This is a genomic window from Frigoribacterium sp. PhB160 (genome assembly GCF_003751785.1).
GTDB lineage: Bacteria > Actinomycetota > Actinomycetes > Actinomycetales > Microbacteriaceae > Frigoribacterium.
The window spans coordinates 510,348-565,895 of the sequence record NZ_RKIE01000002.1 but is presented as its reverse complement, the minus strand read 5'-3'; the positions used below and the strand labels follow the sequence as shown (position 1 = coordinate 565,895).

At 73.6% G+C, this 55,548-nt stretch carries 54 protein-coding genes and 1 riboswitch (1 of these 55 cut by a window edge); of the genes, 20 read left to right on the top strand and 34 right to left on the bottom strand.

All coding sequences use genetic code 11. From position 1 onward, the window contains the following. Positions 1–127: 127 nt before the first annotated feature. The gene (locus EDF38_RS11645) at positions 128–982 is read right to left on the bottom strand and encodes a PHP domain-containing protein (protein WP_123355561.1); all 855 of its coding nucleotides are present in this window, start codon (positions 980–982) and stop codon (positions 128–130) included. An 84-nt stretch (positions 983–1,066) separates the two neighbouring features. On the opposite strand from EDF38_RS11645, the gene EDF38_RS11640 reads away from it, so the two are divergent. Both EDF38_RS11640 and EDF38_RS11635 read left to right on the top strand, forming a co-directional pair. After that, on the top strand, positions 1,067–2,095 hold the full coding sequence (locus tag EDF38_RS11640) for an endonuclease/exonuclease/phosphatase family protein (protein WP_233572403.1): 1,029 nt from the start codon (positions 1,067–1,069) through the stop codon (positions 2,093–2,095). An 88-nt stretch (positions 2,096–2,183) separates the two neighbouring features. Next, on the top strand, positions 2,184–3,659 hold the full coding sequence (locus EDF38_RS11635) for an aminopeptidase P family protein (protein WP_123356010.1): 1,476 nt from the start codon (positions 2,184–2,186) through the stop codon (positions 3,657–3,659). A gap of 120 nt (positions 3,660–3,779) precedes the next feature. Here the strand turns inward: EDF38_RS11635 and EDF38_RS11630 are convergent, their stop codons facing one another. From EDF38_RS11630 to EDF38_RS11615, 4 genes are all read right to left on the bottom strand, one after another. Further along, positions 3,780–4,547 carry a copper resistance CopC family protein gene (locus EDF38_RS11630; protein ID WP_123355559.1) on the bottom strand — a complete coding sequence of 256 codons (768 nt, stop codon included), beginning with the start codon at positions 4,545–4,547 and terminating at the stop codon, positions 3,780–3,782. After that, positions 4,544–5,314: a YcnI family protein gene (locus EDF38_RS11625; protein ID WP_123355558.1), complete on the bottom strand. Its 771-nt coding sequence runs from the start codon at positions 5,312–5,314 to the stop codon at positions 4,544–4,546. The genes EDF38_RS11630 and EDF38_RS11625 overlap by 4 nt, the downstream gene beginning before the upstream one ends. Before the next feature lie 112 nt (positions 5,315–5,426). After that, a complete protein-coding gene (locus tag EDF38_RS11620; protein ID WP_123355557.1) occupies positions 5,427–6,047 on the bottom strand; it encodes a hypothetical protein in 621 nt (206 codons plus the stop codon). A 76-nt stretch (positions 6,048–6,123) separates the two neighbouring features. Further along, a complete protein-coding gene (locus EDF38_RS11615) occupies positions 6,124–6,633 on the bottom strand; it encodes a general stress protein (RefSeq protein ID WP_123355556.1) in 510 nt (169 codons plus the stop codon). A 49-nt stretch (positions 6,634–6,682) separates the two neighbouring features. Here EDF38_RS11615 and EDF38_RS11610 point away from each other — a divergent pair, with 49 nt between their 5' ends. Genes EDF38_RS11610 through EDF38_RS11600 form a run of 3 tightly spaced genes read left to right on the top strand, consistent with a single transcriptional unit; the run spans position 6,683 to position 9,717 of the window. Further along, a complete protein-coding gene (locus EDF38_RS11610; protein WP_123355555.1) occupies positions 6,683–8,011 on the top strand; it encodes a magnesium transporter MgtE N-terminal domain-containing protein in 1,329 nt (442 codons plus the stop codon). After that, on the top strand, positions 7,998–8,525 hold the full coding sequence (locus EDF38_RS11605) for a DUF1003 domain-containing protein (RefSeq protein WP_123355554.1): 528 nt from the start codon (positions 7,998–8,000) through the stop codon (positions 8,523–8,525). Before EDF38_RS11610 ends, EDF38_RS11605 begins: the two co-directional genes overlap by 14 nt. A 22-nt stretch (positions 8,526–8,547) precedes the next feature. After that, positions 8,548–9,717, top strand: a complete 1,170-nt coding sequence (locus EDF38_RS11600; protein WP_123356008.1) for an Mrp/NBP35 family ATP-binding protein — start codon at positions 8,548–8,550, stop codon at positions 9,715–9,717. Between the two features lie 111 nt (positions 9,718–9,828). Here EDF38_RS11600 and EDF38_RS16305 read toward each other — a convergent pair whose 3' ends face one another. Continuing rightward, complete coding sequence (locus EDF38_RS16305; RefSeq protein WP_255409861.1) at positions 9,829–9,951, bottom strand: hypothetical protein; 123 nt, start codon at positions 9,949–9,951, stop codon at positions 9,829–9,831. A 236-nt stretch (positions 9,952–10,187) separates the two neighbouring features. Between EDF38_RS16305 and EDF38_RS11595 the strand changes: the two genes are divergently transcribed. Then, the gene (locus EDF38_RS11595) at positions 10,188–11,102 is read left to right on the top strand and encodes a LysR family transcriptional regulator (RefSeq protein WP_123355553.1); all 915 of its coding nucleotides are present in this window, start codon (positions 10,188–10,190) and stop codon (positions 11,100–11,102) included. 23 nt (positions 11,103–11,125) lie between these two features. Here EDF38_RS11595 and EDF38_RS11590 read toward each other — a convergent pair whose 3' ends face one another. Continuing rightward, positions 11,126–11,533 (bottom strand): Sec-independent protein translocase TatB, encoded by a 408-nt coding sequence (locus EDF38_RS11590; protein ID WP_123356006.1) that lies wholly within the window; start codon positions 11,531–11,533, stop codon positions 11,126–11,128. 68 nt (positions 11,534–11,601) lie between these two features. Here EDF38_RS11590 and EDF38_RS11585 point away from each other — a divergent pair, with 68 nt between their 5' ends. After that, positions 11,602–12,228 (top strand): O-methyltransferase, encoded by a 627-nt coding sequence (locus tag EDF38_RS11585; RefSeq protein ID WP_123355552.1) that lies wholly within the window; start codon positions 11,602–11,604, stop codon positions 12,226–12,228. A 159-nt stretch (positions 12,229–12,387) separates the two neighbouring features. Here EDF38_RS11585 and EDF38_RS11580 read toward each other — a convergent pair whose 3' ends face one another. The 3 genes from EDF38_RS11580 to dapE all read right to left on the bottom strand — a co-directional run bounded on the left by EDF38_RS11580 (position 12,388) and on the right by dapE (position 14,960). Then, positions 12,388–12,558: a DUF3117 domain-containing protein gene (locus tag EDF38_RS11580; RefSeq protein ID WP_123355551.1), complete on the bottom strand. Its 171-nt coding sequence runs from the start codon at positions 12,556–12,558 to the stop codon at positions 12,388–12,390. Between the two features lie 84 nt (positions 12,559–12,642). Continuing rightward, positions 12,643–13,899 (bottom strand): hypothetical protein, encoded by a 1,257-nt coding sequence (locus EDF38_RS11575; protein WP_123355550.1) that lies wholly within the window; start codon positions 13,897–13,899, stop codon positions 12,643–12,645. After that, positions 13,884–14,960 (bottom strand): succinyl-diaminopimelate desuccinylase, encoded by a 1,077-nt coding sequence (gene dapE / locus EDF38_RS11570; RefSeq protein ID WP_123355549.1) that lies wholly within the window; start codon positions 14,958–14,960, stop codon positions 13,884–13,886. Before dapE ends, EDF38_RS11575 begins: the two co-directional genes overlap by 16 nt. Positions 14,961–14,998: 38 nt before the next feature. Here dapE and dapD point away from each other — a divergent pair, with 38 nt between their 5' ends. Beyond that, positions 14,999–15,967, top strand: a complete 969-nt coding sequence (gene dapD / locus EDF38_RS11565; protein WP_123355548.1) for a 2,3,4,5-tetrahydropyridine-2,6-dicarboxylate N-succinyltransferase — start codon at positions 14,999–15,001, stop codon at positions 15,965–15,967. A 20-nt stretch (positions 15,968–15,987) separates the two neighbouring features. Here dapD and EDF38_RS11560 read toward each other — a convergent pair whose 3' ends face one another. From EDF38_RS11560 to EDF38_RS11545, 4 genes are read right to left on the bottom strand one after another with little or no spacing between them, the layout of a single operon-like run. Beyond that, complete coding sequence (locus EDF38_RS11560) at positions 15,988–17,283, bottom strand: citrate synthase (RefSeq protein ID WP_123355547.1); 1,296 nt, start codon at positions 17,281–17,283, stop codon at positions 15,988–15,990. Positions 17,284–17,299: 16 nt separating this feature from the next. Then, positions 17,300–18,400: a succinyldiaminopimelate transaminase gene (gene dapC / locus EDF38_RS11555; RefSeq protein WP_123355546.1), complete on the bottom strand. Its 1,101-nt coding sequence runs from the start codon at positions 18,398–18,400 to the stop codon at positions 17,300–17,302. 7 nt (positions 18,401–18,407) lie between these two features. Next, entirely contained in the window at positions 18,408–18,734 is a 327-nt protein-coding gene (fdxA, locus tag EDF38_RS11550; RefSeq protein WP_123355545.1) for a ferredoxin, read from the bottom strand. A gap of 39 nt (positions 18,735–18,773) precedes the next feature. Beyond that, positions 18,774–20,075 (bottom strand): PIG-L family deacetylase, encoded by a 1,302-nt coding sequence (locus tag EDF38_RS11545; RefSeq protein WP_158613367.1) that lies wholly within the window; start codon positions 20,073–20,075, stop codon positions 18,774–18,776. Between the two features lie 164 nt (positions 20,076–20,239). Here EDF38_RS11545 and efeU point away from each other — a divergent pair, with 164 nt between their 5' ends. The 3 genes from efeU to efeB are packed head-to-tail and all read left to right on the top strand — an operon-like array spanning position 20,240 to position 23,618. Next, positions 20,240–21,136, top strand: coding sequence for an iron uptake transporter permease EfeU (efeU, locus tag EDF38_RS11540; protein ID WP_123355543.1), 897 nt, complete (start codon positions 20,240–20,242; stop codon positions 21,134–21,136). Next, complete coding sequence (gene efeO / locus EDF38_RS11535) at positions 21,133–22,329, top strand: iron uptake system protein EfeO (RefSeq protein ID WP_123355542.1); 1,197 nt, start codon at positions 21,133–21,135, stop codon at positions 22,327–22,329. The genes efeU and efeO overlap by 4 nt, the downstream gene beginning before the upstream one ends. Then, complete coding sequence (efeB, locus tag EDF38_RS11530; RefSeq protein WP_123355541.1) at positions 22,326–23,618, top strand: iron uptake transporter deferrochelatase/peroxidase subunit; 1,293 nt, start codon at positions 22,326–22,328, stop codon at positions 23,616–23,618. Before efeO ends, efeB begins: the two co-directional genes overlap by 4 nt. Here the strand turns inward: efeB and EDF38_RS15935 are convergent. The 6 genes from EDF38_RS15935 to EDF38_RS11500 all read right to left on the bottom strand — a co-directional run bounded on the left by EDF38_RS15935 (position 23,615) and on the right by EDF38_RS11500 (position 31,766). Next, positions 23,615–24,121, bottom strand: a complete 507-nt coding sequence (locus EDF38_RS15935; RefSeq protein ID WP_158613366.1) for a hypothetical protein — start codon at positions 24,119–24,121, stop codon at positions 23,615–23,617. The two genes, efeB and EDF38_RS15935, sit on opposite strands and share 4 nt — an antisense overlap. 163 nt (positions 24,122–24,284) lie before the next feature. Then, complete coding sequence (gene typA / locus EDF38_RS11520; RefSeq protein WP_123355540.1) at positions 24,285–26,195, bottom strand: translational GTPase TypA; 1,911 nt, start codon at positions 26,193–26,195, stop codon at positions 24,285–24,287. Positions 26,196–26,351: 156 nt separating this feature from the next. Beyond that, positions 26,352–28,109: an ABC transporter ATP-binding protein gene (locus EDF38_RS11515; protein ID WP_123355539.1), complete on the bottom strand. Its 1,758-nt coding sequence runs from the start codon at positions 28,107–28,109 to the stop codon at positions 26,352–26,354. Beyond that, a complete protein-coding gene (locus EDF38_RS11510; RefSeq protein WP_123355538.1) occupies positions 28,106–29,062 on the bottom strand; it encodes an ABC transporter permease in 957 nt (318 codons plus the stop codon). The genes EDF38_RS11515 and EDF38_RS11510 overlap by 4 nt, the downstream gene beginning before the upstream one ends. After that, on the bottom strand, positions 29,052–29,981 hold the full coding sequence (locus EDF38_RS11505; protein WP_123355537.1) for an ABC transporter permease: 930 nt from the start codon (positions 29,979–29,981) through the stop codon (positions 29,052–29,054). Before EDF38_RS11505 ends, EDF38_RS11510 begins: the two co-directional genes overlap by 11 nt. Before the next feature lie 153 nt (positions 29,982–30,134). Continuing rightward, positions 30,135–31,766, bottom strand: a complete 1,632-nt coding sequence (locus tag EDF38_RS11500; protein ID WP_123355536.1) for an ABC transporter substrate-binding protein — start codon at positions 31,764–31,766, stop codon at positions 30,135–30,137. Positions 31,767–32,164: 398 nt separating this feature from the next. On the opposite strand from EDF38_RS11500, the gene EDF38_RS11495 reads away from it, so the two are divergent. After that, positions 32,165–32,902: a CPBP family intramembrane glutamic endopeptidase gene (locus tag EDF38_RS11495; protein ID WP_233572449.1), complete on the top strand. Its 738-nt coding sequence runs from the start codon at positions 32,165–32,167 to the stop codon at positions 32,900–32,902. Between the two features lie 31 nt (positions 32,903–32,933). On the opposite strand, the gene gcvP is transcribed toward EDF38_RS11495, so the two are convergent. From gcvP to EDF38_RS11475, 4 genes are all read right to left on the bottom strand, one after another. Continuing rightward, entirely contained in the window at positions 32,934–35,888 is a 2,955-nt protein-coding gene (gcvP, locus tag EDF38_RS11490) for an aminomethyl-transferring glycine dehydrogenase (RefSeq protein ID WP_123355535.1), read from the bottom strand. After that, complete coding sequence (gene gcvH / locus EDF38_RS11485) at positions 35,885–36,262, bottom strand: glycine cleavage system protein GcvH (protein WP_123355534.1); 378 nt, start codon at positions 36,260–36,262, stop codon at positions 35,885–35,887. Before gcvH ends, gcvP begins: the two co-directional genes overlap by 4 nt. A 64-nt stretch (positions 36,263–36,326) precedes the next feature. Continuing rightward, positions 36,327–37,517 (bottom strand): glycine cleavage system aminomethyltransferase GcvT, encoded by a 1,191-nt coding sequence (gene gcvT, locus EDF38_RS11480; protein WP_123355533.1) that lies wholly within the window; start codon positions 37,515–37,517, stop codon positions 36,327–36,329. 206 nt (positions 37,518–37,723) lie between these two features. Then, a riboswitch (glycine riboswitch) is annotated at positions 37,724–37,827 on the bottom strand. 131 nt (positions 37,828–37,958) lie between these two features. Beyond that, positions 37,959–38,420, bottom strand: a complete 462-nt coding sequence (locus EDF38_RS11475; RefSeq protein ID WP_123355532.1) for an SseB family protein — start codon at positions 38,418–38,420, stop codon at positions 37,959–37,961. Between the two features lie 123 nt (positions 38,421–38,543). On the opposite strand from EDF38_RS11475, the gene EDF38_RS11470 reads away from it, so the two are divergent. Further along, positions 38,544–39,017: a hypothetical protein gene (locus tag EDF38_RS11470; RefSeq protein ID WP_123355531.1), complete on the top strand. Its 474-nt coding sequence runs from the start codon at positions 38,544–38,546 to the stop codon at positions 39,015–39,017. A 61-nt stretch (positions 39,018–39,078) separates the two neighbouring features. Here EDF38_RS11470 and EDF38_RS11465 read toward each other — a convergent pair whose 3' ends face one another. Then, positions 39,079–39,888, bottom strand: a complete 810-nt coding sequence (locus tag EDF38_RS11465; protein WP_233572401.1) for a putative protein N(5)-glutamine methyltransferase — start codon at positions 39,886–39,888, stop codon at positions 39,079–39,081. 51 nt (positions 39,889–39,939) lie between these two features. On the opposite strand from EDF38_RS11465, the gene EDF38_RS11460 reads away from it, so the two are divergent. The 5 genes from EDF38_RS11460 to EDF38_RS11440 all read left to right on the top strand — a co-directional run bounded on the left by EDF38_RS11460 (position 39,940) and on the right by EDF38_RS11440 (position 44,031). After that, positions 39,940–40,422, top strand: a complete 483-nt coding sequence (locus tag EDF38_RS11460) for an FBP domain-containing protein (protein WP_123355530.1) — start codon at positions 39,940–39,942, stop codon at positions 40,420–40,422. Between the two features lie 87 nt (positions 40,423–40,509). Then, positions 40,510–40,851: an antibiotic biosynthesis monooxygenase gene (locus EDF38_RS11455; protein WP_123355529.1), complete on the top strand. Its 342-nt coding sequence runs from the start codon at positions 40,510–40,512 to the stop codon at positions 40,849–40,851. Between the two features lie 144 nt (positions 40,852–40,995). After that, complete coding sequence (locus EDF38_RS11450; protein WP_123355528.1) at positions 40,996–42,084, top strand: DUF2092 domain-containing protein; 1,089 nt, start codon at positions 40,996–40,998, stop codon at positions 42,082–42,084. Continuing rightward, positions 42,081–43,118 (top strand): ABC transporter ATP-binding protein, encoded by a 1,038-nt coding sequence (locus EDF38_RS11445; RefSeq protein ID WP_123355527.1) that lies wholly within the window; start codon positions 42,081–42,083, stop codon positions 43,116–43,118. Before EDF38_RS11450 ends, EDF38_RS11445 begins: the two co-directional genes overlap by 4 nt. Continuing rightward, positions 43,105–44,031, top strand: a complete 927-nt coding sequence (locus tag EDF38_RS11440; RefSeq protein ID WP_123355526.1) for an ABC transporter permease — start codon at positions 43,105–43,107, stop codon at positions 44,029–44,031. Before EDF38_RS11445 ends, EDF38_RS11440 begins: the two co-directional genes overlap by 14 nt. Before the next feature lie 15 nt (positions 44,032–44,046). On the opposite strand, the gene EDF38_RS11435 is transcribed toward EDF38_RS11440, so the two are convergent. The 7 genes from EDF38_RS11435 to EDF38_RS11405 are packed head-to-tail and all read right to left on the bottom strand — an operon-like array spanning position 44,047 to position 52,926. Next, a complete protein-coding gene (locus EDF38_RS11435) occupies positions 44,047–44,973 on the bottom strand; it encodes an acetamidase/formamidase family protein (RefSeq protein WP_123355525.1) in 927 nt (308 codons plus the stop codon). Next, positions 44,970–45,734, bottom strand: a complete 765-nt coding sequence (locus EDF38_RS11430) for a GntR family transcriptional regulator (RefSeq protein ID WP_233572400.1) — start codon at positions 45,732–45,734, stop codon at positions 44,970–44,972. Before EDF38_RS11430 ends, EDF38_RS11435 begins: the two co-directional genes overlap by 4 nt. A gap of 60 nt (positions 45,735–45,794) precedes the next feature. Beyond that, on the bottom strand, positions 45,795–47,507 hold the full coding sequence (locus tag EDF38_RS11425; RefSeq protein WP_123355524.1) for an ABC transporter ATP-binding protein: 1,713 nt from the start codon (positions 47,505–47,507) through the stop codon (positions 45,795–45,797). Beyond that, a complete protein-coding gene (locus EDF38_RS11420) occupies positions 47,491–49,398 on the bottom strand; it encodes a gamma-glutamyltransferase family protein (RefSeq protein ID WP_123355523.1) in 1,908 nt (635 codons plus the stop codon). The genes EDF38_RS11425 and EDF38_RS11420 overlap by 17 nt, the downstream gene beginning before the upstream one ends. Further along, positions 49,395–50,288: an ABC transporter permease gene (locus EDF38_RS11415; protein ID WP_123355522.1), complete on the bottom strand. Its 894-nt coding sequence runs from the start codon at positions 50,286–50,288 to the stop codon at positions 49,395–49,397. The genes EDF38_RS11420 and EDF38_RS11415 overlap by 4 nt, the downstream gene beginning before the upstream one ends. Beyond that, on the bottom strand, positions 50,288–51,241 hold the full coding sequence (locus EDF38_RS11410; protein WP_123355521.1) for an ABC transporter permease: 954 nt from the start codon (positions 51,239–51,241) through the stop codon (positions 50,288–50,290). The genes EDF38_RS11415 and EDF38_RS11410 overlap by 1 nt, the downstream gene beginning before the upstream one ends. A 5-nt stretch (positions 51,242–51,246) precedes the next feature. Continuing rightward, positions 51,247–52,926, bottom strand: coding sequence for an ABC transporter substrate-binding protein (locus EDF38_RS11405; protein ID WP_123355520.1), 1,680 nt, complete (start codon positions 52,924–52,926; stop codon positions 51,247–51,249). Positions 52,927–53,124: 198 nt separating this feature from the next. On the opposite strand from EDF38_RS11405, the gene EDF38_RS11400 reads away from it, so the two are divergent. Then, a complete protein-coding gene (locus tag EDF38_RS11400) occupies positions 53,125–53,619 on the top strand; it encodes a MarR family winged helix-turn-helix transcriptional regulator (RefSeq protein WP_304984656.1) in 495 nt (164 codons plus the stop codon). A gap of 22 nt (positions 53,620–53,641) precedes the next feature. On the opposite strand, the gene EDF38_RS11395 is transcribed toward EDF38_RS11400, so the two are convergent. Both EDF38_RS11395 and EDF38_RS11390 read right to left on the bottom strand, forming a co-directional pair. After that, complete coding sequence (locus tag EDF38_RS11395; RefSeq protein ID WP_199734708.1) at positions 53,642–54,322, bottom strand: SDR family oxidoreductase; 681 nt, start codon at positions 54,320–54,322, stop codon at positions 53,642–53,644. Between the two features lie 52 nt (positions 54,323–54,374). Next, on the bottom strand, positions 54,375–54,854 hold the full coding sequence (locus EDF38_RS11390; protein WP_123355518.1) for a MarR family winged helix-turn-helix transcriptional regulator: 480 nt from the start codon (positions 54,852–54,854) through the stop codon (positions 54,375–54,377). Between the two features lie 101 nt (positions 54,855–54,955). Here EDF38_RS11390 and EDF38_RS11385 point away from each other — a divergent pair, with 101 nt between their 5' ends. Continuing rightward, positions 54,956–55,548, top strand: the 5' portion of a protein-coding gene (locus EDF38_RS11385) for an SDR family NAD(P)-dependent oxidoreductase (protein ID WP_123355517.1). 199 nt of this gene lie beyond the right edge of the window; the window shows 593 of its 792 coding nt (coding positions 1–593); its start codon is at positions 54,956–54,958; the stop codon falls past the right edge of the window.

The window sequence follows — 55,548 nt, the reverse complement described above, 5'->3', positions numbered from 1 at the left end:
TCGGCGACGAGCGGACGACTGCGGGAGGCGCGGTGCGGGAGATCCTGCACCGCGCCTCCCTGCGTCACGCCTCCCGCGCTCCGGGGCCCGTCACCGGCGACGCACCGGGCGCCCGGGCGGGGAGGGCTCAGCCCCGGACCGGGGCCCAGCCCGTCGCGGCCTCGACGATGCGCGCCAGCTGGTCGGGCTCGGTGGAGTTCTCGCCGAGGCGGTTCGGCTTGCCCTCTCCGTGGTAGTCGCTCGAGCCCGTGACGATGAGGTCGTGGCGGCGGGCCAGCTGCCGGAGCTTCTCGGCGCCGGCGGCCGTGTTCTCGCGGTGGGCGATCTCGACGCCCATGAGGCCCGCCTCGACGAGCTCGTCGAAGGCCCGCTCGGGGATGTTCGTCGATCGCCCGCGCGTCGCGGGGTGCGCGATGACGGGCACCCCCCCGGCCGCGCGGATCAGGCGCACGCCGTGCATCGGGCTCGGCGCCTCGTGCGGTTCGTAGTAGCCCGAGCGCCAGTGCAGGATCCCCGCGAAGGCCGCGCTGCGGTCGGGGGCGAACCCGCGGGCCACGAGCGCGTCGGCGATGTGCGGGCGGCCGAGCGTCGCCCCGTTCGTCGACTGGGCCAGCACGTCGGCCCAGCTGATGTCGTAGTCGGCCGCGATGCGCTCGACGATGCGCTCCGCGCGGTGCAGGCGGCTCTCGCGCAGGCGGGCCGTCTCGGCGACGAGCTCGGGGTCGGCCGGGTCGAAGAGGTAGCCGAGCATGTGGACGCTGTTCATGCCGAGGCTCGTGCTGAGCTCCATGCCGGGCACGAGCGTGAGCCCGGTGCCGACCACGGCACGCGTCGCCTCGGCCCAGCCCGCCGTCGAGTCGTGGTCGGTGAGCGCCACGGTGCCGAGACCCGCGGCGGCGGCCGCCGCGACCAGCTCGGCGGGGGTCTCGGTGCCGTCGGAGACGCTGCTGTGGGCGTGCAGGTCGATCGGGCGGTGCGGCATCACCCCATCGTAGGCGGGCGACCGCGAGGCGGCCCGGCCGGGCGACCCGCCGGGCCGGGGTCGTCACCTATGCTCGGTCGAGCCATGATCCGTCGCCTCGTCGCCCTCGTCCTCGTCCTCGCGGTCGCCGCCGCGCTGCTGCTCGCGCTCTGGCCCCAGGTGCTCGACCTCGAGCGCGAGTGGCCGCTCGCCCAGCTGGTCTCGTTCCGCGGCGCGGCCGCCGTGGTGGCCGTCGGCCTGGCAGTCGTGCTCTTCGTCGTCGGGCTCGTGGCCCGGCCGGTGCGCTCGCTCGCCGCCTCGATCGCGGTGCTGCTGCTCGTCTTCGGCGCCGTGTCGGGCGGCGTCGTCGGCGCCCGGGGCCTCGGGCGCGACGCGTTCGTCGAGGCCTCGCCCGGCGACGTCACGGTCCTGTCGTGGAACACCCTCGGCGGAGCCCCCGGCGCGGCCGCCATCGCCGAGCTCGCGGTCGCGGAGGGCGCCGAGGTGGTCAGCCTCCCCGAGACGGACGACGTCGTCGCCCAGGCCGTGGCCGACGCGATGGGCGTCGCCGGCCTGCCCATGGCGCGGTTCACCGTCACCTACGACGACGTGCCCACGTCGAAGCCGACGTCGATGCTCGTCTCGACGGCCCTCGGCGAGTACACCGTCGCGCGCGACGAGGCCGGCGCCGCCGTCGAGACGACCCCGGCGATGCCGTCGCTCGTCGCCACCCCGGTCTCGGGCACGGGTCCCACCTTCATCGCGGCGCACCCCGCCGCGCCCGTGCGGGCCGACATGGACGAGTGGCGCGACGGCCTCGGCTACCTCGCCGACGCCTGCCGCACGGGCGACGTGATCATGGCCGGCGACTTCAACGCGACGCTCGACCACATGGCCGACATGGGCCGCGCCGGGGGCGCCCTCGGCCGCTGCCGCGACGCCGCGGTGGCGACGGCCAACGGCGGAGTCGGCACCTGGCCGACCGACCTGCCCCCGCTGCTCGGCACCACCATCGACCACGTGATGGCCACCCGCCAGTGGCTGCCCACGGGCTTCCGCGTCGTCACCGACCACGACGAGGCCGGCAGCGACCACCGCCCGGTCGTCGCGCAGCTGAGCCCGACCGGCGCCTGACCCGCCGAGCCGGCCCGCCGCCCGGCTCGACCGCCCGCCCCGCCGACCCGGGTGGAGGCGCACCGCCGTTCAGGGGACAATGGTCGCCATGGCTGAACAGACGGCACCGCGCGCGACCACGAACCGATCCACCACCCCCGGGTCGGACACCTTCAAGGACTACATCTCGTCCGGCTGGGCCGAGCGCCCCGAGACGCTGCCCGAGGCTCGCGAGCAGGCGCCCTTCGCCGCCGACCGTCGCGCCCGCCTCTCCGCCCTGCACACGGGACGCCGCCTCGTCGTGCCCGCGGGCCAGGCGAAGGTCCGCTCGAACGACTGCGACTTCCCGTTCCGCGCCCACTCCGCGTTCTCCCACCTCACCGGCTGGGGCTCGGACACGGTGCCCGGCTCGGTGCTCGTGCTCGAGCCGTCCGGCGACGGCCACGAGGCGACCCTCTACTTCCGGGCGAGCGCGGGCCGCGACAGCGACGAGTTCTACGCGAACCCCGAGATCGGCGAGTTCTGGATCGGCCCGCGGCCGACCCTCGCCCAGGTCGGCGCCGACCTCGGCCTCGCCACCCGCGACCTGGCCGACCTCGAGGCCGTGGTGGCCGGGGCCGACGGCGACACGCTGGTGGTCCGCGACGCCGACGCCGAGCTGACCCGCCGCCTCGACGAGGTCACCGCGTCCGAGCCCGCGTCCGTCGTGGCCGAGCGCGCCGAGCGCGGCGACGACCTGGCCCGCGACCTCAGCGAGCTGCGGCTCGTCAAGGACGCCTACGAGGTCGCGCAGATGCGCCGGGCCGTCGACGCCACGGGCCGGGGCTTCGACGACGTCGTCGCCGACCTCGACGAGATCGTCGCGCACGAGCGCGGCGAGCGACTCGTCGAGGGCACCTTCAACCGTCGTGCCCGGGCCGACGGCAACACGGTCGGCTACGACACCATCGCCGCGTCGGGCGACCACGCCTGCGTGCTGCACTGGACCCGCAACGACGGCGTCGTCGCCCCCGGCGACCTCATCCTCGTCGACGCGGGCATCGAGCTCGAGAGCCTGTACACCGCCGACATCACCCGTACCCTGCCGGTCTCGGGCCGCTTCACCGACGTGCAGCGACTCGTCTACGAGGCCGTCCTCGAGGCGGCCGACGCGGCCTTCGCCGTCGTGCGGCCCGGCATCGCGTTCCGCGAGGTGCACGCGACCGCCATGCGCGTCATCGCCGAGCGCACGGCCGAGTGGGGCTTCCTGCCCGGCACGGCGGCGGAGTCGCTCGAGCCCGACGCGCAGTGGCACCGCCGCTACATGGTGCACGGCACGAGCCACCACCTCGGCATCGACGTGCACGACTGCGCCGCGGCCCGTCGCGACCTCTACCTCGACGGCCTCCTCGAGCCGGGCATGGTGTTCACGATCGAGCCGGGCCTGTACTTCCAGTCCGACGACCTGACCGTGCCGGAGGAGTTCCGCGGCGTCGGGGTCCGCATCGAGGACGACGTCCTGGTGACGGCCGACGGCGCGGAGAACCTCTCGGTGGGCATCCCCCGCACCACCGCCGAGGTCGAGGCCTGGCTGGCCCGCCGCTGACCCACGGGCTCGACGACCCGCCCCCACGGCGGCACGACGACGAGGGCCCCGGCCGCCTCCCCTCGGGGAGACGGCCGGGGCCCTCGGTCGTGCGGTGAGCCCGTCGGGCCCGGCGAGTCCCTACGGCTCGTCGAGCTCCTCGGGCGGCGCCGCCGCGGCCTCCCGACGCGATCGGCTGGTCAGCAGCACGACCACGATCGCGATGACGGCCAGGCCCACGATGCCGACGCCGATCCCGATGATCACCGGGATGTTCGCGTCGTCGCCGTCGGCGGGCGCGTCGCCCGCGGGCGAGGCAGCCGCGGTCGACGTCGACCCCGCGGCGGGGGCCGGGGACGCCTCGGTGGCGTCGGCGGACGGGGCGTCGCTCGACGCGCCTCCGGCGCTGCTCGACGGGTCGGCGCCCGGGGCCCCGCTCGACGGGTCGCAGGTCGGCCGGGTCGCGGCGCCCTCGGCCGCCGCGGTGCCGTCGGCCGGCTCGTACGTGAAGGCCAGGGCGTCCGAGACGGTGTGCCCGTCGGCCGAGACCGCCTGGTACGTCATCGTGTACGCACCGGGCGCCCCGAGCGCGACGCCCGTCGTGAGCGTCGGGCCCGCGGTGGTCGAGCAGCCGTCCTCGTAGTGCAGGCCGGCGGCGTCGGTCACCTCGAGCACGTTCGACGACCCGGTGCCCGACAGGTCGAGGATGACGTCGTTGAACGTGATGCTCGCCGTCGAGAGCGGCTGCGTCAGCGTCGACCCCTGGGCGGGGTCGCTGCTGACGACGTAGTCGTGGGCCGACGCCGCGCCGACCGGCCCGAGGCCGACGAGCGCGGCCGTGCCGACGAGCACGCCGAGGCCCGCGCCGACGGTGCGGCGCGAGGGGCGGGACGAGGAGGCGCGGGTCATCGACGCGCACCCGTGCGGTCGGCCGCGGGGCGCGGGCGGCGCGTCAGCGCGACGACGCTCACGACGAGCGCCAGGGCGCCGAGCGCGAGGCCGCCGATGCCGAAGGCGAGGCCCACGGTGCCGGTGGCCGAGCCGGAGCCCTCCGTGCCCGACGCGGACGAGTCGGAGACGGTCGCGGCGTCCGCGGACGAGTCGTGGCCGGCGTGCGAGTCGCTCGGCGCCTCGTCGTTCACGTAGAGCGTGGGCGCGGGGTGCTCCGGCTCCTCGCCCGAGGCGGGGGTCTCCTCGTCCCAGTCGACGACCGAGCCGTCGGAGTAGCGCTGGTGGGCGGGCAGGAGGATCGATCCGGTGTCGGGCACGGCGCCCGCGGAGATGACGAAGCGCTGGAACTCGCCCGGGGCGACCTCGGTGCCCTCGTCGGCGGTCCAGGTGACGCTCGTCGGCGCCTCCGTGATCGTCGACCCTCCCACGTCGACGGGCTCGGGCAGCGTCGAGGTGGTGACCTCGGTCGTCCAGCCGGGCAGGGGCTCGTAGGTCACCGAGGTGAAGGGCGTGTCGGTCGGCAGGTCGACGACGAGCCCGACGGTGCCGGCGGTCGCCGACTCGGTCGGAACCTTGAAGGTGAGCGTCGTGTACGAGCCGGCCTCGGCCTGGCCCGGGTCGACCCGGACGTGGGCGGAGGCGGCCAGGGGGGCGGCGATCACGAGGAGCGCGGCGGCGCCGAGCGCCGCGGCGGAGCGGGCGGCGACGGAGGTGGTGCGGTTCACGGTGTGTCCTGTCTCGGCCGCGCGGCGGCGGCCGGGTCGTCTGGTCGGCAGCGGGCCCCGGGGGCGGGGCGCTGCTCCGTCGAGCCCGGGCGGGGTCGACGGCGGTGCGGGATCAGACGAGGCGGGGCGGACCGCGGCGGGGGCGGGCGGTGAGGAAGCGGAGGGGCGTGGGGGCGAGGGACGGGACGGACCGGATCGACCGCACCCGCGCCTCCGGGGCGGGACGGAGCGCGGCGCCGAGCAGCAGCCGCACGACGGCGAGCCTGCGGGCTGCCAGGCGGAGGAGGCGCTCGAGGCAGGCGGCGCCCCAGCGGATGCCGACGACGGTCAGGACGGCGGCGAGGGCGTGCGCGGCCCACATGAGGCCGGCGGACATGGCCATGGCGTCGATCCCGGTGCCCGCCGCGCCGGTAGCGCCGCCGGCGACCGAGACGACGAGCGGGGTGTGGTGGCCGCCCGACGCCGAGGCGTGCCCGGCCGACGACGCCGCGCCGAGCGAGAAGAGGAGGTGGAAGGCCAGCTGGCTGACGGCGACGGACGGGATCAGCCCGGCGAGCCGGACCCGACGGCCGGCGAGCGCGACGCTGACGGGCACGGCGACGGCCAGGGCCAGCACGACGCCGAGGAGCCCCGGCGCGGCCCCGCCGCCCGCCACGTGCGAGGTCGCGGCGACGACGACGGAGAAGCCGGCGGTGAGCCAGCCGCGGAGGAACCGCGTCCATCGGGGAGCCATCGGGCGTCTCTCGGTCGGGGGCGTGGGCGCCCGTCGCGGACGCGAGGGCGGGCCTCCAGGATACGCGGCGGCGAGGTCAGCGACGGACGCCGGGGCGCTCGTCCGGTCGCGCGAGGATCTCCTGCGCGCGGTGCGCCAGGCCCGGGTCGACGACGATCTGGTAGCTGCGGGCGAGCACCTGGTGCGTCGAGGTGAAGTCGCGCCGACGCCGGCTGATGGCGAAGCTGGCGACGCCGTAGAGCATGCCGAAGCCCGCGCCGATGAAGGCGGCGGCCAGCAGGGTCGTGACCGTCGCCGTCGTCGGCGAGAAGAGCAGCATGACGAGGCCGAGGAAGACGCCGATCCAGAGCCCGGTGACGGCGCCGGCGAGCGCGGCGCGGCCGTAGGTCAGCCGGCCCGTGACGCGCTCGACCGTCGTCAGCTCGTTGCCGATGATGGCGAGCTGCTTGATCGGGAACTCGGCGTGCGAGAGGCGCTCGACGACCGCCTGGGCGGCCGGGTACGTCTCGTAGGTGCCGAGCACGTCGCCCTTCGGCAGCGTCGGGACCAGCGGGGTGCGGCGGCCCAGCGGCCTCGGGTCGGTCATGCCTGGATTGAATCACGGCTGCCCGGCGCGGAGCGAATAGATTGGACCCGTGAGCGCCACCAGAGTCTTCGTCGCCCGTCTCGCCGGGTGCTCCGTCTTCGACCCCGCCGGCGACAAGGTGGGCAAGGTGCGCGACGTGCTCGTCGTGTACCGCGGCTCGGGCTCGCCCCGGGTCGTCGGCCTGATCGTGGAGGTGCCGGGCAAGCGGCGCGTCTTCGTCGGCATCGGTCGCGTGACGAGCATCGGGTCGGGCCAGATCATCACCAACGGCGTCATCACGCTGCGCCGCTTCGAGCAGCGCGGCGGCGAGACCCGGGTCATCGCCGAGCTGCTCGGCCGACGCGTGTCGATCCGGCGCGACGGGGTCCAGGCCACCATCGAGGACGTCGCCATCGACGAGGTGTCCGAGGGCGACTGGGAGATCGGACAGCTCTTCCTCCGCAAGCCGAAGGCGACGCCCTCCCCGTTCGGCAAGGGCCCCACCGCCTTCGCGTCCTGGGACGAGGTGACGGAGGACGCCGAGCCCGGCGAGGCACAGAGCGCCGAGCACCTGATCGCCGCGTACTCCGACCTCCTGCCCGCCGACCTCGCCAACACCCTCCTCGACCTCACGCCCGAGCGGCGCCTCGAGGTCGCCTCCGAGCTCTCCGACGACCGCCTCGCCGACGTGCTGGAGGAGCTGCCCGAGAACGAGCAGGTCGAGATCTTCGGCGGCCTCGACGACCACCGCGCCGCCGGCGTGCTCGACCAGATGCAGCCCGACGACGCCGCCGACCTCATGTCGCAGCTCGGCGACGAGCGGAAGGAGGAGCTGCTCACGCTGATGGAGCCCGACGAGGCCGACGACGTGCGCATGCTGCTCAGCTTCGACCCCGACACCGCGGGCGGCCTCATGACGACCGAGCCGGTGATCGTGTCGGCCGACGCCACGGTCGCGGAGGGCCTCGCGCTCATCCGCCGTCACGAGCTGGCGCCCGCCCTCGGGGCCGCGGTCTGCGTCGTGCTGCCGCCGTACGAGCCGCCCACCGGGCGCTTCCTCGGGATGGTGCACTTCCAGCGGATGCTCCGCTACCCGCCGAACGAGCGCCTCGGCACGCTGCTCGACCAGCAGCTCGAGCCCGTCCGGGTCGACGCCACGGCCCTCGAGGTGACGCGGGTCATGGCGACCTACAACCTCGTCTCGGTGCCCGTGGTCGACGCGGCCCACCGGCTCGTCGGGGTGGTGACCATCGACGACGTCCTCGACCACGTGCTGCCCGACGACTGGCGCAGCCAGGATCCCGACCAGCCCCTCGGCCGATCCCGCCCGCGCGCCCGACGCGCTCCCCTGACCACGACGACCCAGACCCCGAGGAGGACACCCGGTGGCACGCGATAACCGCAGCACGGTCCGACTCGACTCGCCGAAGGGCCTCCGCACCCGCGTGCTGCCCGGCCGGGGCCGCCCCAGCCGCGACCGCTTCGGGCGCGCGACCGAGGCGATCGCCCGCGCGATGGGCACGCCCCAGTTCCTGCTCGCCCTGACGGGGTTCTGCCTGCTCTGGATGGGCTACAACATCACCGCCCCCGAGGCGTGGCGCTTCGACAGCGCGGCGATCGGGTTCACGGCCCTCACGCTCATCCTGTCGCTGCAGGCCTCGTACGCGGCGCCGCTCATCCTGCTCGCGCAGAACCGCCAGGACGACCGCGACCGCGTCCAGTTCGAGCAGGACCGCCAGCGCGCCGAGCGCAACCTCGCCGACACCGAGTACCTGGCCCGCGAGGTCGTCGCGCTCCGCATCGCGATCCGCGACATGGCGAGCAAGGACTTCATCCGCGCCGAGCTGCGCTCCCTGCTCGAGGAGCTCGACCGACGCGACGCCGACGAGCAGGCCGAGGCCGACCGTGGCTGACGCCGCCGACGCCGACGCGCTCATGCCCGGGGCCGTGCCGGCGTCTCCCCCCGCCGACCTCGTCGCGCGGGTGCGCACCGCGCTCGGACGGGTGCTCGACCCGGAGATCCGACGGCCCGTGACCGAGCTCGACATGATCGGCGACGTGTCGGTGACCGAGGGAGGCGCGGCGACGGTGGCCGTGAAGCTCACCATCGTGGGCTGCCCCGCCGCCGACACCATCGAGCGCGACGTGCGCGCCGCGACGGCCTCCGTCGCGGGCGTGACCGACGTGGCCGTCGACGTGACCGTCATGTCGCGCGAGGAGCGCCACGCGCTCACGGAGAAGCTGCGTGCGGGCCGCGCCGCCCGCGGCCCGCAGTTCGGCCCCGAGTCGCTGACCCGCGTCTACGCGATCACGAGCGGCAAGGGCGGCGTGGGCAAGTCGACCGTCACGGCCAACCTCGCCGTGGCCCTCGCCGCGCGCGGGCTCGAGGTCGGCATCGTCGACGCCGACGTGCACGGCTTCAGCATCCCCGGCCTGCTCGGGCTCGTGGGTCCCGACGGCGCGTCGGTGAAGCCCACCCGGGTCGACGACATGATCCTGCCGCCCGTCGCCCACGGCGTGAAGGTCATCTCGATCGGCATGTTCGTCGACGACGCCTCCACCGCGGTCGCCTGGCGCGGGCCGATGCTGCACCGCACGATCCAGCAGTTCCTCACCGACGTCTTCTTCGGCGACCTCGACGTGCTCCTCCTCGACCTGCCCCCGGGCACGGGCGACGTGGCCATCTCGGTCGGCCAGCTGCTGCCCCAGGCCGAGGTCGTCGTCGTGACGACGCCCCAGCCCGCGGCGGCGGACGTCGCCGAGCGCAGCGGCGTCGTGGCCCGGCAGACCGGCCAGCGCATCCTCGGGGTGGTCGAGAACATGGCCGGGCTGGTGCAGCCCGACGGCTCGGTGCTCGAGCTGTTCGGCTCGGGCGGCGGCGCCGAGACGGCGCGTCGCCTGTCGGCCGGGCAGGACGACGAGGTGCCGCTGCTCGCCACCGTGCCGCTCAGCATCGGGCTGCGTGAGGGCGGCGACGTCGGGGCGCCGGTCGTCGTGTCGGCGCCGGGCGACCCGGCGGCCGTGGCGATCGACGCCCTCGCGGGCCAGCTGGCCGTGCGAGCGCGGGGCCTCGCGGGGCGGAAGCTCGGGCTGAGCCTGCGCTGACCGACCCGGCCGGACGCACGACGAAGGGCACCCCGCCTCGGCGGGGTGCCCTTCGTCGTGCTCGGCCCCGTCGCGCTCAGGAGGAGACGCGACCGGCGGGCCGACGGCGACCTACGACCAGCGGGTGAAGGTCTTGGTGGGGATCGCGTGGAAGCCGTCGCGAGCGACGGACACCACGGAGCCGGCGATGCCGACGAGGGCGGCGACGGCGAGGACGATGATTCCGGTGAACATGGTTCTTCTCTCTGTGCGCGGTTCGTCGCGCGGTTCTGCACAGGACTGACACCCGCGATCCGAGTCGTTCTTGCGCGACTCGGGACGGGTGGTGGCCCTGCGGTGTTGCGATGCACCCGGGACCAGGTCGACCGGGTGGGGAGCGCATGGGGTCGCTCCGAGGACATGTCCATCATGCGCCTCCGGACGACGTAGATCAACCACGCTTTCCTACCGATACACCGTAGTATCGCTACATGGACGTCAAGCGCCTCGAGCTCCTCCGCGAACTGGCCGAGCGGGGCAGCATCGCCGCCGTCGCCAAGGCCACCCACCGCACCCCCTCCGCCGTCTCGCAGCAGCTGAAGGTGCTCGAGAAGGAGGCCGGCGTCGCCCTCACCGAGCGGGTCGGCCGCGGCGTCGTGCTGACCGGGTCGGGCCGCGTGCTCGCCCAGACGGCGACCGACGTCGCGGTCGCGCTCGAGCGGGCCCAGGCCGTGTGGGCCGACTTCATCGCGACCCCCCAGGGCGAGGTGACCCTCGCGACCTTCCCCACCGGCGGGCAGATGCTGCTGCCCGGGCTGCTGCGCACCGTCGCCGAGACGCCGGGGCTCGTCGTCGTCGCGAGCGACCACGACCCGTCGATCCTCGAGTTCGCCGAGCTGGCCGCCGACCACGACGTCGTCATCGCCCACTCCCCCGACGGCCGCGCCTGGCGGGGCCGCGGCCTCGTCACCGTGCCGCTGCTCACCGAGCCGCTCGACATCGCCCTGCCGGCCGACCACCGGCTCGCCCAGCGCGCCTCGCTCTCGCCCGGCGACCTCGAGGGCGAGAACTGGATCGGCGTGCCGACCGACTTCCCGTTCGAGTGGGTCTACCGCGAGATCGAGCGCGTCACGGGCAGCCCCGTGCGCGTCTCGCAGCGCTTCAGCGACACCAAGGTGACGGAGTCGCTCGTCGGCGCCGGCCTCGGCATCGCCGTCCTCCCCCGCTTCACCGCGAAGGAGGCGCGGGACGACATGGTCCTGATCCCCCTCGAGAGCATCCGGGCCGTCCGCTACGTCTCGGCGCTGCTGCGTCGCGACCGGGCCGAGCGTCCCTCGGTTAGGCGCGTCGTGGACGCCCTCCGCGCCGAGGCGTCACGGGTCGCCGCCCTGCACGGCGGCGTGTGAGCCCCGGCGCCGGACGACGGGGCCTAGGTCGCCTCGGAGTCGTAGGGGGCGTTCTCGCCGACGGCGAGGGGGACGACGGCGGGCGACGCCGGGCCGCCGGGCAGACCGGCGGCGACCGCCGCGGCCGCGCTGGAGGCCATGGCCGCCGAGACGGGCTTCGTGGACGACCCCCCGCTCGGCGGGTCGAGCAGGGCGTCACGGATGATGCGCCGGGGGTCGTACTGCCGGGGGTCGAGCTTCTGCCACTCGACGTCGTCGAACTCGGGGCCCATCTCGTCGCGCATGCGGTCTTTCGCGCCGTTCGCCATGTCGCGCAGCGTGCGCACGAGCTGGGCGAGCTTCGACGCGTAGCCGGGCAGGCGCTCGGGCCCCAGGAGGAACACGGCGAGCACGCCGATGACCAGGAGCTTGTCGAAGGTGAGGCCGAACAGGGACACGCATGCAGACTAACCGGTGCGCCCGTGGGCCACCCCCTAGACTCGGCCACCGAGGAGTGAGTGTGTCGCAGATCGAATCAAGCTGGAAGTTCGCGGAAGAGCTCGTGACCGAGAGCGACCCCGTGGCCGAGGCCCGGCAGCACTCCCTCGAGGTCGGGGTCGAGCCCGTCTCCCCCGCCGTGGGCGCACAGCTGGCCCTCGTGGCCGCCGCGTCGGGCGCGAAGAACGTCATCGAGGTCGGCACCGGGCTCGGCGTCAGCGGCCTCTGGCTGCTGACCGGCGCCCCCGGCGCGACGCTGACGTCGATCGACAAGGAGGTCGACCACCAGCAGTCGGCCCGCGACGCCTACCTGAGGGCGGGCGTCCCCGCGGCGCGCGTCCGCCTCATCACCGGCCGGGCCGCGGAGGTCCTGCCGCGCATGAACGAGAACTCGTACGACATCGTCTTCGTCGACGCCGACCCGGGATCGGTCATCGAGTACGTCGAGCACGGCCTCCGGCTCGCCCGGCCCGGCGGGCTCGTGCTCGTCGCGCACGCGCTCTGGCACGGGGCCGTCGCCAACCCCGCCCGGCGCGACGCGACGACGAGCGGCTTCCGCACCCTGCTCACCGAGGTCTCCACGTCGCCGGCCGTGCTCAGCTCGTTGTCGACCGCCGGCGACGGGCTGCTGCAGCTCGTCAAGCGCTGACCGCGGCCCCCTCGGGGGCCAGGGCGCGCCTCCTGGTCGGTCGTTCGCGGCGGCGGCCCGCCGCCGGACCACGGGCCCCCGCACGACGACGCCCCGCCGATCGGTGATCGACGGGGCGTCGTGCGGGTCGCAGCGCGGACGCTGCGGGTGTGGGTCGGGCTAGGCGCCGACGACGTTCGCGAGGGCGTCGTGCAGCTCTCTGGCCTCGTCGTCGTTGACCGACACCACGAGACGGCCGCCACCCTCGAGCGGAACCCGCACGATGATGAGACGGCCTTCTTTCACAGCTTCCATAGGTCCGTCGCCGGTCCTGGGCTTCATGGCTGCCATCGGATGGTCCCCTTTCACGAAGATGCTCTCCCCATTATCCGTGATTACTTCCCCCGCACCTAAACAACGGTGCGGCGACACGGCTCACGGCGGCGTCCAGTCGTACCCGTCCACCCACCAGCTGAAGTACAGCCAGGCGTACTGGCCCACGACGAAGAGCACCACGAGGGCGACGCGCCACACGCGCGACCGGGGCGCCGCGAGCACGCCGAGCAGCGGGAAGAACGGCATCAGCAAGCGCCAGGTGCTCGACTGGGGGAAGAACACGGCCAGCAGGTAGAGCGCGTAGGCGACCGACCAGAGCCGCAGGTCGACGCCGATGCGGCGGCCCGCCGGGCTGAGCAGCAGCACCGCGAAGGCGACGACGACGACCCCCAGCAGAGCCACCCCCGAACCACCCGGCAACCACCAGTTCGCACCCTCGATCCAGGGCGCGAACGGCACCAGCGGGCCGTAGCCGACGTACGCCGAGCGCCACGCGAGCTCGGTCTCGGCGTACGCGTTCGGCACCCCGGTGACGAGCCCGGCCACGACCGGCCAGGCCAGGCCGAGCAGGCCCGTCACGACGGCCGCGGTCGACGCCCGGACGGCCTCGCCCCGGGGGAAGGCCTCGTCGCCCCGCCGGGCCCGCCACCAGCGGTGGACGACGTGCAGGCCGATCGCGAGGGCCAGGGCGAGCGAGCCGGGCCGCGTGAACGACAGCACGAGCACCACGGGCAGCATCGCCAGGTAGCGCCGCTCGAGCAGCAGCAGGAGGCACGCGCAGAGCAGGACGAGGAACATCGACTCCGCGTACGCCACCTGCAGCAGCGGCGAGAGGGGCGAGACGCAGAACAGCACGACGGCGAACAGGGCGGAGCCCTCGGGCAGGACGTGCCGCATCAGCCGGTACAGCAGCAGCGAGGTGCCGCCGGCGGCCACGACCGACACGACCACGGCCAGCGTCGCGAACGAGAGCCCCGTGAGCTCGGTGAGCCCCCGCACGAGGAACGGGTACGCCGGCATGAAGGCCCAGGCGTTCTCGGCGACGTGCCCGGTGTCGGTCAGCGGGATGGTCGTCGGGTAGCCGACGGCCGAGATGATGTAGTACCAGTGGCCGTCCCAGATGGAGGCGAAGCTCGCGTAGTCGGGACGCGCCAGCGTCCACGCGTTGGCCTCCTGCCGCCCCGCGAACGACACGAGCAGGGCCGTGCTGACGATCCGCGACAGCAGGAAGACGCCCAGCACCCGGGCCCACCACGGCACGAGCCGCCACCGCACGAGGAGCGCGCGGCGCACGCCGAGCGGGCGACGGCGGGACGACGGGGAGGCGCGGGGCCGGGTGGTCAGGCCGTCAGCCACGCCCGCAGCCCGCGCTCGTTGTCGAGGATCTGCTGCACCGGCACGCGCTCGTCGTCGTGGTGCGCGAGGAGCGGGTCGCCGGGGCCGTAGTTGACGGCGGGGACGCCGAGGGCCGAGAAGCGGGCGACGTCGGTCCAGCCGTACTTCGGCTTCGCCTCGCCGCCGACGGCCGCGAGGAACTGCTGCGCGAGCGGGGCGTCGAGCCCCGGGCGGGCGCCGGGGGCGAGGTCGACGACGGTCACGTCGAAGCCGGCGAACACCTCGCGCACGTGGGCGACGGCCTCGTCGGCGCTGCGGCTCGGTGCGAAGCGGTAGTTGACGTGCACCATGCACTCGTCGGGGATGACGTTGCCGGCGACGCCGCCGGAGATGCCCACGGCGTTGAGCCCCTCGCGGTAGACGAGCCCGTCGACCTCGACCTCGCGCGCCTCGTAGGCGGCGAGGGCGTCGAGGATCGGCGCGGCGGCGTGGATCGCGTTCGAGCCCACCCACGACCGGGCGCTGTGCGAGCGGGCGCCGAAGGTGCGCACCTCGACGCGGAGGTTGCCGTTGCAGCCGCCCTCCACCTCGCTGCGGGTCGGCTCGCCGAGGACGGCGAAGTCGGCCTCGAGCAGCTCGGGTCGCAGCCGGGCCAGCCGGCCGAGCCCGTTGAGGGCGTCCGAGACCTCCTCGTGGTCGTACCAGACCCAGGTCACGTCGACCACGGGCTCGGTGAGCTCGACCGCGAGCCGCAGGTGCACGGCGCTGCCGGCCTTCATGTCGACGGTGCCGCGCCCCCAGAGGTACTCGACGCCGTCGGCGTCGGTCTCGTAGCGCGTCGGCAGGTTGTCGTTCAGCGGCACCGTGTCGATGTGGCCGGCGACGACGACGCGCTTCGCGCGGCCGAGGTCCGTCCGGGCGACGATCGCGTCGCCGTCGCGGTGCAGCTCGAGGTGGTCGTGGCCCGCGAGGGTCTCCCAGATGGCGTCCGAGACGGCACGCTCGTCGCCCGACACCGACTCGATGTCGCAGAGCTGGCGGGTGACGTCGACGGGAGAGACGCTCAGGTCGATGGTCGGCATGCTGCCGAGTGTACGGGGGCTCGCCCTACGATCGGAGGATGACCACCGACGCCACCGCCCCCACGCACGCCCACGGGTACGGACTCGCCACCGTCTCCTCCGACGGCACCACGCTCGACACCTGGTTCCCCGCGCCGTCGCTCGGCCGCCTGCCGGCCGACCGCGACCCGGCGATCGTGCCGGCCGAGATCTCCGACGCGGCCGGGCCCGACGAGCGGCGGGCCGTGGACCTCGTGCCGGCGACCGTCGAGATCGACCTCTCCGCGCCTCCCGCGTCCACCCCCGACGCGTACCTGCGCCTGCACCTGCTCAGCCACCTGCTCGTCGCCCCGAACTCGATCGACCTCGAGGGGCTGTTCGCGCACCTGCCGATCGTCGTCTGGACCAACGCCGGGCCCGTGCACCCCGACGACTTCGCCCGGCTCCGGCCGGCGCTGCAGCGGGCCGGCATCACGACGACCGGCATCGACAAGTTCCCGCGCATGCTCGACTACGTGCTGCCCGACCGCGTGCGCATCGCCGACGCGTCGCGCGTGCGCCTCGGCGCGCACCTCTCCCCCGGCACGACCGTCATGCACGAGGGCTTCGTCAACTTCAACGCCGGCACGCTCGGCACCTCGATGGTCGAGGGACGCATCTCGCAGGGCGTCGTCGTCGGCGACGGGTCCGACATCGGGGGCGGCGCCTCCATCATGGGGACCCTGTCGGGAGGCGGCACGCAGCGCGTCACCATCGGCGAGCGCGCCCTGCTCGGCGCGAACTCCGGCATCGGCATCTCGATCGGCGACGACAGCGTCGTCGAGGCCGGGCTCTACGTCACGGCGGGAACGAAGGTGGTCGTCGTGGGCGGCACGCCGACCTCCGACGGCCGCCAGCAGACGGTCAAGGCCGTCGAGCTGTCAGGACGCCCCGGGCTGCTGTTCCGCCGCAACTCGGTCACCGGCGCGGTCGAGGTGCTGCCCCGCCGCGGCCACGGCATCACGCTCAACTCGCAGCTGCACGCGTAGGCCGACTGGCCCCGGCGCCGCTAGCGCCGGGGCCAGTCGCGCTGGGCCTCGCCCAGGTACAACTGCTGCGGTCGGCCGATCTTCGTCGCCGGGTCCTGGTTCATCTCACGCCAGTGCGCGATCCAGCCCGGCAGGCGGCCGATCGCGAAGAGCACGGTGAACATGCGGGGCGGGAAGCCCATCGCCTTGTAGATGACGCCGGTGTAGAAGTCGACGTTCGGGTAGAGCTTGCGCTCGACGAAGTAGTCGTCGGCGAGGGCGATGTCCTCCAGCTCCATCGCGATGTCGAGCAGGTCGTCCTGCACGCCGAGGGCGGCGAGCACCTCCGTCGCGCTCTCTTTCACGAGGCGGGCGCGCGGGTCGAAGTTCTTGTAGACCCGGTGGCCGAAGCCCATGAGCTTGACCCCCTCTTCTTTGTTCTTCACCCGCTCGACGAAGCGCTCGACGCCCTGGCCGCTGGCCTTGATCTCGGCGAGCATGGAGAGGACGGCCTCGTTCGCGCCGCCGTGCAGCGGGCCGTAGAGCGCGCTGATGCCGGCCGAGATCGACGAGAACATGTTCGCCTGGGTCGAGCCGACCAGCCGCACGGTCGACGTCGACGCGTTCTGCTCGTGGTCTTCGTGGAGGATGAGGAGGCGCTCGAGGGCCTTCGACAGCACCGGGTTCACCTCGTACGGCTCGGCCATCGTGCCGAAGTTCAGCTTGAGGAAGTTGTCGACGAAGCTCAGGGAGTTGTCGGGGTAGAGGAACGCCTGGCCGAGGCTCTTCTTGTGCGCGTAGGCCGCGATGACGGGCAGCTTCGCCAGCAGGCGGATCGTCTGCAGCTCGATCTGCTCGGGGTCGCTGACGCTCATCGAGCCCTCGTAGAAGGTGCCGAGCGCGCCCACGGCGCTCGACAGCACCGACATCGGGTGAGCGCTGTGCGGCAGCGCGTCGAAGAAGCGGCGGAGGTCTTCGTGCAGCAGCGTGTGGCGGCGGATGCGGGCGTCGAAGTCGGCGAGCTGGTCGGCGGTCGGCAGCTCGCCGTAGATGAGCAGCCACGCCGTCTCGAGGTAGGTCGAGTTCTCGGCGACCTGCTCGATCGGGTACCCCCGGTAGCGGAGGATGCCCTCGTCGCCGTCGATGTAGGTGATCTTCGAGCGGGTCGCGGAGGTGTTCACGAACCCGGTGTCGAGGGTCGTGTAGCCGGTCTGCTTCGTGAAGCTCGAGATGTCGATGGACGAGGCACCCTGGGTGCTCGGCACGATCGGGAACTCGGCCGTCCCCCCGGGGAACTGCAGCGTGGCCTTCTGGGCGTCGTTGGCAGGATCAGTCACCCTGTCACCCTACCGGTCAGCCCCGGAGGCGCTCCACGGCCGCCGCGATCCGCTCGTCGGTCGTCGTCAGGGCGACCCGCACGTGGCGGCCGCCGTCGACGCCGTAGAAGCTGCCGGGCGCCACGAGCACCCCGCGCTCGGCCAGCCAGGCGACGCTCTGCCAGGCGTCCTCGTCGCGGGTGACCCAGAGGTACAGGCCGGCCTCGCTGTGGTCGACGCGGAAGCCCGCGGCCTCGAGCGCCGGCGCGAGGGCCGCCCGGCGGGCGCGGTAGAGCGCCTTCTGCCGCTGCACGTGCTGCTCGTCGCCGAGGGCGACGCGCATGGCCTCCTGCACCGGGGCGGGCGGCATCAGGCCCGCGTGCTTGCGCACGGCGAGCAGCTGGGCGACCACGTCGGCGTCGCCCGCGACGAAGCCGGCGCGGTAGCCGGCGAGGTTCGACTGCTTGCTCAGCGAGTACACGCTGACCACGCCGCGACGGTCGTCGCCGACGACGCGGGGGTCGAGGACGCAGGGGGTGGGACGGTCGGCCCACTCGCCCTCCCAGCCCAGCTCGGCGTAGCACTCGTCGCCCGCGACGACGGCCCCGAGCTCGCGGGCCCGCGCGACCGCGGCGCGCAGCTGCTCGACGTCGAGGACGGAGCCGTCGGGGTTGCCGGGGCTGTTCAGCCAGACCAGGCGGGTCGACTCGGGCCACTCGGCCGGGTCGTCGGACGCGAGCGAGTCGGCGCCGACGAGGGCCGCGCCGAGCGCGTAGGTCGGGTAGGCCGCCCTCGGGTACACGATGGTGTCGCCGCGGCCGATGCCGAGCCACAGGGCCATGCCCGCGATGAGCTCCTTCGAGCCGATCGTCGGCAGCACCTCGGCGTCGGTCAGCCCGGCGACGCCCCGGCGACGCTCGTACCACTCCGCGATCGCCGCGCGCAGGGCGGGCGTGCCGGCCACCTGCGGGTAGGCGTGCGCGTCGGTCGAGGCGACCAGCGCCTCCCGCACGACGTCGGGGGTGGGGTCGACCGGCGAGCCGACCGAGAGGTCGACGATGCCGCCCGGGTGGGCCCGCGCGGTCTCGGCGTAGCCGGTCAGCGAGTCCCAGGGGAAGTCGGGCAGGTCGAGGGCCACCGCGCGGCTACTCGGCGTGCGCCTGGGGCGGCAGGACCGCGATGACGGGGTGGTCCTTCGCGATCACGCCGACCTTCGCGGCGCCGCCGGGCGAGCCGATCTCGTCGAAGAACTCGACGTTGGCCTTGTAGTAGTCGGCCCACTTGTCGGGCAGGTCGTCCTCGTAGTAGATGGCCTCGACGGGGCAGACGGGCTCGCAGGCACCGCAGTCGACGCATTCGTCGGGGTGGATGTAGAGCGAGCGTTCGCCCTCGTAGATGCAGTCGACGGGGCATTCGTCGATGCAGGCACGGTCTTTGACATCCACACAGGGCAGTGCGATCACGTACGTCACGTCTGGGGTGTTCCCTTCACGTCGGGCAAGGCGTCCATCTTATCTCCCGCCGACCTGGACGCCGGAGGCGCGGGTCGGCTGGCGCGCCCCGCCCGCCTCCCGGGGCGGCAGCGTCGGCCACGCGAGCACGATCATCGCGACCACGGCGGGCCCGAACGCCCAGCCGTAGCCCGGCAGGTTCGCGGGCACGAGGGCGGAGCCGCCGGCGCCGGGCTGCGAGAAGGCGCCGATGGCGAGGTAGAGGCCGAGCGCCGCGGCGACGGCGACGGCCCGGGACCGGAAGACGAGGCGGAACCCGGCGACGAGCGCCGCGGCCATGACGAGCGAGACGACGAGGCCGGTCCAGAGCGGAGCACCCGCGACCGTCGTCGTGACCTGGTGCCCGACCGTGCCGATCGCGCCGAAGACGGCGCCGGCCGCCAGGGCCAGCAGCAGGGTGCCGGCCCGGCCGCCGCGGGTCATGTCGGCGAGCTCGGAGGTCGTCGACGCCGACGCCGCCTCGGCCGGGGCCGCCACCGAGCGGAACGACTCGACGGTCGGCACCGGGTCGACCGCGCCGTGCGGGTACCGGACGCCGGCGCGCCCCCCGGGCAGGTCGACGACCTCGAGCTGCGTGCGGTAGCGGCGGAGGGCGGCGATCGTGCGCGGCGTGGAGGCGCGCACGTCGAGGGACAGGACGCTGTCGTCGGCGGCGAGCGCCTCGGCCTCGGCGCCCTCGGCCTGGCCGGCACCGCTCAGGACGGCGAAGTACGGCACCTCGGCGAGCCGGGCGACGCGCACCGCGACCCGGTTCGCCCGCACGTGGTCGGGGTGGTGGTAGCCGCCGTCCTCGTCGTAGCTGACGATCGCGGTCGGCCGCACCGACTCGACGACGGCGGACAGGTCGGAGACGACCTCGCCGAACTCGGCGGCGCAGAAGGCGGCCGGGTGGAGGTCGGGCGTGGGCCCGGCCACGCCGTCGGCGCGCCACACCATGCCGCTGTCGCGGTACGCCCGCGAGGGCAGGCCCGCCGTGCGCGCCTCGGGGTCGCCGAGGAACCGGTGGTCGCGGACGCCGAGCTCGCGCATGGCCTCGGCGATCTCGCCCTCGCGGTGGACGGCGAGCGCGGCCTCGTCTCCGCGCAGCGCCGCGAGGTCGTCGGGCAGCACCTCGCCGAGCTCGCCGCGCGTGCAGGTGACGACGGTGACCGAGGCGCCCGAGGCGACGAGGGAGGCGATGGTGCCGCCGGTCGTGATCGTCTCGTCGTCGGGGTGCGCGTGGACGAAGAGCACGTGCTCGGTGCGGGCGACGCCGGGCGTCGCGGGCCGCGGGTCGGACGCGGCGGAGGCGAAGGAAGTCATCACTGGACAGGATAGGCCGGGCGCCGCTATGGTCATCTCCGGTCAGGCTCCAAGTTAGGTTAGCCTCACCAAACTGACCGGTCCGGTCGTCCGGGAGGACGCCGCCTCGGCCCCGCGTCACCGCCGATGCCGACCCCCTCCCGCCCCTGCCGAAAGCCGTCGCCGTGCTCGCCAACTACCTCATCGGACTCCGGGAGGGCCTCGAGGCCGCCCTCGTCGTGGGCATCCTCGTCGCGTACCTCGCCAAGACCGACCGCCGCGACGTCCTCCCCCGCGTCTGGCTCGGGGTCGTCGCCGCGGTCGTGCTCTCGCTGGGCCTCGGCGCGCTCCTCACCTTCGGCGCCTACGGGCTCACCTTCCAGGCCCAGGAGATCATCGGCGGCGGGCTCTCGATCGTGGCCGTCGGCTTCGTCACGGGCATGGTCTTCTGGATGGCCCGCACGGCCCGCGGCATGCGGGGCGAGCTCGAGTCCGGGCTCGACCGTGCGGTGGCCGGAGGCGCATGGGCCGTCGTGCTGCTCGCCTTCCTCTCCGTGGGCCGCGAGGGCATCGAGACCGCGCTGTTCGTCTGGGCGACGGTCCAGTCGACCGGGGGCGGCGCCTCCCCGCTGGTCGGCGCCCTGCTGGGCGTCCTCACCGCCGTCGCGATCGAGGTCGCGATCTACCGCGGCGTCATGAGCATCGACCTGCGGCGCTTCTTCACCGTGACGGGCTACGTCCTCGTCGTGGTGGCCGCCGGCGTGCTGGCGTACGGGGTGGGCGACCTGCAGGAGGCCGGCGTGCTCCCGGGCCGCACCTCCCTCGCCTTCGACGTCAGCGCGGCCGTGCCGCCGACGAGCTGGCAGGGCACCCTGCTGCAGGGCCTCGTGAACTTCACCCCGACGCCGAGCTGGCTGCAGGTGGCCGCCTGGCTCGCGTACCTCGCCGTCGTCGTGCCGCTGTTCGTCCGCGCGACGCGACGACGGCCGTCCGGGGCCGCCCGCGCCTCCCGCGCCGCCGACCCGGCCGTCCCCGCCGACCCGACCACCCCCGCCCGCACGACCGCAGGAGCCCCCCGATGACCGCACGCCCCCGCCCCCTGGCCCTCGGAGCCGGCGCCCTGCTCGCCGCCCTCTCCCTCACCGGCTGCGTCGCCAACGCCCCGGCCGGCTCGGCCGCGGGCGCGACGACCGTCGCCGTCGAGGGGAACGGCGACGCGTGCACCGTCTCGACGACCAGCGTGCCGAGCGGCCCGGTCACGTTCACCATGACGAACACGGGCACCGACGCGACCGAGTTCGAGCTGCTGGCCTCGGACGGCCTCCGCATCGTCAGCGAGAAGGAGAACATCGGTCCCGGCACCACGGCCTCGCTCACCGTCGCGGTGCCGGCGGGCGACTACGTCACCGCGTGCATCCCCGGCCTCGTCGGACAGGGCGTCCGCGCGCCGTTCACCGTGACCGACTCGGGCACGGCCGTCGAGCCGACCGGCAGCGACGCCGAGCGCATCGACGCCGCCGCCGCCGCGTACGTCGGCTACGTGCGCGACCAGGTCGGGCAGCTCGTGCCCGCCACCCAGGAGTTCCTCGACGCCTACACGTCGGGCGACGACGCCCGGGCCCGCGAGCTCTACCCGACGACCCGGGCGTTCTACGAGCGCATCGAGCCCGTCGCCGAGTCGTTCGGCGACCTCGACCCGAAGATCGACTTCCGCGAGGCGGACGTCGAGGAGGGGACGGAGTGGACCGGCTGGCACCGCATCGAGAAGGACCTCTGGCAGCCTGACGCGGCCGACGACGGAGGCGCGACGTACGTCCCGCTGACCGCCGACGAGCGTGCCCGCTACGCCACGCAGCTCACGAGCGACACCGCCGAGCTGCACGACGCCGTGACGGCCGACGACTTCACCGTCAGCATCGACGCGATCAGCAACGGCGCCGTCGGGCTCATGGACGAGGTCGCCACCGGCAAGATCACCGGCGAGGAGGAGATCTGGTCGCACACCGACCTCTGGGACTTCCAGGCCAATCTCGAGGGGGCCCGGGTGGCCTACGAGGGCGTCCGCGACGTCGTCGTCGAGAAGGACCCCGACCTCGTCGACGACGTCGACGCGCGCCTCGGCTCCCTCGAGACGCTCCTCGCCTCCTACGGCAGCCTCGAGTCGGGCTTCCCGTCGTACACCGACCTCACCGACGCCGACAAGAAGTCGCTGTCGGACGCCGTCAACGCCCTGAGCGAGCCGCTCAGCCGGCTGACGAGCGCACTCGTGAGCTGACGCCGGTGACGGACGAGCGCGGGTTGTCCCGCCGCGGCCTGCTCGGCCTGCTCGGCACCGGCGTGGGCGCAGGAGTGCTCGGCGCCGGCGTCGGGATCGGGGCCGACCGGGCCGTCCAGGCGCACGCGACCGGCACCTCCGGCGCGTCCGCCTCGTACCCGTTCGCCGGTCGGCACCAGTCGGGCATCACCACCGCCGCCCAGGACCGCCTCCACTTCGCCGCGTTCGACGTCGCGGCGGGCACCACGCGCGACGACCTCGTGGAGCTGCTGCAGGACTGGAGCGCGGCGGCCGCGCGCCTCACCCGCGGCCTCGACGTCAGCGAGGCCGGCGCGGTGGGCGGCTCGGCGCTCGCGCCGCCCGACGACACCGGCGAGGCGCTCGGCCTGCCCGCCGCCGGCCTGACCATCACGATCGGGTTCGGCCCGACGCTGTTCACGGCCGTCGACGGCACCGACCGCTTCGGCCTCGCCGACCGCCGACCCGCGGCGCTCGTCGACCTGCCGCACTTCTCCGGCGACCAGCTCGTGGACGCCCAGAGCGGCGGCGACCTCTGCGTGCAGGCGTGCAGCGACGACCCGCAGGTCGCGGTGCACGCCGTCCGCAACCTGTCGCGCATCGCGTTCGGCCGCGCCTCCCTCCGCTGGTCGCAGCTCGGCTTCGGCCGCACCTCGTCCACCACGCGGGGCCAGTCGACCCCGCGCAACCTCTTCGGGTTCAAGGACGGCACCGCGAACGTCCGCGCCGAGGACACCGCCGCCGTCGCCGCGGGGGTCTGGGCCGCCGCCGGCGACGGGCCCGGCTGGATGACCGACGGCTCGTACCTCGTCGCCCGCAAGATCCGCATGACGATCGAGACCTGGGACCACGCCTCGCTGCAGGAGCAGCAGACGGTCATCGGGCGCGACAAGGGCGAGGGCGCACCGCTCTCGGGCGGCACCGAGTCCACCGCCCCCGACTTCGCCGCGACGTCGGCCGACGGCTCCGGGCCGGCGATCGCCGTCGACTCGCACGTCGCCCTGGCGCACCCCGACCACCACGGCGGCGCCACGCTGCTGCGCCGCGGCTACAACTTCGTCGACGGCAACGACGACCTCGGCCGGCTCGCGGCGGGGCTGTTCTTCATCGCCTACCAGCGCGACCCCCGGACGCAGTTCGTGCCGATCCAGACGGCGCTCGCCCGCTCCGACCGCATGAACGAGTACGTGAAGCACGTGGGGTCGGCCATCTTCGCGGTCCCGCCCGGCGCGCGCGAGGGCGGCTGGGTCGGTGAAGGCCTCTTCGCCTAGACGGGCGTGACGACGTACGTCGCGACGACCGCGTCGTCGGACGAGGACGTCGTCAACGTCAGCACGACGCGGTACGCGGGCCCGGTGAACGTGCCGAGCGCCGTGTCGGCGTCGACGTTCACGCCGCTGGCCGTGTAGCCCGCCGCCTCGAGATCGCCCTGCGCGGTCGCGAAGTCGTCGAGGCCCGCCACCGTCAGCTGCGCGGCCCAGCCGGAGCCGTCGGGGCCCGCTCCCCCGCCGCGCACCGTGCCGTCGAGCAGCGGCACCTCGGCCGGGAAGGTGTCGGGCAGGGTGCCGTCGGTCGAGATGCTCGCGCCGCCCAGCGCGTCGCTGATCGCGCCCTCGACCGTGCCGCGCACGCTCTCGACGCCCTGGTCGACCGCGCTCCCGACGACGTTGTCGACCATCGAGCCCTCGCCGCAGCCGGCGAGGCCGACGACGAGGCCGGCCGAGAGGGCGAGGACGGCGAGCGGGCGGACGAGACGGGTCGGGGTGGTGGTCACGGACGGGACGATAGCGGCCGGGTCTGGGCGGGGGCGCAGAACGTGCCGCGTGTGCACGCCCGGGCCGCGCGGTGCCCGACGCGACCCCCGGGACGGCAGGAGGCGCCCCACACGATCGTGGGGCGCCTCCTGGTGGCCGTTCTCCCGGCCGGGTGCTGCTCGGCTACGCGTTCTGCTTCTTGAGGCGGGCCGTGCTGCGCTGACGGGCGCTGGCGTCGAGCTCGACCTTGCGGATGCGGATGGCGTCGGGGGTCACCTCGACGCACTCGTCGTCGCCGGCGAACTCGAGGGCCTCCTCGAGGGAGAGCACCTTGGAGGGCGTCATCGACTCGAAGTTGTCGGCCGTCGACTGACGCATGTTGGTCAGCTTCTTCTCCTTGGTGATGTTGACGTCCATGTCGTCGGCGCGCGAGTTCTCGCCCACGACCATGCCCTCGTAGACCTCTTCGGTCGGCTGCACGAAGAACGACATGCGCTCCTGCAGGTTGATGATCGCGAAGGGGGTGACGACGCCGGAGCGGTCGGCGATGATCGAGCCGTTGGTGCGCGTCGAGATCTCGCCGGCCCAGGGGCCGTAGCCGTGGCTGATGCCGTTGGCGATGCCGGTGCCGCGCGTGTCGGTGAGGAACTGGGTGCGGAAGCCGATCAGGCCGCGCGAGGGGACGATGAACTCCATGCGGACCCAGCCCGAGCCGTGGTTCGCCATGTTCTCCATGCGGCCCTTGCGGGAGGCCATCAGCTGCGTCACGGCGCCGAGGTACTCGTCGGGCACGTCGATGGTCATGTGCTCGAAGGGTTCCTGCAGCTTGCCGTTCTCGTCACGACGCGTGACGACCTGCGGCTTGCCGACGGTGAGCTCGAAGCCCTCGCGGCGCATCTGCTCGACGAGGATCGCCAGCGCGAGCTCGCCTCGGCCCTGGACCTCCCACGCGTCGGGGCGTCCGATGTCGACGACCTTGAGCGAGACGTTGCCGACCAGTTCGCGGTCGAGCCGGTCCTTCACCATGCGGGCGGTCAGCTTGTGCCCCTTGACCTTGCCGATGATCGGCGAGGTGTTCGTGCCGATGGTCATCGAGATGGCCGGGTCGTCGACCGTGATGGTCGGCAGCGGGCGCACGTCGTCGGGGTCGGACAGCGTCTCGCCGATGGTGATGGTGTCGAAGCCGGCGACGGCGACGATGTCGCCGGGGCCCGCGCTCTCGGCGGGGTAGCGGCTGAGGGCCTTCGTGATCAGCAGCTCGGTGATGCGCGCGTTCTGGACGGTGCCGTCGGACTTGACCCAGGCGACGGTCTGGCCCTTCTGCAGGGTGCCGTGGAAGACGCGGAGGAGCGCGAGACGACCGAGGAACGGCGAGGCGTCGAGGTTGGTGACGTGGGCCTGCAGCGGGTGCTCGTCGTCGTAGCGCGGGGCCGGCACGTGGGTGAGGATCGCGTCGAAGAGGGGCTCGAGGTCGGGGTTGTCGGGCAGCGAGCCGTCGGCCGGCTTGTTCGTCGACGCGGCGCCGTTGCGGCCGGAGGCGTAGACGACGGGCACGTTGAGGATCGCGTCGAGGTCGAGGTCGTCGACCTCTTCGCTCAGGTCGCTGGCGAGGCCGAGGAGGAGGTCCTGGCTCTCGGCGACGACCTCGTCGATGCGCGCGTCGGGGCGGTCGGTCTTGTTGACCAGCAGGATGACGGGCAGCTTGGCCGCGAGGGCCTTGCGGAGCACGAAGCGCGTCTGGGGCAGGGGGCCCTCGGACGCGTCGACGAGCAGCACGACGCCGTCGACCATGGAGAGGCCGCGCTCGACCTCGCCGCCGAAGTCGGCGTGGCCGGGGGTGTCGATGACGTTGATGGTGATCGGGCCGTCGGTCGCGTGGGAGCCGTTGTAGAGCACCGAGGTGTTCTTCGCGAGGATCGTGATGCCCTTCTCGCGCTCGAGCTCGTTGCCGTCCATCATGCGGTCTTCGGTGTCGAAGTGCGCGTCGAACGAGTTGGTCTGCTTGAGCATGGCGTCGACGAGGGTCGTCTTGCCGTGGTCGACGTGGGCCACGATCGCCACGTTGCGCAGGTCGCTGCGGATGGCAGTCGCCATGGATGTAGTCCTTACGAGAAAGTGAGGGGGGAAGTTGGTCGGGACGGAACCCGGCACCGCAAGTGTACGGCACGTGGTAAAGGGGCCCCTCCGCCCGGCTCGCGGCCGGTCGGCGGGGCCCCTCCGTCGGGGTGGTGCGGAGGGCTCGGGCCCGGCTCAGCGGCCGAACTCGAAGGCCGCGCCCGGGATCGCCTCGAGCAGCTCGCGGGTGTACTGCTTCGACGGGGCCGCGAAGATCTCGTCGGTCGTGCCCGCCTCGACGACGCGCCCCTTCTGCATGACCGCGACGTTGTCGGCGATGAGCCGGACGACGGCGAGGTCGTGGGTGATGAAGAGGTACGTGAGGCCGAGCTCGGTCTGCAGGTCGGTGAGCAGGTCGAGGATCTGCCCCTGCACGAGCACGTCGAGCGCCGAGACGGCCTCGTCGAGCACGATCACGTCGGGCTTGAGCGCGAGCGCGCGGGCCACGGCGATGCGCTGGCGCTGGCCGCCCGAGAGCTCGCTCGGGTAGCGGTTGACCGTCGACACCGGCAGCGAGACCTGCTCGAGCAGCTCGCGCACGCGGGCCTGGCGGCTCTTGCGGTCGCCGACGCCGTGGGTGACGAGCGGCTCGGCGATGGTGTTGCCGACGCTGTACATCGGGTCGAGCGAACCGTAGGGGTCCTGGAAGACCGGCTGCACCCGGCGGCGGAAGTCGAAGAGCTCCTTGCCGCGGAGGGCGCCGACGCTCTGTCCGCCGACCTTGACGGTGCCCGACGTGATCGACTCGAGCTGCAGCACGAGCTTGGCCACGGTCGACTTGCCCGAGCCCGACTCGCCCACGAGCGCCATCGTCGTGCCGCGCGGGATCGCGAACGACACGTCGTCGACGGCCTTGAGCTCGGTCGTCTTGAAGCCGCCCTGGCGGATGCGGTACGTCTTCGAGAGGTTGTCGACCTGGATGTAGTCGGCGTCGGCCTTGCCGGCCTCCTCGCGCTGGTGGGCGCGGGCGATCAGCTCGGCGTCGTCCGCGCCCTCGGCGGCGATCTCGCCGGCGTGGGCGTGCGCCGGCTCGATCGTCGACTGGATGCGGCGGCTCGCGAGGCTCGGCGCCGCGGCGACGAGGCGCTGCGTGTACGGGTGCTGCGGGTTGGCGAGGATCTCCTTCGAGGGCCCCGACTCGACCACGCGGCCCTTGTACATGACGACGAGCTTCTCGGCGCGCTCGGCGGCGAGGCCGAGGTCGTGCGTGATGAAGAGCACCGACGTGCCGTAGTCGCGCGTGAGCGACTCGAGGTGGTCGAGGATGCGCCGCTGCACGGTGACGTCGAGGGCCGAGGTCGGCTCGTCGGCGATCAGCAGCTTCGGGCGCGACGAGAGGCCGATGCCGATCAGCACGCGCTGGCGCATGCCGCCCGAGAACTGGTGCGGGAACTGCTTGAGGCGCTGGTCGGCGTCGCCGAGCCCGGCCTCCTTCAGCACCTCGATCGTGCGGGCGCGGACGGCCTGCTTGCCCGTCGCGACGCCGTTGGCCTTGATGGCCTCCTCGACCTGGAAGCCGATGCTCCACACGGGGTTGAGGTTCGACATGGGGTCCTGCGGCACGTAGCCGATGTCGCGGCCGCGGATCTGCTGCATCTCGGCGGGGGTGACCTTCGTCAGGTCGCGGCCCTCGAAGAGGATCTGCCCGCCGGTGACCTCGCCGGTGCCCGGCAGGAGGTCGATGATCGACGTCGCGGTCGTCGACTTGCCGGAGCCCGACTCGCCGACGATGGCCAGCGACTCGCCCTGGCGCATCGTGATGTCGACGCCGCGCACGGCGTCGACGTAGCCCGCCTGGGTCTTGAAGCCGATCTTCAGGCCCTTGATCTCGAGCAGGGGGGCCGACGAGGAGGCGCGGGGCGACTTCTCGGGGGTGGTCGCGGTGGTCGTCATCGACGGGCCCTCGCCTTCGGGTCGAGGGCGTCGCGCACGACGTCGCCCATCATGAGGAACGACAGCACCGTCACGCTGAGCGCGGCGGCCGGCCAGATCAGGGGCATGGGCGCGACGCGGAGCGACGAGCGCGCCTGGTCGATGTCGTTGCCCCACGACATCACGCCGCTGGGCAGGCCGATGCCGAGGAACGACAGGGTGGCCTCGGCCACGATGAACGTGCCGAGCGACACGGTCGCGACGACGATCACCGGGGTGATCGCGTTGGGGACGACGTGCCGCAGCAGGATGCGGAAGCGCGAGACGCCGAGCGCGGCGGAGGCCATGACGTAGTCGCTGCTCTTCGCGCCGAGCACCGAGCCGCGCATGATGCGGGCGATCTGCGGCCAGGCGAAGAGCGACAGCACGAGGGCCACGGTGAGCGGCGTGCGGCTCGGCAGCACCGACATGAGGACGATGGCGCCCAGCACGGTGGGGATGGCGAAGAAGATGTCGCCGATGCGCGAGACGACCGCGTCGAGCCAGCCGCCGTAGTAGCCGGCCAGCGAGCCGATGACGACGCCGACGATCGTGACGATGATCGTGGCCAGCAGGCCGACCGTCAGCGACGCCTGCGCGCCGTAGACGACGCGGGCGTAGACGTCGAGCCCCTGGAGCGTGAAGCCCATCGGGTGGCCTGCCTCGGGGCCGCCGTTGCTGTCGGGCAGGCTCGCGCCGCGCGTGGGCGACGTGTGGGTGAACAGGCCCGGGGCGATGGCCACGACGATGACGAACAGGATCAGCACGGCGCTGATCCAGAACGTCGGGCGCTTCTTCATGCTGTCCCAGGCGTCGTTCCAGCTCGAGCGGGGCTTCTCCGACTCGTCGACCGCGTCGACGGCCTTGACGGGCGTCTCGTCGAGGTCGGCGACGAAGTGGTCGGCCGACAGCTTCTGGTCAGGGTCATTTCGCATAGCGGATCCTCGGGTCGAGAACGGCGTACAGGAGGTCGACGAGCAGGTTCGCCAGCATGAAGATGATGACCATGACGGCGACGAACGAGACGACCGTGGGGCCCTCGCTCAGCTGGATGGCCCGGTACACCGTGCCTCCGACTCCCTGGATGTTGAAGATGCCCTCGGTCACGATCGCGCCGACCATGAGCGAGCCGATGTCGACGCCCAGGTAGGTGACGACCGGCACGAGCGAGTTGCGCAGGATGTGGACCGAGATCACGCGGCGGCGCGTGAGGCCCTTGGCCGAGGCGGTGCGGACGAAGTCGGCGCTGAGGTTCTCCGACACGGAGGCGCGGGTCAGGCGGACGATGTACGCGAACGACACCGACGCCAGCACGATCGCCGGCAGGACGAGCTCCGACCACGGCGCCTGCGACGAGACCGTCGTGCGGAAGAGGCCGAGCTGGATGCCGAAGACGTACTGCAGCAGGAAGCCGATGACGAACGTCGGCACCGAGATCAGCAGCAGGCTGACGACGAGGGCGCTCGTGTCGAACACCTTGCCCTTGCGGAGGCCGGCGACGAGGCCGACGACGATGCCGGCCACGGCCTCGAAGAGGAGGGCGAGCATGGCGAGGCGGAAGGTGATGGGGAACGCCCGGGTCAGCTCGTCGATGACGGGGCGACCGGCGAAGGTCGTGCCCAGGTCACCCGTGAACAGCCCGCCGATGTAGAGCAGGTACTGCACGATGAACGGCTTGTCGAGGTTGTACTGCGCCCGGATCTGCTCGATCACGGCGGGGCTCGGCTGCTTGTCGCCGAACAACGCCGCCACGGGGTCGCCGGGGAGGGCGAACACCATGAAGTAGATGAGGAAGGTCGCCCCGAAGAAGACGGGGATGAGCTGGAGGAGGCGCCGGCCGGTGTACCAGAGCATCAGGCCGCCTCGATTTTCTGCGCGTGCATGGATGTCGCAATCCTGTGGGTCGTGTGGGGGTGGACGCCCGACCGGGGGGCCCGTGCAGGAACGCGTTCCTGCACGGACCCCCCGTGAGCGGTGGAGCGGCCTCTCGGCCCCTCCGGTCGGGACCTAGCCCTTGGTGACCTCGTAGAACAGGGGCACCGAGTTCCAGCCGAACTGGACGTTGCTGACCGTGTCGGCCCACACGCCGGTCACGTTCGAGTACCACAGCGGGACGACGGGGAGGTCTTCGAGGAGGACCTCCTGCGCCTGCTGGAACTTCGCGTTGGCGTCGTCGACCGACGTCTCCGCGGCGCCCTCCTTGAGGAGGCCGTCGAACTCGGTGCTGGTGTAGCGACCGTAGTTCGAGCCGGCGCCCGTCTGGTAGAGCGGGGCGAGGAAGTTGAACAGCGACGGGTAGTCGGCCTGCCAGCCGGAGCGGAAGGCACCGGTCATGGCGTCGTTGTCCTCGTCGTCGAGCAGCTCGGCGAAGGTCGCGTACGACTGGCCCTCGGCCTTGATGCCGAGCGTGTCGGCGATGCTGTTCGTCGCGGCGTCGACCCAGTTCTGGTGGCCGCCGTCGGCGTTGTAGGCGATGGTGAACGTGTCGTCGCCGTAGGGCGAGATGGCGTCGGCCTCGGCCCAGAGGTCCTTCGCCTTGTCGGCGTCGTAGTCGAGGACGTCCGACCCCTTCAGGTCTTCGCTGTAGCCGTCGATGACGGGCGACGTGAAGTCCTTGGCGGGGGTGCGGGTGCCCTGGAAGATCACCTTGGTGATGTCCTCGCGGTTGATCGCGAGCGAGATGGCCTGGCGGCGCAGCTTGCCCTCCTCCGTGGTGCCGTCGAAGTGCTCGAGGTACTGGGGGATGGTGATCGACTGGAAGATCGCGGCCGGCTGGTTCGCGTTCGTGTCGGGGAAGTCGCTCTGGTACGACGAGAAGGCCGTGTCGGGCACCTGGTCGAGGATGTCGAGGTTGCCGCCCTGCACGTCGGCGTAGGCCGCGTCCTGCGTCGTGTAGAACTTGATGTTCAGACCGCCGTTGACCGGCTTGCGCGGGCCGTCGTAGTCCTCGTTGGTGACGAGCTTGATGTCCTGGTTGTGGGTCCAGGCGCCTTCGCCGTCGAGCTTGTAGGGGCCGTTGCCGACCGGGTTCTCGCCGAACGCCTCGGTGTCGTCGTAGAACGACTCGGGCAGGGGCGAGAAGGACGAGTAGCCGAGGCGCAGGGGCCAGTCGGCCTCCGGCGCGGAGAGCTTGACCGTGAACTCGGTGTCGCTGGTCGGCGTGAGGGCGAGCTCGCTGTCGGCGTCGTAGCTGAAGCCCTCGATGTCGTCGAAGAAGTACGAGCCGCTCTGGGCGTTGCTGAGCTGCGCGGCCCAGTTCCAGGCCTTCGTGAAGGACTCGGCCGTGACGGGCGTGCCGTCGGTGAAGGTCTTGCCCTCCTTCAGCGTGACGGTCCAGTTCTGGTTGTCGTCGGACTCGATCGAGTCGGCGACGTCCATCTCGGAGGCGCCCTTGGCGTCGTAGGAGACGAGGCCCGCGAAGATCGAGTCGATGATCTTGCCGCCACCGGTCTCGGTGGTGTTCGACGGGATCAGCGGGTTCTGCGGCTCGCTGCCGTTCGTGCTGATGATGGCCGTGGCGTCGCCCGAGCCGCCGTCGGCCGAGCCGCCGGAGTCGCCTCCGCTGGAGCAGCCCGTGAGGACGAGTGCTGCCGTCCCCACGACGGCGATGGCCCCGAGGCCCATGCGCGTCTTCTTCAATGTTCCTCCTGATGCAAGAAAGGACGCAGCGAGGCCCCCATGAGCCCGACCGCGTTGGATGGAAGTACCCTAAGCACCGCCCGGAGGCATCACCAAACCTCAGCGGGAACGGTTACACGACGGAAACCAAGTCGCCGGATCGTTGCGCGCACGGCCGCTTCGTTGCGTGCTCGGCCAGAACTGCGCATGAATCCGCTGCGAGGATTCCCTCGGCACCCCGCTATCATCCGCTGTTCACCAACACGACACGTGTGGTCGTCCGGTCGTCGTCCCGTACGATCGGCCGCGTGAGCGACAGGGACGAGCAACTGCCCGCACCGACGGGGGCCGGGCCGACCGGGCGGGACGGGCGTGCCTCGACGACCGGGACGGGGCAGACGGGGCGCACGCGCCTCCGGGTGGAGATCGCCCTCGTGCTCGGGCTGTCGCTCGGGGCGTCGGCCGTGTACTCGGTGCTCTCGATCATCAACCGGGTGACGCGCGACGTCGCGTTGTCGCAGCAGACCGCCACGCTCAACACCTCGCTGAGCGACCGGCCGGTCTTCGACCTGATCTACCAGGTGCTGGCGATCGTCGTCGACCTGGTGCCGGTGGCCCTCGTCGCGTTCCTGCTCTGGCGTGAGCAGCGACCGCACCTCGCACGCCTCGGCGTCGACTTCTCGCGCGCCGGCCGCGACACCCTCGGCGGCGTGGGCCTCGCCCTCGCGATCGGCGTGCCCGGCATCGCCCTCTACCTCGTGGGCAAGGCCCTCGACCTGACGGTGACCGTCGTGCCGACCGACCTCGGGCAGCACTGGTGGACGGTGCCCGTGCTGCTGCTCTCCGCGGTGCGGGCGGGGGTCACGGAGGAGGTGATCGTGGTCGCGTACCTGTTCGCGCGCCTCCGCGACCTGGGCTGGCGGACCTGGCCCGTCATCGTCACGGCCGCCCTGCTGCGCGGCAGCTACCACCTGTACCAGGGCTTCGGCGCCTTCGTGGGCAACGTCATGATGGGGCTCGCGTTCGGCTGGCTCTACCACCGCACCGGGCGCGTGCTGCCGCTCGTCGTCGCCCACGTGCTCATGGACGCCGCCGTGTTCGTCGGCTACCCGTGGGCGGCGGCGACCTTCCCCGCCTTCTTCGGGCTGCCGGGCTGACGCCCCGGGACCGGCGGCCCGGGGCCGACGCCTAGGCGAACGCCTCGACGGGAGGGCAGGCGCAGAACAGGTTGCGGTCGCCCCACGCCTGGTCGATGCGGCGCACCGGCGGCCAGTACTTGCCCGCCAGGAGCGAGCGGACCGGGTAGACCGCCTCTTCTCGGCTGTAGTCGTGCGACCACTCCCCCTCGACGACCGAGCGGGCCGTGTGCGGGGCGCCGCGCAGCGGGCTCGTCTCCGACGACCAACGGCCGTCGGCGACCTGGCGCGCCTCGCCGGCGATCGCGATCATCGCGTCGACGAAGCGGTCGATCTCGGCCAGGTCTTCGCTCTCGGTCGGCTCGACCATGAGGGTGCCGGCGACGGGGAACGACATCGTCGGGGCGTGGAAGCCGTAGTCGATGAGGCGCTTGGCCACGTCGTCGACCGTGACGCCGGTCTCGTCGCGGAGCGGGCGCAGGTCGAGGATGCACTCGTGCGCGACCAGGCCGTCGTCGCCGGCGTAGAGCACCGGGTAGTGGTCGCGCAGCCGGGCGGCCACGTAGTTCGCGGCGAGCACGGCCGCGCCGGTGGCCGCCGTCAGCCCCTCGGTGCCCATCATGCGGACGTACGCCCAGCTGATCGGGAGGATGCTCGGCGACCCGTAGGGCGCGCTCGACACCGGCACGCCGCCGTGGGCGAGGCGCTCGCCCTCGGCGGCGGCGGCCGCGCCCGTCCGGCGGTCGGCCTGCTGGGCCATCGGGTGGCCCGGCAGGAACGGCGCGAGGTGCGCCTTCGCCGCGACCGGGCCGACGCCCGGACCGCCGCCGCCGTGCGGGATGCAGAAGGTCTTGTGCAGGTTGAGGTGCGAGACGTCGCCGCCGAACTCGCCGAACCGCGCGTAGCCCAGCAGCGCGTTGAGGTTCGCGCCGTCGACGTAGACCTGGCCGCCCGCGGCGTGCACCGCGTCGGTGATCTCGCGGATGTCGTGCTCGTAGACGCCGTGCGTCGACGGGTACGTCACCATCAGCGCCGCGAGGTCGGCGGCGTGCTCGGCGACCTTCGCCCGGAGGTCGGCGAGGTCGACGTTGCCCTGGTCGTCGCAGGCCACCACGACGACCCGGAGCCCCGCCAGCACCGCGCTGGCCGCGTTCGTGCCGTGCGCGCTCTGCGGGATGAGGCAGACCGTGCGCTCCGCGTCGCCGTTCGCGAGGTGGTAGCCGCGGATCGCCAGCAGGCCGGCGAGCTCGCCCTGGCTGCCCGCGTTCGGCTGCAGCGAGACGGTGTCGTAGCCGGTGACCTCCGCCAGCCAGCCCTCGAGCTGGCCGATGAGCTCGAGGTAGCCCTCGACGTCGCTCGCCGGGGCGAAGGGGTGGACGGCCGCGAACTCGGGCCAGGTGACGGCCGCCATCTCGGTCGCGGCGTTGAGCTTCATCGTGCAGCTGCCGAGCGGGATCATGCCGCGGTCGAGTGCGTAGTCTTTGTCGGCGAGGTGCTTGAGGTAGCGCATCATGCTGGTCTCGCTGCGGTGCGTGCGGAAGACCGGGTGGGTGAGGAAGTCCGAGGTGCGGACGAGCGCCTCGGGGATGACGGGGCCGACCGACGCGAGGTCGTGCGCCGTCGGCGCCGCGGCGGTCGGCCCGAGCTCGACGCCGAGCACCGCGGCGACGGCCTCGACGTCGTCGCGGGTCGTCGTCTCGTCGAACGAGAGGCGGATGCAGTCGTCGTCGACGGCGTGCAGCAGGTAGCCGCGGGCGTGCGCGGCGGCCACGATCTCGTGGGCCCGGCCCGCGGCGAAGACCTGCAGGGTGTCGAAGAAGGAGTCGACCTCGAGCTCGAGGTCGCTCGCGCCGATCGCGACGGCGAGGTCGGCGGTGTGCTGGTGCACGCGACGCGCGATGTGCCGCAGCCCCCAGGGGCCGTGGTAGACGGCGTACATCGAGGCCATGACGGCGAGCAGCACCTGGGCGGTGCAGATGTTCGACGTCGCCTTCTCACGGCGGATGTGCTGCTCGCGGGTCTGCAGGCTCAGCCGGTAGGCGGGGTGCCCGTCGGCGTCCTGCGAGACGCCCACGAGGCGACCGGGCAGCTGGCGCTCGAGACCGGTGCGGACGGCCATGTAGCCGGCGTGCGGGCCGCCGAAGCCCATCGGCACGCCGAAGCGCTGGCTCGTGCCGACGGCGACGTCGGCCCCGATCTCGCCGGGGGCGCGCAGCAGCGTGAGCGCGAGCAGGTCGGCCGCGACGACGGCGAGGCCGCCGTGGGCGTGGCTGGCCTCGACGATCGCCTCGTGGTCGACGACGGCGCCCGAGGCCGCCGGGTACTGCACGAAGACGCCGAAGGAGGCGGGCAGCTGGTCGGCGGGCGTCGACGACAGGTCGAGCTCGACGAGCTCGATGCCCACGGCCGCGGCACGGCCCCGGAGGAGCGCCTTCGTCTGCGGGAAGACGTCGGCGTCGACGACGAAGACGTCGGTCGGGGCCTTCGACGCGCGACGGGCGAGCAGCATGCCCTCGACGACGGCCGTGCCCTCGTCGAGCATCGACGAGTTCGCCGTCGAGAGCCCGGTCAGCTCGGAGACCATGGTCTGGAAGTTGATGAGGGCCTCGAGGCGGCCCTGCGAGATCTCCGGCTGGTAGGGCGTGTAGGCCGTGTACCAGCTCGGGTTCTCGAGCACGTTCCGCTGGATGACCGCGGGCGTAACGGTGTCGTAGTAGCCGAGCCCGAGCAGGCTGCGGGAGGCGCGGTTGCGGTCGGCGAGCCCCCGCAGCTCGGCCAGCGCCTCCTTCTCGCCGATCGGGGCGGGCAGCACGCTGGCGCCCTGGTCGAGCGCGTGGATGCTGTCGGGGACGGCGGCGCGGACGAGCGAGTCGACGCTGTCGTGGCCGAGCACGGAGAGCATCGCCGCCTGGTCGTCGGTCGTCGTGCCGATGTGACGGTCGACGAAGCCGGTCGCGGCGCGGTCGGACCAGTCGCCGAAGACGGAGCCGCTCTGCACGGCGCTCATTCGGCGGTCAGGGCGACGTACTCGTCGCGGGAGAGGAGGCCGACCTGGTCGGCCGAGGCGAGCGTGATCTTGATGAGCCAGCCTTCGCCGAAGGGGTCGCTGTTGACGAGGTCGGGGGCGTCGACGACGGCGGCGTTGGCCTCGAGCACGGTGCCGAGCGCCGGGGCGTAGAGCTCGCCGACCGACTTCGTCGACTCGATCTCGCCGACGACCTTGCCGGTCTCGACCTCGGTGCCCGTGGCGGGCAGGTCGACGTACACGACGTCGCCGAGCTTGTCGGCGGCGTAGTCGGTGATGCCGACCGTCGCGGTGTCGCCGTCGATGAGGAGCCACTCGTGCTCGGCGGTGTACTTCAGGGCGGTGAGATCGGTCATGACCGAGCCTTTCGTGGTGAGGCGAGGAGGAGGGAGGGGCGGCGCCGGGTCGGGCGCGCGGGCGTCAGGAGCGCTTGTAGAACGGGAGCGGGACGACGCTCGCCGGGACGGCGGTGCCGCGGACGTCGACCGCGAGGGCCGGCCCGCGGTCGGCGACGTCGGGATCGACGTAGGCCATGGCGACGGGGTGGCCGAGGGTCGGCGACAGGGCGCCGCTCGTCACCTCGCCGACGACGGTGCCGTCGTCGGTGACGACGGCGTACCCGGCCCGGGCGGCCCGACGACCCTCGAGCGCGAGGCCGACGAGCACGCGCGAGCCGGGAACGGGCTCGACGCCGGCGCGTCCGACGAAGTCCTTCGAGAGGTCGACGACGCGGCCGAGGCCCGCCTGGGCCGGGCGCACGTCGAGGCCGAGCTCGTGGCCGTAGAGCGGCATGCCTGCCTCGAGGCGGAGCGTGTCGCGGCTGGCGAGGCCGGCCGGGACGAGGCCGCGCGGCCCGCCGGCGTCGACCAGGGCCGACCAGAGGGCGGGGGCGACCTCGGGGTCGACGTAGATCTCGAAGCCGTCCTCGCCGGTGTAGCCGGTGCGGGCCAGGAGCACGGGCGAGTCGTCGAAGGTGCCCTGCAGCACGCGGTAGTACCGCAGCGACGACACGGGTTCGTCGGGGTGGAGGCGGTCGGCGGCCACGAGCTCGTCGAGCACGCCCTCGGACTCGGGGCCCTGGATCGCCACGAGCGCGGTGTCGTCGCTCTCGTCGTCGACGGTCACGTCGAAGCCGTGCGCCCGGCCGGCGAGGGCCGCGAAGGCGGCGTCGCGGTTCGACGCGTTGGCGACCACCAGGTAGTCGTGGTCGTCGAGGCGGTAGACCACGAGGTCGTCGACGATGCCGCCCTCGGTGCTCAGCAGCAGCGAGTACTTCGCCCGGCCGACGGCGATCGTCGACAGCGTGCCGGCGAGCGCCTGGTCGAGGAACGCGCCGGCCTCCGGGCCGGAGACGGCGATCTCGGCCATGTGCGACAGGTCGAAGAGGCCTGCGGCGGAGCGGACGGCGTGGTGCTCGGCGAGGTCGCTGCTGTACCGGACCGGCATCTGCCAGCCGGCGAAGTCGGTGAAGGAGGCGCCGGCGGCGACGTGGACCTCGTGGAGCGGGCTGAGGCGCTCGTCGGGCTCGTCGGTGCCGACGAGGTCGGCGTCGGCGAGGTCGGCGTCGGTCGGCGCGGGGGCGGCGGGCACGTTCGAGGTGGCGTCGGACATCGAGGCTCCTGACGGGGCGGACGGGCCGTGACGGGGTCTCGGCCGGGGACGGAGCCGTGCGGCGAGGCACGGCGGGCGGGCTCGACCGCGCGTCGCGGCCGGGCTCCCCCTCTGTCGTGGGCCTGAGAGCTTCACCGACCGAGGTCGGCTTTCACCGTGGGCGAGCGTCACGACGCGGGGTCGTCGACGCTGCTTTCCAGAGCGGCCAGTCCGTCGCGGTACGCGTACCTGAGAGATTGGCGGGGAGCTTGCTCCTTCGGTGCCCGGTCGGCGCATCATCTGCGCACCGGAGCTCTCCCGCGACGTGTTCGTGGCCCGATGTTCGGTTGTGCCGGTCAGCCTACAGCCGACGTGTGACGGTCGTGTTTCGGGTCCCGGAAGCACGACGCCCCCGTCGGCGCGGGGCGCGGACGGGGGCGTCGGAGGTCGACGGGCGGTGCCTCAGACGACGGGCGTGGCCGTTCCGGGCTGACCGGGCTCGGGCGAGCCGGCGGCTTCGTGGGCCGCGACGAGCTGGCGCACGTCGTCGGCCAGCTGGGCGACGCCCTCGGGCAGCATCTCGAAGCCCTCGCGGTTGCCCGGGTTCACGACGAGGCCGGTCTGCGGCGGGATGGCCTGCACGAGCTCGGCGGCCGGCAGGGTCGCGGAGAACCCGGCGACGCCCTTGACCTGCTCGCCGATCATGTCGGGGTGGGTGAAGGCAGCCAGCATGGGCGTGCCCTCGCGGTCGAAGAGCACGGGCTGCAGGTCGTTCAGCGACGACTGGGCATCGGTGGCCGTCGGCACGACGACCTCGGCGTTCACGAACTCGGCGAGGACGGAGTTCATGTCTCCTTCTCCTGCCTGGCCCTTGCTGATGGCCTGCTCGAGGGCGGTCGGTTCGCGGTTCTCTGTAGCGGTCATCGGACCAGCCTGCCCGGCGAACCTCCGTGTCGCCTCCGTGGCGCGCCCCGGACGGGTGATGGCGCCGGCCGCACGGCGAGGGCTACCCTGAGCCTCCCGTACCCGTCCGTCAGGAGCCCGTCCGTGCCCTCCAAGGCCGTTCTGCTGGTCGCCAGCACCCTCACCGCCGTCCTCCTGCTCGCCGGCTGCGCCGGTGCCGAGCCCGGCGCCTCGGGACCGGGGCAGGGGGCGTCGACCACCGCCTCCGACCCCCTCGTCTCGACGGCGACGCCGCTCACGACGACGGGCGCGGACGCGAGCGAGACCCCGATCCCGACGACGACTCCCCCGGCACCGGCCACCGCCGAGGCGCACGAGGCCCCGCCCGCGTGGGACGCCTGCCTGGCGGCCGTGAAGGCCGAGTACCCCGACCTGCCCTACCTCGACGATGCCTGGGACTACCAGGACGACGACGTGCGCGACTCCGCCACGGGCGCCGTCGTCGAGGTGCGCTTGGGCCACCTCGACGACGGCCGCGTCGCCTCCGCCTTCACCTGCGAGATCGGCGGCACGCCGGAGGCCCCGTCGGTCACGAGGGTCTCCCCGGTCGACGTCTAGGCCGCCGGACGCACCCCGGTCCCGCCCGTCGGCGGCACGGCCGACCCGATCCGGCCCGACCTCAGATGAGGGGCCGGGTGCCCGCGACGACCGTGCCGTCGAGGTCGTCGTCGTGCACGACCTCGGCCGTCAGCCCCGCCGCCGTGAGCAGCGCGGCGGTGGCCCCCGCGCCCCGCTCGCTCGCCTCGATCAGCACGACGCCTCCGGGCCGCAGCCAGCCCGGCGCCGCGGCGGCCAGCCGACGGTGCAGGGCGAGGCCGTCGGCGCCGCCGTCGAGCGCGAGGGCCGGTTCGTGCAGCCGCGCCTCGGGCGGCATCGTCGCGATGGCCGCGGTCGGCACGTAGGGCGCGTTCGCGACGAGCACGTCGACCTCGCCGCGGAGCCGGGCGGGCACCTCGTCGAGGAGGTCGCCGCCGACGACGAGCGCGCGGTCGCCCAGGTTGCGGCGGGCGCCGCGCACCGCCGCGGGGTCGAGGTCGCCCGCGACGAGCTCCAGCCCCGGCCGCCGCGCCAGGAGCGCGGCCGAGACCGCGGCGACGCCGCAGCAGAGCTCGACGACGACGGGCTCGGCGCGACCGGCCAACAGGCGGTCGGCGACGCGCACGAGCAGCTCGGTGCGGCGCCTCGGCACGAAGACGCCGGGCTCGACGACGACCCGCAGCCCGTCGAACGCGACCCAGCCGACCACCTGCTCGAGCGGCTCGCCGGCCACCCGTCGCTCGACCAGCCGGGCGAGGGCGGCGCCGGCGGCGGAGGACGCGAGGAGGCGCGCCTCCTCCTCCGCGAACACGCACCCCGCCGCCCGCAGCCGCGACGTGATCGCGCCCAGGTCGCCCCGGTCGCCCGCCGCCGTGCCCCCGTCGTCCGTCACGGGGCCAGCGTAGGCTGACGCGGCACGCCGCCGACGGCCCGAGGGAGATCGATGAAGCCGCTGACCGAGGACGACATCCGCGAGTCGTTCGTCAACGCCCTGCCGGGCGACCTCGACCGCCTGCCGATCCCCGGCCTGCACGAGATGCTCTGGCCCGACCGCGAGTTCCTCGGCTGGCGCGACCCGCAGGCCCACCAGCGCGGCTACATCGTGCACTGGATGGACGACCGACCCGTCGGGCTCGTCGTCCGGTCGTCGGGGTCGTCGCTGCGACCGGGCATCGCCGCGATGTGCTCGCTCTGCCACTCGCCCCAGCCCGCCACGCAGGTGCGGCTCTTCACGGCTCCGAAGGCGGGCGACGCCGGGCTCGACGGCAACACCGTCGGCACCTACATCTGCGAAGACCTGGCCTGCTCGATCCTCATCCGGGTGGCGCCGCCGCACCTCAACCCGCCCGAGCAGATCGAGCGGCGTGCCTCGGGCCTGGCCGACCGCGTGCGCGGCTTCACCCAGACCGTGATGAAGACGGCGTGAGCGGCCGTCCCGGCGACGGGGGCGACCTCGTGGTCGCGCACCGCGCCTCCTGACCGATCCCCCACCCCCGACCGAGAGCGAGCCACCGTGTCCGTCGTCAAGATCAACGCCATCCACGTCCCCGAGGGCTCGGGCGCCGAGCTGGAGTCGCGCTTCGCGGCGCGCAAGCACGCGGTCGACGGCGCACCGGGGTTCGAGGGGTTCCAGCTGCTGCGCCCGGTGTCGGGCGACACGCGCTACTTCGTCGTGACGACCTGGGCCGACGAACAGGCCTTCCAGGCCTGGTCGGCGAACGGGGCCGCGGCCGCTCACTCCGGCCCGCCTGCCGGGCACGGCGGGCAGGCCGACGGCGCCGGTGAGGGCGACGCGCCGCGCCGCCCCGTCGCGACCGGCGCCGACCTGCTCGAGTTCGAGGTCGTCGAGCTCTGACCACGCGGCCGCCGACGCCTCGGGGCGGGTCGCTCGACGTCGAACGACGAGCACCGGCGTCCCCAGTCGCTTCCAGGCTTCGCGCGTAGCTTGCCGCCCTGGTCGTCGACCCGTCCGGGTCCGACACGAGAGGTCTCGATCACCATGAAGAAGTCAGCCCGCTGGTCCCTCGCCGCCGCCGTCCCCGTCGCGGTCGTCGCCGCCGGCATCGTCGTGCCCGCGGTCTCGGCGAACGCCGAGGTCGTCCTGCCCGAGAAGAGCCCCCAGCAGGTGCTGGAGCTCGCCGCGTCGAGCGGCGGCACCGCCTTCTCCGGCACCGTCGAGCAGACGAGCGACCTCGGCCTGCCCGAGGTCCCCGCGTCCGCCCAGGGCGGTGCGGGCGGCGACTCGACGGCCGACGCCCTCGAGCTGCTCACCGGCAGCCACACGGCGAAGGTCTTCGTCGACGGCGCCTCGAAGCAGCGCGTCCAGCTCGTCGAGGACCTCGCCGAGCGCGACGTCGTCCGCGACGGCACCAGCGTCTGGGGCTGGGACTCGTCCTCGAAGGAGGCGACCCACCTGACCCTGCCCGACACGAGCGGCGTCGAGGTGCCCACCGTCCTCCCCGACGGCACCGCGGTGCCGCAGACCCCCGCCGAGCTCGCCGCGGCCCTCATCGCCGCGGTCGAGCCGACCACGACGGTGACGGCGACCGACAACGTCGAGGTCGCAGGCCGCTCGGCCTACCAGGTCGTGCTCACGCCGAAGGACGACGCCACCCTCGTCGCGAGCGCGACCCTCACGGTCGACAGCGAGACGGGCGTGCCGCTCAAGGTGGTCGTCGCCGCGAAGGGCCAGGCCGACCCGGCCGTGTCGGTGGGCTTCACGTCAGTCGACTTCTCGGCCCCCGCCTCCTCCGTCTTCGACTTCACGCCGCCGGCGGGCGCCGAGGTCACCGAGGTCGCCGCACCCGACGGGGCGCACGACCGTGCGCACGCGGCTCGCGACGCCGGCGACGCGCCGGTCGTCGTCGGCTCGGGCTGGAGCACGGTCGTCGGCACGAGCGTGCCCGCCGCGACGGGCGCCTCCGCGTCGGACGAGGCGTCGAGCCTGCTCGACCAGATGACCACCGCGGTCGACGGCGGCCGCGTCGTCGAGACGTCGCTGCTCTCGGTCTACCTCGGGGACGACGGTCGCGTCTGGGCCGGCGCGGTCGACGCGGCGACCCTCCAGGCGGCGGTCGCCGGTCGGTGACCGCCCCGTCCGCCCGTCCGTCGGGGCCGGCACCGGCCGCGGGATCGCCCTCCGTCGGGGCCGACCCGTCGCTCGCCGTGCAGACCACCGGCCTCACGAAGGCGTTCGGCAAGCAGCGTGCCGTGGCCGACGTCGACCTCGCCGTGCCGGTCGGCAGCGTCTACGGCTTCCTCGGGCCGAACGGCTCGGGCAAGACGAGCACGATCCGCATGCTGCTGGGGCTCACGTCGGCGACGAGCGGCGACATCCGGGTGCTGGGCGGGTCGATGCCCGACCGAGCCCGGGACGTCCTGCCCCGGGTCGGCGCACTCGTGGAGGGCCCGGCGTTCTACCCGTTCCTCTCCGGCCGGGCCAACCTCGTGCGCCTCGACTCGGGTGACCGACGAGCACCGGCCTCGTCCCGTCGCGCCCGCGTCGCCGCGGCCCTCGACCGGGTCGGCCTCGGGCACGCCGCCGACAAGAAGGCGCACGCGTACTCACTCGGCATGAAGCAGCGCCTCGGCATCGCCAACGCCCTGCTCATGCCCCGCGACCTGCTCGTGCTCGACGAGCCGAGCAACGGCCTCGACCCGCAGGGCACCCGGGAGGTCCGCAGTCTCGTGCGGTCGCTCGCCGACGACGGGACGACGATCTTCGTCTCGAGCCACCTCCTGGCCGAGGTCGAGCAGATGTGCACGCACATCGGCGTGATGAGCGCGGGCCGGCTGCTCACGCAGGGCACGCTCGACGACCTCCGTGCCCTCGGCGCCCACCGCGTCCGCGTCCTCACCCCCGACCCCGACGCCGCCCACGACGTCCTCGTGCGCCTGGGGCTCCGGCCGGAGGCGCGCGACCGCCACCTGCAGCCGCCCGAGACCGCGACGGGCTCGGCCCGCGTCGAGGCCGAGCTCACCGTCGAGGGCCTCACGCCCGAGGCGATCGTCGCGGCTCTCGTCGCCGACGACGTGCGCGTGCGCGGCTTCGAGGTGGCCGGCGCCAGCCTCGAGGACCGCTTCGTCGACCTGACCGGGGAGGGCTTCGATGTCGCCGGCTGACCGCTTCCCCTCGGCCCCGGACGGCCCTGCGCCCGAGGGCTCCGACCCCGGCGGCGCGGCGGTCGTCGGCGCCTCGGCCGCGGCGCCCGAGCGTCGCGGCTCGGGCCTCGCGCTCCTCGGCAGCGAGGTGGTCGTGCTCTTCCGGCGCGTGCGGACGATCGCCCTGCTCGCGGCGCTCGCCCTCATCCCGATCCTCCTGGCCGTCGCCGTCCGCGTGACCACCGGCAGCGACTCGGGGCGCGGTCCGGCCTTCCTCGGCGACATCACGCAGAACGGCCTGTTCGTCTCGTTGACGGCGCTCACCGTCGCCATCCCGCTCTTCCTGCCGCTGACCGTCGGCGTCGTCGCGGGCGACACCATCGCCGGGGAGGCGTCGCTCGGCACCCTGCGCTACCTGCTGGTGTCCCCGGTGGGCCGGGTGCGCCTCCTGCTCGTGAAGTACGCGGGTGCGGCCCTGTTCTGCCTCGTCGGCACGCTCACGGTGGTCGTCGTGGGGGCGATCGCGGGGGCGGCGCTGTTCCCCGTGGGGCCCGTGACCCTGCTGTCGGGACAGACCATCGGCTTCGGCGACTACGCCGGGCGCCTGTTGCTCATGGCGCTCTACGTGACGGTGTCGCTGCTCGGGCTCAGCGCGATCGGCCTCTTCGTCTCGACCCTGACGAGCGTGCCGGTCGGGGCGATGGCCGCGACCATCGTGCTCTCGACCGTGGCCCAGATCGTCGACGCGCTGCCGCAGCTCGACGTGCTCGACCCGTGGCTCTTCACGCACTACTGGCTCGGCTTCGCCGACCTGATGCGCGACCCCGTCTCGTGGTCGGCCTTCGCGGACAACGCCCTGCTGCAGGCGGGCTACGTGCTCGTCTTCGGCGCGCTCGCGATCGGGCGCTTCACGACGAAGGACGTCCTGAGCTGAGGCCGGCCGCGACGGTCAGACGCCGAGGGCGCCGGTCGGCAGCAGGGCGTGGACGCCCCAGGTCTGGTTCGCGACCTGCGTGACGCGCAGGTCGACGACGGCGCTGGCGAAGGCGAGGGAGGTCGCCCGGTCGACGTCGAGCAGCTCGGCCAGCCAGGTCACCATCGCGTCGAGCGCGTCGCCCGACGCCACGTCGAGGTCGGCGTCGAAGCCGAACGTGACCCGGCCGGCCGGGGTCTCGGCGTGCACCGAGGCCAGCGGGCGGGCGTCGGCCAGGGTGATCCGCGCCTCCGTGGTCATGCCGCACTCGATCGCCGTGCCGCCGACCTCGCCGTCGCCCTGGGCGGCGTGGCCGTCGCCGAGGTACAGGAGGGCGTCGTCGACCTGCGCGGGCAGCCAGAGGGTCGAGCCCGCGACCAGCTCGCGGCAGTCGACGTTGCCGCCGGCCTCGGCGCGCGGCGGGATCGTCGAGTGCTCGCCCGGCTCGGCCGGGGCCACGCCGGTCACTCCGAGGAAGGGCGCGGTCGGCACCCGCGGCCCGCGGCTCTCGACCGCCACGCCCGCCTCGGCGTCGATCCGCCAGAGCAGCCAGGCCGGGTCGACGTCGACGAGGCCGAGGCGCGTCGTCACGGGGGTCTCTCGGCCGCCGGCGACGGTCCAGCCCCAGTCGTCGGGGCGCAGGTCGACGAAGGTCACGCCGACCATCTGCCCGGGTCGCGCGCCGCGCACGGCGATGGGCCCGGTGAGGGCGTGGCCCCGCGGCTCGGGGAAGAGCCGCGGCACGACCTCGCCCGGCACGGTCTGGGGGGCGAGGTGGCCCGACGCGTCGAGCGAGCGGACGACGACCTCGTCGCCGGGCTCGATCGTGAGCACGGGCGCGTGGTCGCGCGAGAAGCAGTCGTGGGCCGTCTCGGCCGTGGGCTCGAGCACGTGGCGGGTCACGACGCGGACCCTGCCGCCCCGACCGGGGTCGCACCCGTGGCGGCGGCGGCGGCCGCGGCCGACGGCACGACGACCGGCGGCGTCGACCGCAGCTCGTCGACGACCTCGCGCGGCGCGGTGCGGCTGAGGTAGCCGAGGCGCGACTCGCGGACGTGCCAGCCCATCAGCTCGGCGGCGCGGTCGACGTCGCCGGCGTCGACGGCCGCGAGGATGCGGCGGTGGTCGGGCCAGAGGCGCTTGCCGCGCGAGAACGCGTCGAGGGCGTACAGCCACTCGATCTTCGCCGAGAGCTGGCGCAGCAGGGTGCCGAGCGTCGTGCTGCCGCTCAGCTCGGCGACGCCCAGGTGGAAGCGCTCGTTGAGCTCGACGAGCCGGTCGAGGTCGCCGCGCTCGACGGCCGCGTCGCCGTCGTCGAGGATCTGCTCGAGGCCGCGCCGCACCCGCCACCAGTCGTCGGGCGGCACGTCGCTGCTGAACAGCGAGCGGGCCCGCAGCGCCGCGCGGCGGGCCGTCGCGATCTCGAGCGCCTCGCGCACGGCGAAGAGGTCGTCGGCCTCGTCGACCGGGATGGCCGCGACCGTCGACCCGACGTTCGGCCGCGACTCGACGAAGCCCTCGGCCTCGAGCCCGCGCAGCGCCTCCCGCACCGGCACGCGCGAGACGCCGTACCGCTCGGCCAGCGCCGCCTCGGTGATGCGCGTCCCCGGCTGCAGCACGCCGGCCACGATGTCGGCCCGCACGGCGTCGACGATGCTCAGCACGCGCCGCCGCCGGCCGGGGAGGGAGCGGCGGAGGCGCGCGCCGGGGAGGTCGGGATCAGGTCAGACGACCAGGCTGGCACCGGGGATCGCTCCTAGCAGCTTGCGGGTGTACTCGTCCTGCGGGGCGAGGAAGACGTCGTCGACGCTGCCGCGCTCGACGATGCGGCCCTGCCGCATGACGACCACACTATGGGCGATCTGGCGCACGACCGCGAGGTCGTGGGTGATGAACAGGTAACTCAGCCCGAGCCGCTGCTGGAGCTCCGCGAGCAGGTCGAGGATCTGCTCCTGCACGAGGACGTCGAGCGCCGAGACCGCCTCGTCGCAGATGAGCAGCTCGGGCTCGAGGGCGAGCGCCCGGGCGATCGCCACGCGCTGCCGCTGCCCGCCCGACAGCTCGTTCGGCCGGCTCTGCGCCACCGAGCGCGGCAGGGCGACCTGGTCGAGCAGCTCGGCGACGCGCTCGCGGCGCGCGGCGCGGTCGCCGACCCCGAAGATGCGCAGCGGCTCGTCGACGAGGCGCTCGACGCTGTAGGTGGGGTCGAGCGAGCCGTACGGGTCCTGGAAGACCGGCTGCACGCGCCGACGGAGGGCGTGGCGGGCGGCGCCGCGGCTGGCGGTGATGCTCTCGCCGTCGACGAGCGCCGTGCCCGACGTGGCCGCCTCGATGCCGAGGACGATCCGCGCGAGCGTGGTCTTGCCCGAGCCGGACTCGCCCACCACCGCCGTCGTCGTGCCCCGCGGCACCTCGAGGGAGACGCCGTCGACGGCGCGGACGGTCTCGCCGCGTCGGCCCCGCAGGCGGTACTCCTTCACCAGGTCGGCGACCACGAGGATGGGGTCGGCGCGCGCCTCCCCCGGTCCGGTGCCGACGGCCTCGTCGTCCCGCAGGGCGGCGGCCGCGGCGACCGTGGGGGCGGCCGCGACGAGGCGCTTCGTGTACTCGTGCTGCGGGTCGAGCAGGATCTGCCGCGGTGTGCCCTGCTCGACGACGCGGCCGTCGAGCATGACGACGATGCGGTCGGTGCGGTCGGCGGCGACGCCGAGGTCGTGCGTGATGAAGAGCAGCGACGTGCCGTGCGCGTCGACGAGCGTCTGCAGGTGGTCGAGGATCTGCCGCTGCACCGTCACGTCGAGGGCGCTCGTCGGCTCGTCGGCGATGAGCAGCTCGGGGTCGCGGGCGAGGGCGATCGCGATGAGCACGCGCTGGCGCATGCCGCCCGAGAACTCGTGCGGGTACTGGCCCGCTCGGCGCTCGGCGTCGGGGATGCCCGCCTCGGCCATGAGCTCGACGACGCGGCGCCCGACGACGGCCCGGCCCCGGGCTCCCCCGGCCCGCAGGGCGTCGGCGATCTGGGCCCCGACCGTCATCGACGGGTTGAGGTTCGTCGACGGGTCCTGCGGCACGAGGCCGATGCGCGCGCCGCGCACCTGCCGCATGCGCGCCTCCCCGGCGCCGGTCAGCTCGTCGTCGCCGAGGCGGATGCTGCCCCCGGTCACGTGGCCCGCACCCGGCAGCAGCTGCAGCACGGCGGCCACCACGGTCGACTTGCCCGAGCCGGACTGCCCGACGATGGCGACCCGCTCGCCGCGGCCCACCGTGAGGTCGACGCCGTGCACGACCTCGGTCGAGCCGAACGCGACGGTCAGGTCGCGCACGGTGAGCAGGGCTCCCGTCGCGGCCTCGCTGCTCGCCTGGGTCACGGTGCTCGTCTCGGTCACGGTGCTCGTCTCGGTCACGGTGCTCGTCTCGGTCTCAGCGTCCTGCGGCATAGGCCTGCGCTCCTCGGGGGTTGGCGGCGGCGCCCAGCACGCCGGTCGCGGGGTCTCGGGTGACGCTCGAGAGGCGGCCGAGCGACCAGTCTCCCGAGCGGGTGACGCGGTGGCCCAGGGCCTCGAGGCCGGCGATGACGTCGTCGCCGAGGCGGTCCTCGACGACGACGCCGCCCGGCGTCCAGGTGCGCGGCCAGAACGAGCCGGGGAACGACGTCGTGTGCAGGGCCGGCGCGTCGATCGCCTGCTGCGGGCTCCAGCCGCCGACGATCGTCCGCAGCAGGTAGAGCAGCTGCCACTGGTCCTGCTGGTCGCCGCCGGGCGAGCCGAGCGCGACGACCGGCTCGCCGTCCCGAAGCACGAGGGTCGGCGTCAGGGTCGTGCGGGGGCGCTTGCCGGGCTCGAGTGTCGAGGCGGTGCCCTCCTCGAGCCACGCCATCTGCAGCCGGCTGCCGAGGCAGAAGCCGATCTCGGGGATCGTCGGCGACGACTGCAGCCAGCCGCCCGACGGCGTCGCCGAGACGATGTTGCCCCAGCGGTCGACGACGTCGAGGTGGCAGGTGTCGCCGCGGGCCTCGCCCGTCGGGGCGACGACGGGGTCGGTGCCGTGCTCCGTGCCCTCGGCCGAGTCGTCGGCCGGCACCACGGGGGCGACCGCCTCGAACGCCCCGACGGTGGGCTCCCCGACGCCCGAGGCCGCACCGGCGTCGTGCTCGGTGCGGAGGGCCGGGAGGCGACCCGCGCCTCCCACGCTGCCGGGTCGCAGCTCGAGCGACGCCCGCGGTCCGATCAGGGCGCGGCGCTCGGCGGCGTACTCGGCCGAGAGCAGCCGGTCGAGCGGCACGTCGTGGTCGCCGTAGTAGGCCTCACGATCGGCCATCGCGAGCTTCTGCGCCTCGAGCACCGTGTGGGCACCCTCGACGGTCGACGGGTCGAGCAGCTCGTCCGGCAGCGCGTCGAGCATCGCCAGCACCTCGAGCAGCGCGGGCCCCTGGCCCCAGGCGCCGGTCTTGGCGACGACGTGGCCGCGGAAGGCGACGGTGGCCGCCTCCTCCGTGCTGGCCCGGAAGGCCGCCAGGTCGGAGGCGCGGATCACGCCGGCGTGGTCGGTCCCGCTCGCATGGCGGTGCGGGGTGCGCACGAACGCGTCGACCGACCGGGCGACGAGGCCCTCGGCCCACTCGGTGCGGGCGGCGTCGACGCGGGCACGACGGACGGCGGCGACCGCCTCGGGGGCGGCGTCGGCGGCGGCGGCGGGGACCGCGCCTCCGGCCTGCACCAGTCCGTCGAGGACCCGGGCGTACGCCTCGTTCGTGACCGTGCTGCCCGGCGCGGGGGCGGCGCCGTCGACGAGCCAGCGGTCGGCGGAGGTCGGCCAGTGCTCGGTGAAGAGCTCCGCGACCGTCTCGATCGTCGCGGCGACACGGGCCGTGAGCGGGTGGCCGTCGCGGGCGTAGCCGATCGCGTAGGCGAGCACGTCGGCGAGCTCCCACGTGCCGTGGTCGCGGAGCAGCAGCAGCCACGCGTCGACGGCGCCCGGCACGGCCGCGGCGAGCGCCCCCGAGCCCGGCACGAGGTCGAGGCCCTCGGCGCGGTAGTGCTCGACGGTCGCGGCGGCGGGCGCGGGGCCCTGGCCCATCAGCACGACGGGACGGTCCGGCTCGGCGGCCGTGGCGAACACGGCGGTCATGTCGCCGCCGGGCCCGTTGAGGTGCGGCTCGACGACGTGCAGCACGAACGCGCCCGCGACGGCCGCGTCGAAGGCGTTGCCGCCGCGCTCGAGCACCGCCTGCGCCGAGGCGGTGGCCAGCCAGTGCGTCGAGGCCGTCATGCCGAAGGTGCCGACGAGGTTGGGGCGGGTGGTGAACGCCGGAGGCGCGGTGTACGTCACGGTCGGTTCCGTTCGCTGGAGGTGGGGTCGAGCGCGTCGCGGAGGGCGTCGCCGAACAGGTTGAAGCCGAGGCAGATGACGGCGATGGCGACGCCCGGCACGACGGCCGCGTACGGCGCCCGGGCGAGGTACTGCTGCGCGTCGGAGAGCATGATGCCGAGGCTCGCGGTGGGCGGCTGGATGCCGAGCCCGAGGAACGACAGCAGGGCCTCGCCGATCACCGCGACCGGCATGATCACCGTCGCCTGGACGATGATCGCCGAGACGCAGTTCGGCAGCACGTGCTGGAAGATCACGCGGAGGCCCGTGGCGTCCATCGTGCGGGCGCTCAGCACGAAGTCGGTCGAGCGGATGCGCATCGTCTCGCCGCGCACCACGCGGATCATCGTCGGGATCTGCGCGATGCCGAGCGCGACCACCGCGTTGCCGAGGCTCGGGCCGCTGATGGCGGCGAGCGCGACGGCGATGATGAGGAAGGGGAACGCGAGCATGACGTCGGTCAGCCGGGACACGATCGCGTCGAGCCAGCGCCAGTAGCCCGCGACGAGGCCGAGCGGGGTGCCGACCACGACGGCGAGCAGCACGCTGAGCACCCCGACGACGAGCGAGACGCGGATGCCGTACGCCGTGCGCGAGAGGATGTCGCGGCCCAGGTCGTCCGTGCCGAGCAGGAACCCGACGGTGCCGGGCAGCTGGAACGGGGTGTCGAAGTGCACCTCGGTCGGGCCGTACGGCGCGATGACCGGGGCGAGCGCTCCCGCCGCGACCACGACGAGCAGCATGACGGCGCCGGCGATGCCGAGCTTGTTGCGGCGCAGCTGGCCCCAGACGCGTCCCCGGGCGGAGCCCAGCTCGGCCGTGCTGGGCGTGGGGGTCTCGACGACGGTCATCAGGAGGCTCCTCCGACTCGGATGCGGGGGTTGAGGACGCTGTAGAGCACGTCGACGACCAGGTTGATGACGATGTAGCCGAGCGTGATGACGAGCACGACCGCCTGCACGACCGGGTAGTCGCGGGTGAAGACGGAGTCGAGCGTGAGCTTGCCGAAGCCCGGCAGCGCGAAGATGCGCTCGGTGACGACGGCGCCCGAGATGAGGCCGCCGAGCTGCAGGCCGACGATCGTCACGACGACGATCATCGAGTTGCGGAGCCCGTAGCGCAGCAGCACGCGCGGCCGTCCGAGGCCCTTCGCCCGGGCCGTGCGGACGTAGTCGGTCTTCATCGTCTCGATCATCGAGGCGCGGGTCTGCCGCATGATCACGGCCGCGAGCGAGGTGCCGAGGATCAGCGCCGGCAGCGTGAGGTGCACGAGCGCCTGCCACGGGTCGACGCTGACGGGGACGTACCCGGAGGCGGGGAACAGGCCGAGCCCGACCGCCAGCCAGAGGATGGCGAGGATGCCCAGCCAGAAGTTCGGCACGCTGAGGCCGACCAGCGCGGCCGCGTTGGCCATCCACTCGGGCCAGCGTCCGCGGTGGCGCTCGGCGAGCACGCCGAGCGCCACCCCGACGACGACCGCCACGACGATGGCGTAGAGCGCGAGCCAGAGGGTGACCGGCAGGGTCGCCCCGATCAGCTCGGTGACCGGCGTGCCGGTGCGGGTCGACTCGCCGATGTCGCCGCGGAGGAACGCTCCGGCGAAGCGGAGGTACTGCACCACGAGCGAGTCGTTGAGCCCGAGCTCGGAGCGGATCGCCGCGAGCTGCTCGGCGCTGGCCTCCTCGCCCGCCAGGGCGAGGGCCGGGTCGCCCGGCAGCTGGCGCACGCCGACGAAGACGACGACCGAGGCGAGCACGAGCGTGACGGCGGACTGCCACAGGCGGGTGAGGAGGTACCGGGTCATGTCGGTCAGCTCGCCTCGACGAAGGCGGCGTCGCTCAGGCGGACCACGCCGTCGGCGTAGGTCGAGACCCCGGCGATGTCGTTCGACAGCGCCGTGAGGCTGCGCACGCGGTAGAGGTAGATGATCGGGGCGTCCTCCTGCACCTTCTCGACGACCTGGCCGTAGAGGTCGGCGCGCTCGTCGACGTCCGTCGACGCCGCGGCGTCGCCCAGCAGCTCGTCCACCTCGGCGTCGCTGTAGCCGCTGTAGTTGTTGCCGGCGCCCGTGGCGAGGAAGTTGTACATGTTGCCGTTCGGGTCGATGCGGCCCGACCAGCCGAGCTGGAGCGCCTCGAAGTCGCCCTCGGTCTGCACGTCGAGCAGCGTCGAGTACTCGACCGGCGTGATGGTGAGCTCGAAGCCGCCCTCCGCGACCTGGGCCTGCAGGGCCTGGGCGAAGCGGACGGTGTCGGGGTTGTTGCTCACCTGCATGTCGATGGCGAGCGGCGTCGTGACGCCGGCGTCCTCGAGCATCTGCTTCGCCGCCTCGGGGTCGGTCTCGGGGCAGGCGTCGCTGGCGTCGGTCGCGTACGGGCTGCTCGGCGAGATCGGCGAGCAGGCCGGGTCGTACAGGCCGCCGAAGACGGTGTCGACGAGCGCCTGGCGGTCGATCGACATCGAGAGCGCCTGGCGGATCGTGGCGTCGCTCGCGAGCGGCGTGTCGATCTGCACGGGGTCGGTGCCGACGCCGTCCTGGTTGCCGATGTTGACGGTGAGGCCCTGGTAGCCGAGCGAGCCGACCTCGAGCACGGTCAGCGAGTCGTCGTCGCGGAGCGTGCCGACGTCCTGCGTCGACATCGAGTCGGCCACCTGCACGTCGCCCGACTGCAGGTTGGCGGCGCGGATGCTGGCGTCGGTGATGATGCGGTACGTGATGGTGTCGAAGTGCGCCGACTCGGCGTCGTAGTAGCCCGGGTCGCGCTCGACGGTGATCGAGGTCTGCGGCACGCGCTCGACGAACTTGTAGGGGCCGACGCAGACGGGGGCGTCGCCGAACGAGTCGCCGGCCGCGGCGAGGGCCGTCGGCGACATGATCATGCCGGCGCGGTCGGCGAGCGCCGCGGTGAGCGGGGCGAACGGCTCGGAGTAGGTGACCTCGACGGTCGCGTCGTCGACGGCGGTGACGGCCGTGATCGGGCCGAGCTCGCTGCGCCTCGACGAGTCCTCCTTCTCGAGGCCGCGCTGGATCGTCGTGACGACCGCCTCGGCGTCGAGCGGGGTGCCGTCGGCGAAGACCGCGTCGGTGCGCACGGGGAAGGTGACGGTGAGGCCGTCGTCGCTGACGTCGGGCAGCTCGGTCGCGAGCATGGGCACGATGTCGCCCTCGGCGTCGATGTCGTAGAGCTTCTGGCACATCGTCTCCATCACGTAGCGCGTGTAGAGCGACGACGAGGTGGTGGGGTCGAGACGGTCGGGCTCGGCCGAGAGGGCCATGACGAGGTCGCCGCCCTCGACGATCGTGGCGTCGCCGATCGGCGCGGTCGAGATGTCCTCGCGCGTGCCGGGGTCGGCCGCCTCGGTGGTCTGGACCTGCTGGCAGCCGGTCACCGCGAGGACGATCCCGAGCGCGGCGGCCGGCAGCGCGAGGCGGCGGCCGAAGGGGAGACGACCCGGGAGGAGGCGCCGTGGGGACGTGGTTCGAGGCATGCGTGATCCAATGCTCGGGAGAGGTGCGGGGTGGATTGAATACAATCAGCCCCACAGGACCGCTTTCGTATACATCGTGTTACGGGCGTGTAAAACGTCCGAGGCTCGAGGCCCGCCCCGCGGCGTGCGTCGTGCAGCCGACCCGCACCCGGTGGGGGCATGATCGGAGGAGCCCCCGACCCGATTGGACCGAGCCCCGTGAGCACCAGCGACGAAGTCGACCTGATCATCGACGCCTGGGCGCGCGTGCGCCCCGACATCGACTTCGCGGCCCTCGACGTCTTCTCGCGGCTGCGCCGCGTCTCGCGCCGGCTCGACCGGGTGCGCGCCCAGGCCTTCAGCCACTCGGGCCTCGAGATCTGGGAGTTCGACGTGCTGTCCACGCTCCGCCGCGCGGGCGAGCCGTTCGAGCTCAGCCCGAAGGAGCTCGTCACGGCGACCATGGTCACGAGCGGCACCATGACCAACCGCCTCGACCGGCTCGTCGAGCGTCAGCTCGTCGAGCGCAAGGCCGACCCGCGCGACGGCCGTGCCGCCCGCATCTGCATCACGCCGGCGGGCATCGAGCGCGTCGACGCCGCCATGCTCGACCTGCTCGCCGCCGAGGAGTCGCCGCTCTCGTCGCTGACCCGCACGCAGCAAGACCAGCTCGCCGACCTGCTGCGCGTGCTCGGGGCCGAGTTCACCAGCTGACCGGGCGGGCCTGCCGCGCAGGTCAGAACGCCGACGAGGGCAGGTCCTTCTCGCCGTCCACGATCGCCGTGACGATCCGCTCCGCGACGGCGTCGGGGTCGAGGGCCGCCCCGAACGACGGTGCCGTGCCCGCGACGGGGTGGTCGGCGAGACCGGTCTCCGTGTGGCCGGGGCGAGCGTCGAGCACGCGCACTCCGCGCCTCCGGAACTCACGGGAGGCGGCGCTCACGAACGCGGCCAGGCCGGCCTTCGACGCCGAGTACGCGGCCATGCCCGCCGTCGGCGACTCCGACACGACGCCGCTGATCGTGACGACGAACGGCTCGCGGCCGTCGGCGGCGGACGCGGCGAGCGCCTCGGCCCCGTCGCGGAGCAGCCGGACCGGCGCGAGGAAGTTGGTCTGCACGAGCTCGTCGAGCGTCTCGTCGGCCACGGCGTCGGCCGGGCCGAAGGCGACGACGCCCGCGGCGACGACGATGCCGTCGAGCCGGCCGTGGGCCTGGAGCGCCGCGCTGACGAGCGAGGCCGGGCCGGTGGGCTCGCGCAGGTCGGCGACGTAGGCGTCCGGCCCGGTGAGGGCCCCGCCGGCACGTCCGGCCCGCACGACGGTCGCGCCGCGCTCGGCGAGCCGGGCGGCGACGCGGGAGCCGAGTCCGCCGGAGGCGCCGGCCACGAGCACGACGGCTCCGCTGAGTTCGGTCATGGGTCGACCGTACGCGCGAGGGCCGTCGACGCGCCGGGAGGGACCGGCGAGGTCAGGCGCGGGGCGGGGCCGGGGGCGTCCACACGGCGTCGGGGCCGACGGCCCGGGCGATCCGTCCCGCGATCGCCCCGAGCTGCCGGGCCTGCCGGTCGGTGAGCGCGTCGAAGACGACCCGCTGCACGAGTGCCTGGTGCCCCGGCGTCGCGGCTGACACCCGCACGCGCCCGAGGGCGGTCAGGGTGCCGAGCGTGAAGCGGCCGTCGCCCGGGTCGACCGAGCGCTCGACGAGGCCGTCGCGCTCGAGCCGGGTGACGGCCCGCGACAGGCGCGACAGGGTGCAGCTCGCGTAGGCCGCGAGCGTGCTGAGGCGCAGGGTGCGCTCGGGCGCCGAGTCGAGGGCCACGAGCACGCCGTACTCGAAGTGCGTGAGGCCGCTGTCGCGCTGCAGCTGGGCGTCGAGGGCGGCGGGCAGCCGCTCGAGCACGGTGGCGAGCGAGGCCCACGCGGCGAGGTCGTCGGGGCGGAGGGTCATGCCCCGAGCGTACGGTCGATGACTTGCCTGAGCAAGTCATGCTCGCTAGCGTGAGTTGCTCAGCAAGTGATCGGCGCCTCCGCGCCGGGACGGAGGGACCCATGGACCTGCAGCTGCGGGACACCACCGCGTTCGTGAGCGGCTCGACCGCGGGCATCGGCTACGCCGTCGCCGCGGCGCTCGCCGCCGAGGGCGTCGCGGTCACGCTGAACGGACGCACCGACGACCGGGTGGAGGCGGCCGTCGCCCGCCTGCGCGCCGAGCGTCCCGGCGCCGTGGTCTCGGGCGTCGCGGCCGACTTCGCCGACCCGGCGGCGGTCGCACGCCTCGTCGGGCGGCTCGGGGACGTCGACGTGCTGGTGAACAACGTCGGGCTGTTCGGGCTGGCGCCCTTCGGGTCCGTCGACGACGCCGAGTGGCAGCGGTACTTCGAGGTCAACGTCATGAGCGGGGTGCGGTTGTCGCGCGCGCTGCTGCCCGGCATGCTCGAGCGCGGCCACGGTCGCGTGGTCTTCGTCAGCAGCGAGTCGGGGGTGTCGGTCCCGGCCGACATGGTCCATTACGGCGTGACCAAGGCGGCGGTGATCGCCCTCGGCAACGGCCTGGCGAAGACGACCCGCGGCACGGCCGTCACGGTGAACACGGTGCTCGGCGGGCCGACCTGGTCCGACGGCGTCGCGGCCACGGTCGAGGG

Coding starts and splice junctions, on each gene's coding strand:
- EDF38_RS11645 (WP_123355561.1), bottom strand. CDS start 982: ATGCCGCACCGCCCGATCGACCTGCACGCCCACAGCAGCGTCTCCGAC.
- EDF38_RS11640 (WP_233572403.1), top strand. CDS start 1,067: ATGATCCGTCGCCTCGTCGCCCTCGTCCTCGTCCTCGCGGTCGCCGCC.
- EDF38_RS11635 (WP_123356010.1), top strand. CDS start 2,184: ATGGCTGAACAGACGGCACCGCGCGCGACCACGAACCGATCCACCACC.
- EDF38_RS11630 (WP_123355559.1), bottom strand. CDS start 4,547: ATGACCCGCGCCTCCTCGTCCCGCCCCTCGCGCCGCACCGTCGGCGCG.
- EDF38_RS11620 (WP_123355557.1), bottom strand. CDS start 6,047: ATGGCTCCCCGATGGACGCGGTTCCTCCGCGGCTGGCTCACCGCCGGC.
- EDF38_RS11615 (WP_123355556.1), bottom strand. CDS start 6,633: ATGACCGACCCGAGGCCGCTGGGCCGCCGCACCCCGCTGGTCCCGACG.
- EDF38_RS11600 (WP_123356008.1), top strand. CDS start 8,548: ATGCCCGGGGCCGTGCCGGCGTCTCCCCCCGCCGACCTCGTCGCGCGG.
- EDF38_RS16305 (WP_255409861.1), bottom strand. CDS start 9,951: ATGTTCACCGGAATCATCGTCCTCGCCGTCGCCGCCCTCGTCGGCATC.
- EDF38_RS11595 (WP_123355553.1), top strand. CDS start 10,188: ATGGACGTCAAGCGCCTCGAGCTCCTCCGCGAACTGGCCGAGCGGGGC.
- EDF38_RS11580 (WP_123355551.1), bottom strand. CDS start 12,558: ATGGCAGCCATGAAGCCCAGGACCGGCGACGGACCTATGGAAGCTGTG.
- dapE (WP_123355549.1), bottom strand. CDS start 14,960: ATGCCGACCATCGACCTGAGCGTCTCTCCCGTCGACGTCACCCGCCAG.
- dapD (WP_123355548.1), top strand. CDS start 14,999: ATGACCACCGACGCCACCGCCCCCACGCACGCCCACGGGTACGGACTC.
- EDF38_RS11545 (WP_158613367.1), bottom strand. CDS start 20,075: ATGACTTCCTTCGCCTCCGCCGCGTCCGACCCGCGGCCCGCGACGCCC.
- efeO (WP_123355542.1), top strand. CDS start 21,133: ATGACCGCACGCCCCCGCCCCCTGGCCCTCGGAGCCGGCGCCCTGCTC.
- typA (WP_123355540.1), bottom strand. CDS start 26,195: ATGGCGACTGCCATCCGCAGCGACCTGCGCAACGTGGCGATCGTGGCC.
- EDF38_RS11515 (WP_123355539.1), bottom strand. CDS start 28,109: ATGACGACCACCGCGACCACCCCCGAGAAGTCGCCCCGCGCCTCCTCG.
- EDF38_RS11510 (WP_123355538.1), bottom strand. CDS start 29,062: ATGCGAAATGACCCTGACCAGAAGCTGTCGGCCGACCACTTCGTCGCC.
- EDF38_RS11505 (WP_123355537.1), bottom strand. CDS start 29,981: ATGCTCTGGTACACCGGCCGGCGCCTCCTCCAGCTCATCCCCGTCTTC.
- gcvP (WP_123355535.1), bottom strand. CDS start 35,888: ATGAGCGCCGTGCAGAGCGGCTCCGTCTTCGGCGACTGGTCCGACCGC.
- gcvH (WP_123355534.1), bottom strand. CDS start 36,262: ATGACCGATCTCACCGCCCTGAAGTACACCGCCGAGCACGAGTGGCTC.
- gcvT (WP_123355533.1), bottom strand. CDS start 37,517: ATGTCCGACGCCACCTCGAACGTGCCCGCCGCCCCCGCGCCGACCGAC.
- EDF38_RS11475 (WP_123355532.1), bottom strand. CDS start 38,420: ATGACCGCTACAGAGAACCGCGAACCGACCGCCCTCGAGCAGGCCATC.
- EDF38_RS11460 (WP_123355530.1), top strand. CDS start 39,940: ATGAAGCCGCTGACCGAGGACGACATCCGCGAGTCGTTCGTCAACGCC.
- EDF38_RS11450 (WP_123355528.1), top strand. CDS start 40,996: ATGAAGAAGTCAGCCCGCTGGTCCCTCGCCGCCGCCGTCCCCGTCGCG.
- EDF38_RS11440 (WP_123355526.1), top strand. CDS start 43,105: ATGTCGCCGGCTGACCGCTTCCCCTCGGCCCCGGACGGCCCTGCGCCC.
- EDF38_RS11425 (WP_123355524.1), bottom strand. CDS start 47,507: ATGCCGCAGGACGCTGAGACCGAGACGAGCACCGTGACCGAGACGAGC.
- EDF38_RS11415 (WP_123355522.1), bottom strand. CDS start 50,288: ATGACCGTCGTCGAGACCCCCACGCCCAGCACGGCCGAGCTGGGCTCC.
- EDF38_RS11410 (WP_123355521.1), bottom strand. CDS start 51,241: ATGACCCGGTACCTCCTCACCCGCCTGTGGCAGTCCGCCGTCACGCTC.
- EDF38_RS11405 (WP_123355520.1), bottom strand. CDS start 52,926: ATGCCTCGAACCACGTCCCCACGGCGCCTCCTCCCGGGTCGTCTCCCC.
- EDF38_RS11395 (WP_199734708.1), bottom strand. CDS start 54,322: ATGACCGAACTCAGCGGAGCCGTCGTGCTCGTGGCCGGCGCCTCCGGC.
- EDF38_RS11390 (WP_123355518.1), bottom strand. CDS start 54,854: ATGACCCTCCGCCCCGACGACCTCGCCGCGTGGGCCTCGCTCGCCACC.